The sequence below is a fragment of the Streptococcus viridans genome (genome assembly GCF_900636365.1).
In the GTDB taxonomy this organism is placed as follows: Bacteria; Bacillota; Bacilli; order Lactobacillales; family Streptococcaceae; genus Streptococcus; species Streptococcus viridans_A.
This window is the reverse complement of sequence record NZ_LR134266.1, coordinates 541,200-596,474: the sequence shown is the minus strand read 5'-3', so window position 1 is coordinate 596,474 and position 55,275 is coordinate 541,200. Positions and strand designations below refer to the sequence as shown.

Annotated in this window: 68 protein-coding genes and 1 pseudogene (2 of these 69 running past the window's edge); 7 read left to right on the top strand and 62 right to left on the bottom strand. The window is 41.3% G+C overall.

Annotation, left to right across the window (positions count from 1 at the left end; all coding sequences use genetic code 11):
* From glmU to EL081_RS03155, 29 genes are all read right to left on the bottom strand, one after another.
* On the bottom strand, positions 1-474 hold the 5' portion of the coding sequence (gene glmU, locus EL081_RS03295) for a bifunctional UDP-N-acetylglucosamine diphosphorylase/glucosamine-1-phosphate N-acetyltransferase GlmU (protein WP_126403960.1). The gene continues 906 nt to the left of window position 1, outside the view; 474 of the gene's 1,380 nt are visible here — the first part of the coding sequence; the start codon lies at positions 472-474; its stop codon lies beyond the left edge, outside the window.
* A gap of 381 nt (positions 475-855) precedes the next feature.
* Positions 856-1,296, bottom strand: a complete 441-nt coding sequence (locus EL081_RS03290; RefSeq protein WP_126403959.1) for an ASCH domain-containing protein — start codon at positions 1,294-1,296, stop codon at positions 856-858.
* Positions 1,241-2,140, bottom strand: a complete 900-nt coding sequence (locus EL081_RS03285) for a putative PEP-binding protein (RefSeq protein ID WP_126403958.1) — start codon at positions 2,138-2,140, stop codon at positions 1,241-1,243. The genes EL081_RS03290 and EL081_RS03285 overlap by 56 nt, the downstream gene beginning before the upstream one ends.
* A gap of 41 nt (positions 2,141-2,181) precedes the next feature.
* Positions 2,182-2,910 (bottom strand): GNAT family N-acetyltransferase, encoded by a 729-nt coding sequence (locus EL081_RS03280; RefSeq protein WP_126403957.1) that lies wholly within the window; start codon positions 2,908-2,910, stop codon positions 2,182-2,184.
* 7 nt (positions 2,911-2,917) lie between these two features.
* On the bottom strand, positions 2,918-3,397 hold the full coding sequence (locus tag EL081_RS03275) for an NUDIX hydrolase (protein WP_126403956.1): 480 nt from the start codon (positions 3,395-3,397) through the stop codon (positions 2,918-2,920).
* Positions 3,398-3,437: 40 nt separating this feature from the next.
* Positions 3,438-4,043 carry a DUF6707 family protein gene (locus EL081_RS03270; RefSeq protein ID WP_126403955.1) on the bottom strand — a complete coding sequence of 202 codons (606 nt, stop codon included), beginning with the start codon at positions 4,041-4,043 and terminating at the stop codon, positions 3,438-3,440.
* Positions 4,044-4,102: 59 nt separating this feature from the next.
* Complete coding sequence (locus EL081_RS03265; protein ID WP_232011410.1) at positions 4,103-4,654, bottom strand: hypothetical protein; 552 nt, start codon at positions 4,652-4,654, stop codon at positions 4,103-4,105.
* A 23-nt stretch (positions 4,655-4,677) separates the two neighbouring features.
* Entirely contained in the window at positions 4,678-5,265 is a 588-nt protein-coding gene (locus EL081_RS03260; protein ID WP_126403953.1) for an SMI1/KNR4 family protein, read from the bottom strand.
* Positions 5,266-5,329: 64 nt separating this feature from the next.
* Complete coding sequence (locus tag EL081_RS03255) at positions 5,330-5,689, bottom strand: hypothetical protein (protein WP_126403952.1); 360 nt, start codon at positions 5,687-5,689, stop codon at positions 5,330-5,332.
* Between the two features lie 152 nt (positions 5,690-5,841).
* Positions 5,842-6,396: a DUF4304 domain-containing protein gene (locus EL081_RS03250; RefSeq protein WP_126403951.1), complete on the bottom strand. Its 555-nt coding sequence runs from the start codon at positions 6,394-6,396 to the stop codon at positions 5,842-5,844.
* Between the two features lie 51 nt (positions 6,397-6,447).
* Positions 6,448-6,768, bottom strand: coding sequence for a hypothetical protein (locus tag EL081_RS03245; RefSeq protein ID WP_185946463.1), 321 nt, complete (start codon positions 6,766-6,768; stop codon positions 6,448-6,450).
* A 57-nt stretch (positions 6,769-6,825) separates the two neighbouring features.
* Entirely contained in the window at positions 6,826-7,212 is a 387-nt protein-coding gene (locus EL081_RS03240) for a hypothetical protein (RefSeq protein ID WP_126403949.1), read from the bottom strand.
* An 89-nt stretch (positions 7,213-7,301) separates the two neighbouring features.
* Positions 7,302-8,231 carry a hypothetical protein gene (locus EL081_RS03235; RefSeq protein WP_126403948.1) on the bottom strand — a complete coding sequence of 310 codons (930 nt, stop codon included), beginning with the start codon at positions 8,229-8,231 and terminating at the stop codon, positions 7,302-7,304.
* Between the two features lie 88 nt (positions 8,232-8,319).
* Positions 8,320-8,718 carry an NTF2 fold immunity protein gene (locus tag EL081_RS03230; protein ID WP_126403947.1) on the bottom strand — a complete coding sequence of 133 codons (399 nt, stop codon included), beginning with the start codon at positions 8,716-8,718 and terminating at the stop codon, positions 8,320-8,322.
* A 37-nt stretch (positions 8,719-8,755) separates the two neighbouring features.
* On the bottom strand, positions 8,756-9,319 hold the full coding sequence (locus EL081_RS03225) for a hypothetical protein (RefSeq protein ID WP_126403946.1): 564 nt from the start codon (positions 9,317-9,319) through the stop codon (positions 8,756-8,758).
* 54 nt (positions 9,320-9,373) lie between these two features.
* The gene (locus EL081_RS03220) at positions 9,374-9,658 is read right to left on the bottom strand and encodes a hypothetical protein (protein WP_126403945.1); all 285 of its coding nucleotides are present in this window, start codon (positions 9,656-9,658) and stop codon (positions 9,374-9,376) included.
* Between the two features lie 97 nt (positions 9,659-9,755).
* Entirely contained in the window at positions 9,756-10,196 is a 441-nt protein-coding gene (locus tag EL081_RS03215) for a hypothetical protein (RefSeq protein ID WP_126403944.1), read from the bottom strand.
* A 13-nt stretch (positions 10,197-10,209) separates the two neighbouring features.
* Positions 10,210-10,758 (bottom strand): hypothetical protein, encoded by a 549-nt coding sequence (locus tag EL081_RS03210; protein ID WP_241968905.1) that lies wholly within the window; start codon positions 10,756-10,758, stop codon positions 10,210-10,212.
* A 422-nt stretch (positions 10,759-11,180) separates the two neighbouring features.
* Positions 11,181-11,570, bottom strand: a complete 390-nt coding sequence (locus EL081_RS03205; RefSeq protein WP_126403942.1) for an Imm50 family immunity protein — start codon at positions 11,568-11,570, stop codon at positions 11,181-11,183.
* A 74-nt stretch (positions 11,571-11,644) separates the two neighbouring features.
* On the bottom strand, positions 11,645-12,271 hold the full coding sequence (locus EL081_RS03200; protein WP_126403941.1) for a hypothetical protein: 627 nt from the start codon (positions 12,269-12,271) through the stop codon (positions 11,645-11,647).
* A gap of 11 nt (positions 12,272-12,282) precedes the next feature.
* On the bottom strand, positions 12,283-12,801 hold the full coding sequence (locus EL081_RS03195) for an Imm26 family immunity protein (protein ID WP_431355025.1): 519 nt from the start codon (positions 12,799-12,801) through the stop codon (positions 12,283-12,285).
* A 19-nt stretch (positions 12,802-12,820) separates the two neighbouring features.
* A complete protein-coding gene (locus tag EL081_RS03190) occupies positions 12,821-13,381 on the bottom strand; it encodes an immunity protein (protein ID WP_126403939.1) in 561 nt (186 codons plus the stop codon).
* Complete coding sequence (locus tag EL081_RS03185) at positions 13,378-13,785, bottom strand: hypothetical protein (RefSeq protein ID WP_126403938.1); 408 nt, start codon at positions 13,783-13,785, stop codon at positions 13,378-13,380. The genes EL081_RS03190 and EL081_RS03185 overlap by 4 nt, the downstream gene beginning before the upstream one ends.
* 43 nt (positions 13,786-13,828) lie before the next feature.
* Positions 13,829-14,218, bottom strand: a complete 390-nt coding sequence (locus tag EL081_RS03180) for a hypothetical protein (protein ID WP_232011413.1) — start codon at positions 14,216-14,218, stop codon at positions 13,829-13,831.
* Between the two features lie 52 nt (positions 14,219-14,270).
* Positions 14,271-14,609 (bottom strand): DUF7716 domain-containing protein, encoded by a 339-nt coding sequence (locus tag EL081_RS03175; protein WP_126405030.1) that lies wholly within the window; start codon positions 14,607-14,609, stop codon positions 14,271-14,273.
* Positions 14,610-15,032: 423 nt separating this feature from the next.
* Positions 15,033-15,731 carry a 3-oxoacyl-ACP reductase gene (locus EL081_RS03170; RefSeq protein ID WP_126403937.1) on the bottom strand — a complete coding sequence of 233 codons (699 nt, stop codon included), beginning with the start codon at positions 15,729-15,731 and terminating at the stop codon, positions 15,033-15,035.
* Positions 15,724-15,960, bottom strand: coding sequence for a DUF2829 domain-containing protein (locus tag EL081_RS03165; RefSeq protein ID WP_000141913.1), 237 nt, complete (start codon positions 15,958-15,960; stop codon positions 15,724-15,726). Before EL081_RS03165 ends, EL081_RS03170 begins: the two co-directional genes overlap by 8 nt.
* Positions 15,961-16,060: 100 nt before the next feature.
* Positions 16,061-16,891: a hypothetical protein gene (locus EL081_RS03160; protein ID WP_126403936.1), complete on the bottom strand. Its 831-nt coding sequence runs from the start codon at positions 16,889-16,891 to the stop codon at positions 16,061-16,063.
* Positions 16,888-17,217, bottom strand: a complete 330-nt coding sequence (locus EL081_RS03155) for a PadR family transcriptional regulator (protein WP_126403935.1) — start codon at positions 17,215-17,217, stop codon at positions 16,888-16,890. Before EL081_RS03155 ends, EL081_RS03160 begins: the two co-directional genes overlap by 4 nt.
* Before the next feature lie 236 nt (positions 17,218-17,453).
* Here EL081_RS03155 and EL081_RS03150 point away from each other — a divergent pair.
* Positions 17,454-19,418 (top strand): annotated as a pseudogene (locus EL081_RS03150) (peptide ABC transporter substrate-binding protein).
* 158 nt (positions 19,419-19,576) lie between these two features.
* On the opposite strand, the gene EL081_RS03145 reads toward EL081_RS03150, so the two are convergent.
* From EL081_RS03145 to EL081_RS03115, 8 genes are all read right to left on the bottom strand, one after another.
* Positions 19,577-21,580, bottom strand: a complete 2,004-nt coding sequence (locus EL081_RS03145) for an FtsX-like permease family protein (protein WP_126403934.1) — start codon at positions 21,578-21,580, stop codon at positions 19,577-19,579.
* Complete coding sequence (locus tag EL081_RS03140; protein WP_126403933.1) at positions 21,573-22,340, bottom strand: ABC transporter ATP-binding protein; 768 nt, start codon at positions 22,338-22,340, stop codon at positions 21,573-21,575. The genes EL081_RS03145 and EL081_RS03140 overlap by 8 nt, the downstream gene beginning before the upstream one ends.
* Positions 22,341-22,515: 175 nt before the next feature.
* A complete protein-coding gene (locus tag EL081_RS03135; protein WP_003006102.1) occupies positions 22,516-22,773 on the bottom strand; it encodes a SemiSWEET family transporter in 258 nt (85 codons plus the stop codon).
* A gap of 157 nt (positions 22,774-22,930) precedes the next feature.
* Positions 22,931-24,916 (bottom strand): FtsX-like permease family protein, encoded by a 1,986-nt coding sequence (locus tag EL081_RS03130; protein ID WP_126403932.1) that lies wholly within the window; start codon positions 24,914-24,916, stop codon positions 22,931-22,933.
* Positions 24,917-25,675 carry an ABC transporter ATP-binding protein gene (locus EL081_RS03125; protein ID WP_126403931.1) on the bottom strand — a complete coding sequence of 253 codons (759 nt, stop codon included), beginning with the start codon at positions 25,673-25,675 and terminating at the stop codon, positions 24,917-24,919.
* A 15-nt stretch (positions 25,676-25,690) separates the two neighbouring features.
* Positions 25,691-25,819, bottom strand: coding sequence for a hypothetical protein (locus tag EL081_RS10205; protein ID WP_023022528.1), 129 nt, complete (start codon positions 25,817-25,819; stop codon positions 25,691-25,693).
* 158 nt (positions 25,820-25,977) lie between these two features.
* Complete coding sequence (locus EL081_RS03120; protein WP_126403930.1) at positions 25,978-26,952, bottom strand: sensor histidine kinase; 975 nt, start codon at positions 26,950-26,952, stop codon at positions 25,978-25,980.
* Positions 26,945-27,622, bottom strand: coding sequence for a response regulator transcription factor (locus EL081_RS03115; protein WP_126403929.1), 678 nt, complete (start codon positions 27,620-27,622; stop codon positions 26,945-26,947). Before EL081_RS03115 ends, EL081_RS03120 begins: the two co-directional genes overlap by 8 nt.
* Before the next feature lie 183 nt (positions 27,623-27,805).
* Between EL081_RS03115 and EL081_RS03110 the strand changes: the two genes are divergently transcribed.
* On the top strand, positions 27,806-28,990 hold the full coding sequence (locus tag EL081_RS03110; protein WP_126403928.1) for a DUF2974 domain-containing protein: 1,185 nt from the start codon (positions 27,806-27,808) through the stop codon (positions 28,988-28,990).
* Between the two features lie 135 nt (positions 28,991-29,125).
* Here EL081_RS03110 and EL081_RS03105 read toward each other — a convergent pair whose 3' ends face one another.
* A complete protein-coding gene (locus EL081_RS03105; RefSeq protein ID WP_126403927.1) occupies positions 29,126-30,394 on the bottom strand; it encodes a DUF6287 domain-containing protein in 1,269 nt (422 codons plus the stop codon).
* 174 nt (positions 30,395-30,568) lie between these two features.
* On the opposite strand from EL081_RS03105, the gene EL081_RS03100 reads away from it, so the two are divergent.
* Both EL081_RS03100 and EL081_RS03095 read left to right on the top strand, forming a co-directional pair.
* Positions 30,569-31,090: a DUF2975 domain-containing protein gene (locus EL081_RS03100; protein ID WP_126403926.1), complete on the top strand. Its 522-nt coding sequence runs from the start codon at positions 30,569-30,571 to the stop codon at positions 31,088-31,090.
* Positions 31,091-31,100: 10 nt separating this feature from the next.
* Positions 31,101-31,307 carry a helix-turn-helix domain-containing protein gene (locus tag EL081_RS03095; protein WP_023022515.1) on the top strand — a complete coding sequence of 69 codons (207 nt, stop codon included), beginning with the start codon at positions 31,101-31,103 and terminating at the stop codon, positions 31,305-31,307.
* 377 nt (positions 31,308-31,684) lie between these two features.
* On the opposite strand, the gene metG is transcribed toward EL081_RS03095, so the two are convergent.
* From metG to EL081_RS02985, 22 genes are all read right to left on the bottom strand, one after another.
* Positions 31,685-33,676 (bottom strand): methionine--tRNA ligase, encoded by a 1,992-nt coding sequence (metG, locus tag EL081_RS03090; RefSeq protein WP_126403925.1) that lies wholly within the window; start codon positions 33,674-33,676, stop codon positions 31,685-31,687.
* Between the two features lie 156 nt (positions 33,677-33,832).
* Complete coding sequence (locus EL081_RS03085) at positions 33,833-34,525, bottom strand: phosphoglycerate mutase (protein ID WP_002896114.1); 693 nt, start codon at positions 34,523-34,525, stop codon at positions 33,833-33,835.
* A 173-nt stretch (positions 34,526-34,698) separates the two neighbouring features.
* Positions 34,699-35,226 carry a hypothetical protein gene (locus EL081_RS03080; protein WP_126403924.1) on the bottom strand — a complete coding sequence of 176 codons (528 nt, stop codon included), beginning with the start codon at positions 35,224-35,226 and terminating at the stop codon, positions 34,699-34,701.
* 2 nt (positions 35,227-35,228) lie between these two features.
* Positions 35,229-36,029 (bottom strand): hypothetical protein, encoded by an 801-nt coding sequence (locus tag EL081_RS03075; RefSeq protein ID WP_126403923.1) that lies wholly within the window; start codon positions 36,027-36,029, stop codon positions 35,229-35,231.
* Entirely contained in the window at positions 36,019-36,999 is a 981-nt protein-coding gene (locus tag EL081_RS03070) for a hypothetical protein (protein ID WP_126403922.1), read from the bottom strand. Before EL081_RS03070 ends, EL081_RS03075 begins: the two co-directional genes overlap by 11 nt.
* A gap of 136 nt (positions 37,000-37,135) precedes the next feature.
* Positions 37,136-37,651, bottom strand: a complete 516-nt coding sequence (locus EL081_RS03065) for a hypothetical protein (RefSeq protein WP_126403921.1) — start codon at positions 37,649-37,651, stop codon at positions 37,136-37,138.
* Between the two features lie 2 nt (positions 37,652-37,653).
* A complete protein-coding gene (locus EL081_RS10035) occupies positions 37,654-38,448 on the bottom strand; it encodes a hypothetical protein (RefSeq protein ID WP_164555430.1) in 795 nt (264 codons plus the stop codon).
* A complete protein-coding gene (locus tag EL081_RS03055) occupies positions 38,438-39,415 on the bottom strand; it encodes a hypothetical protein (RefSeq protein WP_126403920.1) in 978 nt (325 codons plus the stop codon). The genes EL081_RS10035 and EL081_RS03055 overlap by 11 nt, the downstream gene beginning before the upstream one ends.
* Before the next feature lie 123 nt (positions 39,416-39,538).
* Positions 39,539-39,997, bottom strand: coding sequence for a Fur family transcriptional regulator (locus tag EL081_RS03050; RefSeq protein WP_126403919.1), 459 nt, complete (start codon positions 39,995-39,997; stop codon positions 39,539-39,541).
* A 277-nt stretch (positions 39,998-40,274) separates the two neighbouring features.
* Positions 40,275-40,430, bottom strand: coding sequence for a hypothetical protein (locus EL081_RS10030; RefSeq protein WP_006596761.1), 156 nt, complete (start codon positions 40,428-40,430; stop codon positions 40,275-40,277).
* Positions 40,431-40,549: 119 nt separating this feature from the next.
* Positions 40,550-40,825, bottom strand: coding sequence for an HU family DNA-binding protein (locus EL081_RS03040; RefSeq protein ID WP_006596762.1), 276 nt, complete (start codon positions 40,823-40,825; stop codon positions 40,550-40,552).
* 134 nt (positions 40,826-40,959) lie between these two features.
* On the bottom strand, positions 40,960-41,793 hold the full coding sequence (locus tag EL081_RS03035; RefSeq protein ID WP_126403918.1) for a DegV family protein: 834 nt from the start codon (positions 41,791-41,793) through the stop codon (positions 40,960-40,962).
* A gap of 83 nt (positions 41,794-41,876) precedes the next feature.
* Positions 41,877-42,608, bottom strand: coding sequence for a metallophosphoesterase (locus EL081_RS03030; protein WP_126403917.1), 732 nt, complete (start codon positions 42,606-42,608; stop codon positions 41,877-41,879).
* Between the two features lie 16 nt (positions 42,609-42,624).
* A complete protein-coding gene (recN, locus tag EL081_RS03025) occupies positions 42,625-44,289 on the bottom strand; it encodes a DNA repair protein RecN (protein ID WP_126403916.1) in 1,665 nt (554 codons plus the stop codon).
* 7 nt (positions 44,290-44,296) lie between these two features.
* Positions 44,297-44,728: an arginine repressor gene (locus tag EL081_RS03020; RefSeq protein WP_006596766.1), complete on the bottom strand. Its 432-nt coding sequence runs from the start codon at positions 44,726-44,728 to the stop codon at positions 44,297-44,299.
* Positions 44,721-45,536 (bottom strand): TlyA family RNA methyltransferase, encoded by an 816-nt coding sequence (locus EL081_RS03015; protein WP_126403915.1) that lies wholly within the window; start codon positions 45,534-45,536, stop codon positions 44,721-44,723. Before EL081_RS03015 ends, EL081_RS03020 begins: the two co-directional genes overlap by 8 nt.
* Positions 45,517-46,404 carry a polyprenyl synthetase family protein gene (locus EL081_RS03010; RefSeq protein WP_126403914.1) on the bottom strand — a complete coding sequence of 296 codons (888 nt, stop codon included), beginning with the start codon at positions 46,402-46,404 and terminating at the stop codon, positions 45,517-45,519. The genes EL081_RS03015 and EL081_RS03010 overlap by 20 nt, the downstream gene beginning before the upstream one ends.
* Positions 46,401-46,613 (bottom strand): exodeoxyribonuclease VII small subunit, encoded by a 213-nt coding sequence (locus EL081_RS03005; protein WP_006596769.1) that lies wholly within the window; start codon positions 46,611-46,613, stop codon positions 46,401-46,403. The genes EL081_RS03010 and EL081_RS03005 overlap by 4 nt, the downstream gene beginning before the upstream one ends.
* Positions 46,591-47,931, bottom strand: a complete 1,341-nt coding sequence (gene xseA / locus EL081_RS03000; protein WP_126403913.1) for an exodeoxyribonuclease VII large subunit — start codon at positions 47,929-47,931, stop codon at positions 46,591-46,593. Before xseA ends, EL081_RS03005 begins: the two co-directional genes overlap by 23 nt.
* 112 nt (positions 47,932-48,043) lie before the next feature.
* Positions 48,044-48,898 carry an NAD(P)H-hydrate dehydratase gene (locus EL081_RS02995; RefSeq protein ID WP_126403912.1) on the bottom strand — a complete coding sequence of 285 codons (855 nt, stop codon included), beginning with the start codon at positions 48,896-48,898 and terminating at the stop codon, positions 48,044-48,046.
* A 132-nt stretch (positions 48,899-49,030) separates the two neighbouring features.
* Positions 49,031-49,885: a bifunctional methylenetetrahydrofolate dehydrogenase/methenyltetrahydrofolate cyclohydrolase gene (locus tag EL081_RS02990; protein WP_164555429.1), complete on the bottom strand. Its 855-nt coding sequence runs from the start codon at positions 49,883-49,885 to the stop codon at positions 49,031-49,033.
* A gap of 156 nt (positions 49,886-50,041) precedes the next feature.
* Positions 50,042-50,272: a DUF1797 family protein gene (locus tag EL081_RS02985; protein WP_006596773.1), complete on the bottom strand. Its 231-nt coding sequence runs from the start codon at positions 50,270-50,272 to the stop codon at positions 50,042-50,044.
* Positions 50,273-50,501: 229 nt separating this feature from the next.
* Here EL081_RS02985 and EL081_RS02980 point away from each other — a divergent pair, with 229 nt between their 5' ends.
* The 3 genes from EL081_RS02980 to EL081_RS02965 all read left to right on the top strand — a co-directional run bounded on the left by EL081_RS02980 (position 50,502) and on the right by EL081_RS02965 (position 53,848).
* Positions 50,502-52,769, top strand: a complete 2,268-nt coding sequence (locus tag EL081_RS02980; RefSeq protein ID WP_126403910.1) for an ATP-dependent Clp protease ATP-binding subunit — start codon at positions 50,502-50,504, stop codon at positions 52,767-52,769.
* Between the two features lie 259 nt (positions 52,770-53,028).
* Positions 53,029-53,478, top strand: coding sequence for an NUDIX hydrolase (locus EL081_RS02970; protein ID WP_126403909.1), 450 nt, complete (start codon positions 53,029-53,031; stop codon positions 53,476-53,478).
* Positions 53,479-53,545: 67 nt separating this feature from the next.
* On the top strand, positions 53,546-53,848 hold the full coding sequence (locus tag EL081_RS02965) for a DUF1827 family protein (RefSeq protein WP_006596776.1): 303 nt from the start codon (positions 53,546-53,548) through the stop codon (positions 53,846-53,848).
* Positions 53,849-53,928: 80 nt separating this feature from the next.
* On the opposite strand, the gene EL081_RS02960 is transcribed toward EL081_RS02965, so the two are convergent.
* Positions 53,929-54,363 (bottom strand): GNAT family N-acetyltransferase, encoded by a 435-nt coding sequence (locus EL081_RS02960; RefSeq protein ID WP_126403908.1) that lies wholly within the window; start codon positions 54,361-54,363, stop codon positions 53,929-53,931.
* A gap of 60 nt (positions 54,364-54,423) precedes the next feature.
* Positions 54,424-55,275: the 3' portion of an isoleucine--tRNA ligase gene (gene ileS, locus EL081_RS02955; RefSeq protein ID WP_126403907.1), read on the bottom strand. 1,941 nt of this gene lie beyond the right edge of the window; the window shows 852 of its 2,793 coding nt (coding positions 1,942-2,793); its start codon lies off the right edge, out of view; the stop codon is at positions 54,424-54,426.

Here is a 55,275-nt window from a genome sequence, read left to right as displayed (position 1 = left end):
CGCATCTTTTTGCTCAACGATGCGAAGCACTTCCGCATTGTCATTACGAACAATCCGACCATAGCCAAATGGATTAGCTGCTTCGGCTGTCAAAATCGTTGCCACATTCTTGTGGTTGATATGGAAGTCGATCAAGTGTTTGAGACTGTCACCCGTAATCAAAGGAGTATCTCCTGCAATGACGAGGGTATGCCCTTCAAGACCTTTCAAGACTGGCTCTGCCATCATAACTGCATGACCAGTTCCCAATTGTTCGGTTTGTTTGACAAACTCTGTTTGTCCCGCTAAGACTTGCTCCACCAATTCAGCCTTGTGGCCGACCACTGTGACTGTTTTTTCAGGATCAATCGCTCCAACACTGCGGAAGACATGTTCCAACATAGAGATTCCAGCAACCTTGTGTAGAACCTTCGGCAAATCTGATTTCATACGGGTACCTTTTCCCGCTGCTAAAATAATGGCATAATTTGGCATATACATTCTCTTTTCTGTACAATATCGCTTACATTATACCATTTTTTAGCCCTTTTGGAAAATTAGATCCGAACCAAAGGGAGTGGGAAAGAACTTCGACTAATTAAACAAAAGTTGAAAAGGTTCCCAAACCTTTTCAATTTTCCCACCCCCGCACAGCTCCAACAGTCTGGGAGACTGTTGGAGGTTGCAGATAAAGAAAACATGGTTTTCCATCTTCAGAGGTCATCTTTGGAGCTAAGTAGCGAACAAATACTTAGGAACCTTGCTTCGCAAGTCCTATCCACCACCTAAAAGCAGTGCTTTGAGCATTCAACCACTGCGTCATACAGTTATTCCTATTAAACATCGAAGGCTGGACAGTTTTTGCCCAGCCTCGTTCTATAATGGATAAACCTTGCGAAATTCTTCTAAAACCACCTTGCTGTCAGGTTTAAACGTCAGACCTGCTTCCTCCAGCCACTCCGTGAAAAACTCCTCATGAACCTGACGCCAATAGGTCAGAGATTTGTCTCCTTCACCTTCCTTGAAGGCATGGTCAGCAGACACTTGATGGAAGGGCTGAACAGAAACCTTGGTAATTTCGACAATGCAGATAGCCTGATCTTGGCTATCTAAAATGATATCGAAAGTCCCTTCTTGTGGAAGGGGTTCGTCCTCTACTGCGTAGAGGTCGTAAGCTGAGGCTGTTGCTGTTTTTTCGCCTCTTAGAACCAAGTCAGCCAAGAGATCTGCCTTTACTCCAAAAGCCCAGGCGTCTATCTCATCACTGATAGAGGGATTGATTTTCTTGTAGGCATTCCACATTTCTTGCGGTGTCATGGGTTCTCCTTTGTAATTTTTTACTTTCTTCTTTTATACGTTTAAGATGGTCTGGATGGTCAATTTCTAAATCAAAAATCTCTGGAATAGAGCTGTAATGGAGAATACATTCGATACCCATCTGATTCATTTTTTGTATGAAAGAAGTATTCAGATAGCCTGCTACAGCAAAATCAATCTTGTTCTTCCTTGCTTTATCCTGCATCTGTCTCAACATATCTAACATAATTGGACTTTCCATATCATGCCATTGACTGTTTCTCACAGTCGCAAAAATAAAAGAAGTTAAATCATTCATTCCAACTACAATCTTTGAAATGCCCGTTTCCAGTATCCTGTCTAAGTCAAAATACGCTGACGGTAATTCAATCATTGTTCCAACTTTTCCAGTAAAACCATGCTGGCGCAATACTCTAATAGCTTGTTTTAACTGTTCAGCATCATTCACAAAAGGAAAAATAACAGACAGATTGGGATTAGTTTGATAAATTTCTGTAACGACATGACCCTCAGCCTGAAATTCATCTGGACACGCCAATAAACGCCTAGTCCCTCTATATCCAAATAAGGGGTGGCGTTCATCAAAATACTCTTTAGTCCAGTCTAGACTATTTGCTTCTGCATTTGTTAACTCTGAAAAGCGATACCAGACTTCTTCATCTGAGTATAGATGGCAAATAGTGTCTAGATAATCTTTCACAAATTGCTGACAACTTGGTAACAGGATGTTTTGATTGAGTTCTCTCAACAAGTATTCCCCACGAATCAAGCCGACGTGGTGCAATAAATGGGGATAAACTTTTTCAACAATTTTTTCGCCACTAAGAGCTAGTTGATTTTGCATGTTCATTCACCTCGTCTTAAAAGATACACTATCAGATATCATTATACGACACTTTCCTCTAGTTCAAAAGCTTCATAAGGTTCAACTAACTCATATCCTAAAAATTCTGCTACTTTTTTGGAAGCCTCGTTATGAGCATCCCAAAGTGGAAACATATCTCTATTTAAACTCTCTAGAATCATTGCAGCACCAAGCTTTTTAGCAAATCCATTTCCTTGTTCGTTTGGTCTAGTTGCAACTTCCACTTCAACTGCTCCTTGGTAAACTAACCCTGAGGAAATCCCAGCAATCACTTCATTATTTTTAAGAATCACAAAGCCAAATCCACCTTTTAAAGCAAAATCCTGGTAGGACTCAAAATCCCCCTGTAAATCTTGTGACCATTCTTCCTCAGAAAGGCAGTTATAAATACGATTATCAATAGGCACAATATTGTAACCTTTCTCTAACTGACTAACTAGATCATTTAGAAATTCAACTTGAAAATTTGCCTTATCTTTAAAAGAATAGCGAGTAAAAGAAATTAGCTCCACTTTCTGATGCAGAAAATCTTGCCACTTAGTGTCTTCTGAAATAATAATCTTAAAATCTAAACCATATTGCCTAACAAAATCTTCCCAAAATCTGGAATCCAACTCCCCTGCTAGGTATAGAAAATTCCCAATATCATAAAAGCTCGTTGTCCTATCACTGTTTCGATAAACAGTCCCGATTTGAGATTTAAGACCATAGAGAACCATATATTTCTTCCATGTTTTAAATAGTTCCATTATCCCTCTATTTTACCTTCCAATTCTTATAGCTTGTCCGTTCTAATTCAGGAAATCCTCGTAACTCTGCCTTCACTTTTAATACTAAAGGCGAGGCATTTTCTTCGGTAATTTCTTCCAAATTCAGCCAAATGACATTTGCTGAATCATTACTTCCATCAAGAACTTCATGAGGAAGGGATTTTTGAGAGCCTTCGAAATCGAGTTCGATATCATAAAAGACCATGATATGATGTACAGCGAAGTCTTGCCCTTCTTCTTGAACCAGCACGTCATAAACCCTAGGATTTGAGTAACTGTTAATTGTATATCCTGTCTCCTCCAGAACTTCTCTCTTGAGGGTTTCCGTCAACCCCTCACCGAGTTCCTGGCTACCACCTGGTAGGTCAAAACGATGCTGATAGGGGCCTCTTGTTTTTTCAATACAGAGAAGTTTCCCATTCTCATAGCAAATGCCGTATACCCCAAAGTGTTTTTTGATTGCCATATTCTACTCTTTTCTAAAAGTCCAAGATCGATAACTTACCTTATCCCTTAAAAGGAAAGAGGCTATAGATTTCATGCTCCTTGATATACTTCTTCAGTATCTCCATATTCTCTTCGATTTTTGTCTGGATATCTGTCTCTTCAAACGTTGACTCAGCAATAAAAAGGTGAATCTTCAATAAATCTGTCAAGTATAGCAAACGGCGTTCCATTTCCGATTCAGGACTTGAAGCCTGCTCGATTTTTGCAAGCTTTTGCTCCAAGCTATCACCATTCAAAAATCTCTGATGAACTCTCCTTCTTATGTTTTGAGTGGATTCCTCCCCTTGTTCTAATGGAGATAAAAGGAGTTTTTTATAGATGAGTACCTGATTTTCTGCCTCTCTTTCCAGATAAGCCAATAAAACCAGAGCGCTATCAACAAAGGTCCAGGTGTTATAATTCCCTTCAAATGGGACTTGTATGATACGATCTAATAATTCCTTAGCCATTTCCTCTTGACCATCCAGATAAAGTAAATAGGCCAGACGATTCAGTGATTCGAGATAGCTAGCTTGGGTCTTCTTATTCTTTTTAGGGATCCAGTTTAAATACGAGACTAACTCGACATCATTTTCAACCTCTTCGATTAGTTCTTTCACATTCATTTCTTTTCTCCTATCCAATTCACTTTTTGTTACTGAGAAATGCTTTTCTCAGGTCAATCTTACCGAAGTAGATATTCTTTCGCTGTAGCTTGGACGTCTGGGGAAAGGTAGCGCTCTATCAAGTCACCTGTCCCTACAATATATTCCTCCTGTGGGACATCTTCTCTTTGGCCCCAAAAATTTGAAAAAGCGAAATAAAACTCCAAAAACTCCGTCAAACTTTCGCTGAGTTTGTAGAAATTAGGATCTCCAGGACTGCCCGCGTAAACTGGAGAACTGTCATCTTTCATATCACAGAAAAGAATATCATCTGTATCTGTAGTAGCGAATATCTGGTATTGTCCTTCACTAAACTGAAGAATATCTTGTAAGGCCCAACATTCGACTGTCCTTGCAGGAGAATCTAATGCCAATAAAATGATATTAAAAGTTTGATTAGCAAAAAATAAATCCTCATTGAACACTATATGTTGATAATAATCAAGTAATTCTCCTGTCAAATCTGAGGACTGAATCCTTAATTTTTCGTTTGAAAAACTCACTGGTTGGGGAATAAACGTTGTTTCCTCATAGAGTCTAATGATCTTTTTTAATACAGTCACTACTGCCATTTTTCTATCCTTGGTCATTCCTCTTACGTCTCTTTTAAGAATTCAATCCATATCTTTACCTCTGGATTTATGTCATGCGCTATCTCAGCATGCTTCCTATAATCCATATCCAAGTAACCTTGTTCATTCCGGAAAATAATACCTTGTTCATAACAGTTTTTAAGAGCTATGAGCATAGATTCTAATGACCGGTATTCGACCTGAGCCTCCTCTTCAAATACATAAAAACCAAGAATTTGTCCCTGAGCTTCTGGAGCCAAGTTCATGGCATAAAAATCTCCTCCTCCACTGGCAAAAATTGGGAACCAAGACTTGCCCCAAGCATCCGTTTCTCTTAGTTCTAAGTAGGTCTGGATACTCTCTTCCAGAGACATCAAATAGAAACCAGGAAAAAATGCCAGCTCACCGAGTGTGATCCCCTCACTATCTTCTGAACCGTTTCTCCAAGTATAAAGAGCACGCAAGTCCTGGGTTGGCTGCAATGGGATTTCCTCAAACAATTCTTGAATCTGTTGAGAAGATATTCCCGGATTTAGAAAGTCTAAACAAGAATGATCTAGCTGTTGGAGACATTTTTCAATCTCATTTAATAATTGGCTGATCGTTTCCATTTGTTCTCCTTGCCTTGTAAATCATTAGAGACGAGTTCCTTCGTCCCTAGAAAAGAGCTTGCGATTATTCAATCCCATCCTCTTTATTGTACTCTATCATGCATTTGACCGCATATTCTACCCATTCCCAAAAGTCATTAAACTCTTTTCGTTGCTCCCATCCTTCGGCAGCAAAGTCATGAATGAGTTGGACATTATTGCCCTTTCCTATTTCAAAACAAGCTGTATCATCACAATCTCCTCTTTTAGCAAATGGAATCAACTTTCTGCTTGGGTACCTTTCCTGCAATCCCTTGTACAAAGACAGAGCCCATTCTGAATCCAACAGATACCAACAATCAAAATCAACTAAATTAAGTTCGATCAATTTTTTAAACGATTCAGGATACTGAAATATCCTTTCGTCCAGTAAATAGTTTTTCATTTCTTATTTCCTTTTTGGTACAAGATTGACATAGAATGCCAGCTCTAGATTATTATAAAGGTCTTAGATTTGTTCATTAAGATGTATACATTTTCTCCTACCGATTCCTTTCGTCAGGATGTTTATCAGTCAATCAGAACTTTCATTCCACCCTAATAAGTAGTTTTGACTATTTCTCCCGAACGAATATAGGTTTTAAAGAAGTTTTTAGGTACAGAGGCAATCTTAGGTGTAATGGATAAGCCATAGTTTGCGAAATCTAAAGCCAGTTTCTTAGAATCAATGGTATCATAATACTCAACATACAATCTGCATAAGTTCACTTTGGTGATAGAGAAATCTTTTAGCAACCCATCCTTCTCAAGATCCTTCTCGGGATTTATGCTCGAAAATACGGTAGGATACGATGAATACTGAGTAGTAAAATCGATAGCCTCTTGAACAGCCTTTTCCAATTCAGCTTGATCCATGCCATTTCTATTATCGATAGAACCTAATCGAGTCCTTAGAGCACAATCCACTTCTTCTAACTGTCCCGATTCCAGAAAGAGGGGATGAATGCCAATATTAACGAAATAGGCAGTCCCATTTGATTTTCGTTGAAAATAGATGACCGTGAAAAAATCATGATTGATTTTATAATAGTTATTGGTTCGCTTTAGTCGCGAAAAGCCATTTTTCACGAAGAGTTCTTTGGCCTCTTTCATTTTATTACCTCTATTTCTAACAGGATATGGGGAGTTCCTCAGTGCAATTTCCTAGGAATCTAAATGGATATAGGTTATCCCCACAACTTTACCATTCTCAATATTGTATTGTTTCACTGTATCTATGTAGCCAATCAATCCTTCATCACTAATCTCTTCTAGCCTTGCTGGTACTATGTTGTCTTTTAATTTAAAATCCCTAGCCTTCTCTATATCCCCTACATCATCAATGGAAGTCCAAAAGAGCATATATTCATCGCAATAAAAATAGATCTGATCATCACAAAACTCCGGTATTTTACAGAATTCAACTCCATCACTTTGCCTTTCTATCGCTCCACTATCTCGATAAACAAAGTAAGTCTTTTTCATCTTCATTCTCCTTTAATATGAACGAGAGGAGTATTCGCAATTCGTTAGACTTCTAATCTAACAAAATGCTCTCTCAGCATCGCCGTACTCAATGATGGTCATCTCTTCAAGTGAGATCTTCATTCCTCTTCCATGCTCTACTTCAGCGTCCACTCTATATAATAAGCCAAAAATAAAATCGGATGACGTCTGTTCGGAGAGCAGATAAATCGCCATTAACTGCCCCATCATGGATAGTTCCGAAAAGATTCGTTTTTCAGCTAACTCATACCAATAAGCAGATGACCCAAGCATATGAACGATTTTTTCTTTGTAGTCATTGGCCATTACTTCATCTGCTAAAGCTAGCTCATCCGATAGAACCAGGCGAATAGAATCTTCTTGCTCTGGTATAAAAACGCTCATTTCAAGATCATCATCAAATTTTATAGCTTCTAGATTCACGTGTTTCCCCCTCTTTGCAGTCTTTTCCCTACAACGACATTCGATTCTACGGGATATTGACATTTTCCATCTATTCTAATTCTACCCAACTATTCTAAAATTGTTCCTAGAATCATCTTGTTTTGCTCGGATATCTGAAAGTCATCCATGAAATAGGGTAAAAAGTCATCAAGCAAGGGATGGCTAATACCGTCGATTGAGAGCCCTCTTTTCTGACGTTCTTTTAATAAAACTATGATTTCAATTGGGGAATATTGCCATAGTAAGGTATTGAATTCAACTAAATGACTGTCTTTGGTGTTCGCTAAATGATAGTCACACATGGATAAAATTGTTTCTCTAAAAACATCCATATCCTCTGAAAAAATAGTTTCCATAACCTGTTTATAGGTATCATTCACATTATGATAAGGATTAGAGTCCAATGGTTTATATTTGGCATCACAAGCATTCTCCAGTAAGCTAGCAAGTCGATCACCCTCCCCATTTCCATAAAGAAAAACGACTAAAGGCAATAAACTACTGGATGAAAAGAAAATAGGTTGCTTCCCTTTTTCAACTTGAGCTTCTTTAAAATACACTAATTTATCAATTAAAAACTCTACATAAGTATCATCTAAATAGGCAAGGGCAAATAAGATATTCAAACAAATATCTGTATCAAAGTTTGAGCCACCTTTAGCTAAATATTTAGCAGAAGCCATATCAGCCATAACAGAACAAAAACAGCCGTTCAATAATAACTGGTAGTTTTCAGGTATTTTACTTTCTATAAAATTAGAGACTAGAGGATACGGACTTATAGAATCAATCATATCTACATGATCATACAGGTATGATCTTATCTCACCATTTTCTTCGTAGTTAACTTGAACGCTTTTCTTATCTGATTTTAGAGCTGTTAAAATGGCTTCAGTATTAGATAGGTTTTCTGCCTCTAAGTGAAAATCTCTCGCCTTTAGTACTTGATTTTTAATGGTTGTTAATTTTCTTTTTTGATTTGAAAGTGTTTTATTCATATTGACCTCTAAAATTTCATTTCTTACACTTAACTACCACTGTTTTTTGAAGTACATCTCTTCCTGCATTCCTATACTATCCAGTATTTCACAAGGAAGAGTTGATCCACTTCCCATCATCAAGCCATTCTTTCTTATCAATCCACCATTTCCCCGTTTGAAACACCATTTGAAAACGATAGAGAGTTTCTATACCAGAACGATTCTCCTTGATGTAGAAATAAGCTTGATTCCCGTCATGCTCTTCATCAACGATGGGATGTGTTTCTAATTTATAGTCGAACGGAAACCGGACGGATAAAGATACTTCCCTTGCTCTGAGTGTTTTTTTAGATCTACAAAACTGGTCAAAAATCGTAGCTAATTCATCCTTCAACATCTCTTTATCGGCTTGGTTTCTTAGGCTCCTAGTGGCCTTTTTCTCCCAAGAATACATAGCCTGCATAAACTGGAGTAAGGTTTCTTTTGCTAGATTCATATGGCTCATATTTCCTCCTACTTTTCCCATTCTTCGGTTTTTATCATCAGCCCAACATAAATGCTATAAAATCATTTCGATAGTCTTCAGGAAGTTGCTCCTCGATAATAGCATTGATTCCTGTTAAAAAACCTTCTTTATAGTCCGACAAGTCCTCATCAATGTAGATGCTATTCTCAAACTTGGTGATTTCTAGCTTTTTCATCTGACTATAGGTAAACAAGAAAGTAGATAAAGAGGGGCTTAAGCTATAGAGCTTGGAATTCCCAGGAATCTTGCCAAATACAGGACTAAGCTCGCTAGTTAGATCACAAAAGATTGGCTCATCGCCCATCATGTGGGCAAAAATCACATAACTCTCTTTCCAGCTAGGATCCTGCCATCCTTCTGATGCAGCTTCACATAGAGGGAGAGGAATTAGAGCAAGATCATAGGGAGCTCCTCTAAAATAAGCTTCTTCATCAAAGTCTAAATGCTGGTAAAAGTCTTTTAGTTGACCAGACAAATCTGGCTTTTCGACATGAAGACAGTCACTAGTAAATACAAGCTCTCCTAAGCCCTTGTTTCTATGATAGACTTCTACGAATTCCTTCAACAAATTGAGTATCATTATTGGATTCCTCTCACATTTTTTGGATTATATTTGGCTATTTTCAACTGACAATTACGCATCATTCTGACCGCTAGCGACAGTCTGAGCCCAAATTCGTTCAAATTCCTCTTGACTAATCTTGATGGAGTCTGATAAATCCAACTCATCTTTTCGACCATCATAGAGTAGAAACCCTACTTCTGGAACATAATCCTGTAGGCAAGAGGAAGCATAAGAGTGCCCATTCAAAACGTTAATTTGTCGACTTGCACGCTGACCAGTAAACTCTGTATAAATAACTCCTAGGCCTGTCATAAACTCACTATTGCCATAATAATAATATTCTTTTTCACACATTAGAACCACCTTTACCATTTGTCTCTCCAAGAATGGCATTCTTTCCTCTTTGCCTCTTTCATCGACTAATTCTATGTTCATTTTCAATTTATAGAATCTACCGGTTCTTAGCCTTATTCTCCAAGACTCTCACTTCTACTTTATCCTCCGCTAAATGGAGATCCAGTACTTTTTCCTGGTCTTGAAAGAAAAGTGTCAGGTCTCTGGTAGAAAATTCAGTAGAATAAGAGGGCAAAAAGTCATCCAAAGACTCCATTTGAAACAAGACGTAAACTGGTGAAAACTCCCAAAAAACTAGGATAAACCGACTGCTATTGCCAACTAGACTTTGAATTGACCTACTTAGATCTTTAGTAGTAAGGTCGGCAGGAAACTCATAAAGGCAAGGAATCGGAGAGTCTATAGGATTCAACTCCCCAGCATACCAATCAATTTCTTTAGTTTTATCGGTCAGAAAATGAACATCCTTTATTCCCTTCAAATTCTTGATTCGTCTTTCAACTTTTAATAAGGATAATTTCTTTTTTACGTCACTCATTGTTCTTGCTCCATCATTCTAAAACAGAAATTCTACTCACAACCTCATTCTGTTTATCCAACAGATAAAGGAAGTTCCCTTTCACTTCCAGTCTACCAAGCTTAGCCCCATAATCCATCTCGTGAGCAGGGTAGGTTTGAATCAACTGACGGATGCTCTTGTCCTTGTGCTCTATCTTCCAAAACAAATCCACCTTATCAAGCTGATGCTCCACTTGAATGGAAAAGATCGTGGATTGGATCTTCTTCCTTTTCCACTCCCAGCTATTTTCGTAATCGTTTTTCTCTATTTCATTGACTACATCCTCTATCAAGGAGCAAGGAATGGAGAGCTCCTGAAACACGCGCTTTACCCCTTTTACCAAGGCCTCTAAGAGCAGCTTTTTCTGTTCCAATGGACTCAAGGTTTTATAGCTAGAAAAATCAAATAAGACCTGAACAGTATAGACACCAAGTAGGTTCATGATAGATGGATTGCTAATCGTATCTACACATTCTACGATGATTTTCCAACAATCCGTATTCACAACTGGTTTGAAAAGCCTTTCTACCATAGAGGTCATACATTTGGATTCATATACGAACGCTCTTCGTAGGTCTTTCCAATTCTGTCGATAGTCCTTAATTCTAGCTTCCTCGTAAGTTAGCGTAGCTGAGTCCTTCAGCTCCTCAATCCTCTGTTGATTTTCCACATAGGGCTTATCTAATTCAAAATACTGTAACTTCATATTCGTGGTCTCGTAGTTTTTTTCTTGTAGAAAGGTTTAGCCTTAGGTCAAGGTCTGTTGTTTGTAGTTTTTTAAATATGTAATGATTCGGTTGTCTACCTGTTAGGCATTCCAACTCCTTTAGGATACATACTGTTTACTCTCCTCAAAAGAGATTTCCCTTTCTTGACCATTTTCCCATAGTCGTGGTGTCCCTCCTAGCAATGGAGGATTGTTTGATCATCCAGAATCTCCGCAAATAAGCTAGGAATACATCTTTAAGTATCAATCTTCACAGGACCAATCTCAGCAATTCTAATAAGGTCAGAAGATCCTGATAACATCACATCATTTTGGTTTATAAAATTGAATTCAACCTTCTTTTCTAAAAAGAGCAGTTTCAGTTGACCATTCACCTTATGAATCCCCTTAGAATAAAAATGGATTTCATCTAAATTAAAAAACTCTAAATTAATTTTTATAGCATTAAATGCACTTTTCTGCCACTTTTCAGGGAAATTCGTTGGCAAATCAAATAAATAAAGGACAAGATCTAATTTGTAATCGTAACATAATACAGTATCAAGAAATACATTCTTCAATTCCAAATCACCATCAAACAGATGAATAATCTTTTCCCTGCCCACTGCTTTTTCAAACCATTTCACAATATGAACTCCTTTTTTAAAAATGAATAAAAGTCTTGTTTTTAAGAGTTATTGTTTCGATCTTTAAGGAGATTTTAGAATAAACTGACCCTCCTGCCGTCCTTTCCTTTTGTAACGTCATTGATTATATCCTTAACGATAGATATATCGAACTGACGGGAAAAGTCTACAATTTTCTGGCGATTCTGTTCTGGATATAGATAAGATGCAGCTAAAATAAATAAAAATGGATTTGTGACTTGACCAATATGCTCAAGATATTTAGGCTGAGTTACATAAGACATAATTTTGTTAAAATCATCATCTTTAAGTGCTATCTTTTTCATATAAATAGCAGCACAAGCACCCGCAACTTGCGAGAAATTATTCGATTCCAAGGACTCATAAACGAAAGACAAGTTCTCTGTTTCTGAATTTTCTAGATAAGCAATCGCTACTGCTAGAGAGCGGTAGGTTACAGGGTTTGGAATATCTCTCAGCAGCAACGACTTGAGATAGGGAATTTCCTCTGTGCAATCCGTTGCGGCTATGGCGTAGAGCAAGTACATTTGTGATTCCCATGATTTAGGTTTTTCCATCTCGCCTTCCAAGGCTTGATGCAAAAATGGTCCATATCCTTTTAATTTACCCTTTAAAATTTTTTTCGCTGCTTTTTTTACCAAAGGCGTACGTCCTGAAATTAACTCATCTACATAGTCCATCTCAAACTCCTTTATTTCATTTGCTTGTCCAATTCTTCTTCCAATATTCTGTTATAAACTATACTTCCGACACAGGCTTCCCAGTCTAGGTCCTCAACTTCTTCCCTAGAAAAAATCTTAGGTTCTGTCCTACCATCTAGCCAGACCTTCCCAAATTGAGGACCATTTGGGTCTCCCCATTTAAAGGCTAAATCCTTAAAAGGGCTTGAATCAAAATCCACTTGGTGACCAATTATCTGCCAAGACCATACTGGACTTCGATCAAACAAGGTGTAGGAATCTATAATGATGGGCTTACCTATAAATTGAGCACGACTTAGCTCCTCAACTGTTATAGTAGGACTTGCTTGAAAGATATCGAAAAATTGGATGACATGACCAACATTCACTTTTCCAAGGATTTGACCAAATACAAACATTTCCTCCGAAAATTGATAGCAAAAAATATCACCAATTTTAATAAATCGAAGTTTTGTTCTTGGCTTTTCATTCCACTCACGAATCTTTATCTGGGGCAATTTTTTCTCCATAATTAATTTAATTCTATTCCTACTGTTCTTTATTTAAGATATGTAAGAGATCATCTCTTAGAACGATTCCATCGTCTTCTATCAAATAGGCCATGTGCTCCCAGAAGGGCAATTCTTGTTCAAGGGGAGCTTCTAAGGCAAGTACTTGATTCTTCAAGTTTGCTGCAATCTCTTCGACTTCATCTTGCTCAATCTCATAAAACTTTGCTTTCAAAAGAAAGATGCTTGATAGAAAGAGCGAATAAGAGGAAACAAAAGTATGTAAGGAAGAATTGACATAAACCCTCGATTCTTGAAAAACTTCCCTTCCTTCTTGATTGCAAAGTAAAAAGATTTGCTCCTCTTCTCCAATCACAAAAGCACCTAAAAAACACTGGCCAAAAAGCCTATAACTCTCTTGCTCTTTCCTTAGTTTTACTAGATCAGTAGCTACTTTGAAAAAAGAAAATCCCATTTTAGAATAATCCTCTAAATATGCCAAAAGGTTGAAACGGACATCATCCAGACTAAATGGTTTCTCCTCTGTATATACCAGACAAAAGCCTTGCTCCTTGACTAATTCATCAATAGTAACTGTCATTTTTCTATCCGATCTCCTAGATTCTTTTCACCCAATTTTTTTAACTTCCAAAGCTTGATAGCCGCATCTTTTCTGAGTCCCATAAAGAGGCTTGCTAAGGTTACTGCTTCCTCTTTTTTATAGACTTGAGAACTAATACTGGCCCATCCATCTTGCAGGCATTCAATTTTTAAATAGAAATCTCGCTCTTGTCCAAGTTTCCCTGTTACATCGTCTATCTCATAAGAAGCAGACAGCAAAGACACCGAGATAAAGTCCCCCGGTCTTCGATACATTCGCATGACGGATTCTTTCTGATTAACAGAGTGGATATCCTCTTTTGTTTCAGCTCTATCACGATCTGATAAAATCACCCACTCCCTATCATCCTCTGATGAATAAAAACGCCATTCTTTCTCAACCATATCCTGCTCCATCTTCTAGTGCTTCTCTTGTTATCGACTACAACTAGTAGTATGCTACTTCGCCTATACCATATTCTAAAATTTCAAAACTATCGAGGGAGAATTTAAGTCCTCTACCATGCTCCGAGTCCTCTCTCAGTCCAAATTCCAAGCCAAAAATTAGGTCTATATCCCTTTGTTCAGACAAGATAAAAATGGATAGGAGTCTGGCGTGCGCTAGTTCTGGAAATTCCTCCTGAATTTTTTCCAAAGCTTTTGGAAACCATACTGATGATTGATCCAGTAGATTATCGAGTTTTGCTTTATAAGACGGAGTTAACTCCTCATTGATAACCTTTAAAGAATCACTTAAAGCAAGGCAGACCTTTTCTCTTTCCTCTGGAATCGATACAAACATCTCGTTATGGACATCAAATTTATATTCTCTCATCATTTTCTCTCCTTATGCTATCAGTCATCAGATACCATTTCTCTAATCAACCTAGCTAATCATTAAAGGGCATAAAGTTATCGTGCTGATTATAATAATTCAAAGCATCAACCAAGTCTTGGAGACTTGCATCTGGCTTTTCCTCAAGTGCAACCGAAAGAACATCAATCAACTGCTCTCCATAGTAGACTAGCTGGAGATCTTGCTCCACTACATCAGCAGGGTAAATATCACGGTCTTCCACGACATCCGGATAATTTGATACCCAATAGGACCTAGCTAGTGCTAGTTCTCCATCCTCCTTGCCATAGAGGCAAAAATCATCTGATGATAACTTGTCCACACGCATCTGTTCGATGATCTGCTCCAGTGAAAATTCTTGGTGTTTCCGCATCTCGTCTCCTTTTTGAGTCTCTCTTTCCATAGTTTGACCTCCATATTACAGGTCCCTTTTAGGCTATCATACCATAAGATTCCCTTTCCATAAAGCTAAAATAGAAAATGAGCCCAGCGGTTTTACTAGACTCATTTTATCCTTATTATTTTACTTTATTATTTTACCTTTTCAACCAATACTGATCGCTCAATCAACCGTCTTAGACAGAAGTCTTGTCCTGGATCTGTGGGAAAGTCACACGAAAGAGACTTCCTCTCCCTTCTTCGGAAATGATCTTCACCTCTGCTCGATGATTGTCCAGCATCCGGGTATGCAAGACAGCATTCCCCTGAATCCAAAATGAATGAGTAAAGTTTTTAAAAAAAAGACTGAGTAAATCGACGAGCTCTTTTCAACTCGATTCCTCAGTCTCCTTCAACTCTACTTCAAACTCCAGCCACCATCAATGGTCAGAATTTGCCCCTGCATGGCAGAGGCCTTCCCACTGGCTAAAAAGAGACTGACTTCTGCCACTTCTTCTGGCTCTATCCAGCGTTTAATAGGGGTCTCACTAGCCACCCAGTCTGCTAGGCCTCCTGGTTCAAAGTCCGCTGCAGTCATGCCTGTTTTGACGGCTCCAGGAGCAATGCCAAAGACCTGAATCCCAGCTTCTGCATAATCCAAGGCCAGCTGTTTGGTAAAGCCTGCTAGAGCATGCTTGGAGGAAGTATAAGCGTGACCGCCACCTCCTGCTAGGCTAGAAGCAATGGAGCACATATTGATGATGATCCCTTGCTTCTTCTCCAACATTTGAGTCAGATAATACCGTGTCAACTCTACCGGAGTCACATAGTTGATCTCAAAGATCTCCTGAATTTCCTGAGCGCTTTGCTCAAGAAGTGGTTTGTAGTCATCCAATACTCCTGCCGTATTGCACAAGATGTCGACCCTAGGACACCAGTCAAAAATCGGCGTCAAATCCAAGGTCAAGTCCCGCTGCAAGAAGTGAAACTCACCTGGCAACTGGGGATCAGCACCCTGGTCTACCCCATAAACTTGGTAGCCCTTTTCTAAAAAGAGTCGAGCTTGAGCCAGACCAATCCCGGAGCTAACGCCTGTGATCAAGACCCCTTTAGTCATGAACTTCCACCCAGTCTGTCGCTAAGACATCACAAGGGGTTGGACTCCACATGGAAAAGCCTTCGCCTTCACCAGATACGTTAATGAGAAAATAAGGCGTCACTTCAAGGGCAACCCCATTTTGCTCGATGGTATCGAAAAGCTGGACATAGTTCTCAGCACCGCCCCAACCAGTTCGCACATATTTCTTTTTTGCCTTTAGTCCAGGCAAGATTTCTTCAAATGTCATCATCTTCTCCTTCGATTCATACTCCCTTTCATTATAACAAAAATCAAGCTTGCTCGTTGCTTTTCAACAGAAAAAGTGGAGTTTCTTCCCCCTTTTCACTCTATTCACCATTTTCTGTCTTGTTCTTTTTCAAGGCGCGAATCGTGAACCAATAGTAAATCATCAATCCTATAACAATGATTACCGTAGGTAGGATCATGGTCATGGTAGAATTCTGAATCCCTTGTGCCAAAGTCCAGCGATGCAAGAATCCCACTACTAAGAAGGACAGAATAGGAAAGATGAAGGCACGAGCAAACTCTTCTTTCCATTGCCACAGGATAAGACCTGCAGAAGCCCCTGTCATCAGGAAAGTATCCCACGGACTAGGTACTGTCAACCAGGCAAAAGCTGGCAAGAAACGGACCCCAACTATTTCACTGATAAAATAGATCCCCAGAACGAGAACGACTGCTACATAGATTGCTTTTTTTGACTTCTCTTCTGCAAAAATGAGGCGACGAAGGAGATAGAATAGTAACCCAACGGCTAAAATACCCAAAATACTATCCGTTAGATAGACAAGGGGCTTGAGAATCAGGACTGCTTGTGAAGCAAAATCACTTAAGAGGCGATAAAAAATGACAATTCCTGAGACGATTGCCCCATATTTTAGAACGGATCGCGTGGATTCTTTAGGCATGTTCTCGATGATTTGGTCTGCCATTCCCTTTGGATCCTGTCCAAAATAGTCCTTGGCTGTCCATCCATCTCCGCTTGCTTGCGAAAAATCTAGCGCTAGATTATAGACCTGCTCTTTTAAAGCCTTCTCCTCATATAAGAAACCGGCGAAATTAAAATAATCCCAGAGATCTTGGAAATAAGCTTGATCCTCTTGTCTAAAGGTTTGAACCAAAGCCTGCGTTTCTTCATAATAAATAGCTGACGTCATGGTGTTTCCCCTTCCTTTTTCACGCGTTCTACTTTAATAACCAGATCCTGCCACTGGTTCCAAAATTCCTCTAGGCGCTCTCTTCCTTCTTTGGTTAGAGAGAAATATTTGCGATCAGGTCCATCCGGAGAGGGCCTCATTTCTCCTACTATGACTCCCTGCTTCTCTAGCTTCTGAAGCAAGGGATAAACGGTCCCCGCAACAATCTTATCAAAGCCGGTTTCCTTAAGGCTTTGGATCAATTCATAGCCATAAATAGATTTCTTTGAAATAATTTCTAAAACACAACCTTCCAGGACACCCTTGAGCAATTGCGACTCTTTCATCCTTCTCCCCCTTTCTATACACCCTTCTTTTTAACTAGTTTGTTTTACATACTAGCCCTTTCATTATTAGTATACTCCTCCTTAGCTAGTTTGTAAAGCATAATAGTTAATAATATTGAATAAAACTCAAGGAATCCGAATATTATGACTAAATATACAATTATTTTCAAAAAACAATTGCTTTTTATAAAAAAAGGTGTATAATAATACAAAATCTTTATTAAAGGAGATAAGTGATGAAAAAATCTAAACTAGCTTTCCTAGCAGGTGTCACGGTTGCTTCAGCCCTGTTCCTTGCTTCATGTGGATCATCTTCAAAATCTTCTCAGACAAACACATACTCATACGTGTTTAGTACTGATCCAGATTCTTTGAACTACCTCCTTTCAAACCGTTCTACAACAAGTGACGTTACAACTAACTTGGTGGATGGATTGTTTGAAAATGACCAATATGGTAATCTCGTCCCTGCACTAGCGGAAAATTGGTCTGTTTCTAAAGACGGACTAACCTACACTTATAAACTCCGTAAAGATGCAAAATGGTATGACTCAGAAGGGAACGAATATGCGGATGTCACTGCACAGGACTTCGTCACTTCTCTGAAATATGTAGCAGACAACAAGTCAGATGCACTCTACTTGGTTCAAAACTCAGTAGCCGGCCTGGATGACTATGTCACTGGTAAAAACACGGACTTCTCTAAAGTTGGTGTCAAAGCCGTTGATGACCATACACTCCAATACACTTTGGCTCAACCTGAATCCTTCTGGAATTCTAAATTGACGACTTCGACCATGATGCCAGTCAATGAAAAATTTCTTGAGTCTGCAGGAAAAGACTTCGGTAGCGTCAAACCTTCTGGAATCCTTTACAACGGTCCTTACTACTTGAAATCCTTCACTTCAAAATCTTTGATGGAGTTTACTAAAAATGAGAACTACTATGATAAAGACAATGTGAAGATTGAAAATATCAAATTGACCTACTTCGATGGTTCTGACCAAGACTACCTAGCTCGTAACTTCTCTGATGGCAACTTGACCACAGCGCGTCTCTTCCCAACGAGCTCAACCTATAGCACCATTGAGAAAAAATTCAAGGACAATATCGTCTATTCACCGCAAGATGCGACTGTCTACTATGTCTACTTCAACGTAAACCGTCAAAACTACGGTCATACCGAGAAGACAACAGACGACCAGAAGAACCAAACAAAAACAGCTCTTCAAAACAAAAACTTCCGTCAAGCCATCAACTTTGCCCTTGATCGTACTTCACTAAGTGCCCAATCAAACGGGAAAGATGGCGCTAGCAAAACCCTTCGTACGCTTCTTGTACCTCCAACATTTGTGCAAGTAGACAACAAAGACTTCGGTAGCGTTGTCGAAGAAAAACTTGCCGCAACAGGAGATGATTGGAAGGATGTCAGCCTAGCTGATGCGCAAGATAGCATGTTCAATGCGGACAAGGCCAAAGCGCAATTTGCCAAAGCCAAAGAAGAGCTCCAAGCGCAAGGTGTTCAATTCCCAATCCACATCGACTATGTGGTTGACCAATCTGCTGCTAGCCTTGTACAGTAGGCAGACTCAATGAAAGACTCCATCGAAAAAACATTAGGAAAAGAAAATGTTGTCGTGGATGTTCAGAAATTGTCTACGGAAGATGCAGACAACGCAACCTACTTCGCCCAAACACCAGATCAAAAAGACTTTGATATGGATATCGGTGGTTGGGGACCTGACTTCCAAGATCCATCCACTTACTTGGATATCTTCAATCCAGTAGATGGTTCAGCCTTAGCAGGTATGGGGATCAATCCTGCAACTGACCAAGCCCTTATCGAACAACTTGGTTTGAACGAGTATAAACAACTATTGGATGATGCCAATGCGGAACAATTGGATACCAATACTCGTTACGAAAAATATGCTGTTGCCCAAGCTTGGTTGACAGACAATGCCTTTGCACTTCCTGTCTACTCTAAGGGTGCTGTTCCTTCGATCACGAAGATCAAACCATTTACAAAAGCCTTCTCCTTGATCGGTATCAAAGATGGTTCTAGCTACTACAAGTACATGGAATTACAAAGTGATGTTGTCACAACTGCTGACTACGAAAAAGCGTATAAGAATTGGTTGAAAGAAAAAGAAAAATCCAATAAAAAAGCGCAAGACGAACTTGAAAAACACGTCAAATAATGGTTGACGTCAAAACACCGAGGATCAAATCCTCGGTGTTTTTGATTAAGGAAAAACCTATCCTTGAAACTTTCTGCAACACTTAGCTTGTTCTAAGTAAAAAAACAGTTTGTCTACTTATCGTCTTTTTCATTTCTAATCTTATATAGATTCAAACGCTATCTCACGACAATCTTCCGATAACTTCTGGAAGTCAGCAGAAAGACGAGGACATAAGAGATGAAAAAGACAGCACAGATTGCTAAGGTTGTTTGAAGGACCAAGCCCGCATTGGTCGCTCCTAAGATGGCTACGATTTTTGCAATCATCTTGTAGGCCACTCCTAGGTACAAGAAGGAGAAGAATAGTGGAAGGAAAAAGACAGTGAGAATTTGTTTGCGAATAGTGGTCCCGGTTTGCTTTTGGTCCAATCCTACTTGTTGCAAGATCACAAAATTATCCCGATCCTCATGCCCCTCTGAAATCTGCTTGTAGTAAATGACGAGTACTGTAGCTAATAGAAAGATGACTGATAGGAAAATCCCAATAAAGAGGAGAGTCCCTGCTGTTTCACGCCACTCCTTCTCTATACTGTATCGTTCATATCCACCAAAATAAGTCGCACCATATTGACTCATTTTGTCTGTCGAATACAGCTCTTTGGTCACGTCACCAGTAAAATCTTTGTTGTCTTTATTTTTGGCATTAATAGCGAATTCCAAATTTTTATCGACTTTTAGTCCCAATTGACTCAAGTCAGGGAGGACAAGGTACAAGCCCATTTGGTGTTGAAACAGGGCGTTTTGTGGGATCTTCCCTTGGATAAAATTGGAATCTAGTTTTTGTTTAATCGTGAAGGTCTTCCCATTGATTTCTAACTGCGAGTCTAATCTTCCTGGATACTGATACCCATAAGCTAAGATTTCATTTTCTCCAAGCTCAACTTTTTGACCGGTCAGTTGCTCATAAGTCGCCTGATCAAAAAAGTAGACGGTTCCTTCTGACTTCAACTCCTGATCAGTTTGTTGATAAGACTGCTCATACACCTCTAAGACCTTTCCATCAATCTTTCGAATTTCAGCCGACCAGTATGTTGTCTGTGCCACCTGATAATCTGATAGATTTGTCGCATCGGCTGTTTTCTTAATTTGAGCTTGAACATCCTTGATAACCGGTTCTGTCTCAGCATCTGAAGGCATATGCCCCACACTAATCATGTAATCAGAAGGGTAAACAGTATCTAGGTAGTTCTGCCCTCCAATAAAGATATTGAGCGACCCGGTTAAGGTTACCAAGACCATGGTGGAAAGAATACTAATGGTCGCAAGGCCCGCTGCATTTTTTCGCATCCGAGCGATTAAGTTAGAGACGGATATAAAATTCTCTGGCTTGTAATAGTAGGATTTCCTACCTTTGAGAAATCTTAAGAAGGTAATGGAGCCAGCGTTGAATAAGAGATAAGTCGCCAGAATGACCAAAATGACAGCAATAAAGAATCCTTGAACAGCAGCTACCGGACGCTCAACGGTTAGCGCTATATAAAACGCAATTCCTAAGAGCCCAAGTCCTAAAAGAGTTTGGACCAGCAAGAAGCGTCCCTTCTTCTCTCCTGCTTTTTTCTGTTGCATGAGGTGGAGGGAACTGTAGCGCAAGAGGCGGAAAGAATTCAACAAGAGAATGAGGCCAAAAGCTAAGGCTAACCCAAGTAAAGTGTCAATGACAGCTCCTAGCTGGAAGGTTGATTGAATGACGACTGGTAGCCCCATACATTTTAGGAGCAAGGCAAAAATCAGGCGATCAAATAAGAGCCCCAAACCTAGTCCTACTCCAACTGTGAGAACATAGAAGAAGAGCAATTCCCATAAGGTCATGATGAGGAGATGCTTCTTCTCCATTCCCAGAACACTGTACAAGCCCAGTTCTTTGGAACGATTTTTCATGACAAAGCCATTGGCATATGCCACCAAAATGATGACGACCAGCTGGACGACGAAACTACCAAAACCAAGAACAGTTCTCGCCGCCCCCCCTCCGTAAGAATCCTCTAAATGAGGGGTCGATGCCAAAGCGATAAAGCTATAGAGGATCATGGTCGTTAAAATAACAGCCAAGGCAAAGGGGTAATACAGCTTGCGATTTTGTTTGAGGTTAGAAAAGGATAATTTACTCGATAATTTAAACATCGCTATCCTCCTTACCCGCCATAACCGTCAAAGTATCCGAGATTTCTTGGAACATCTGACGTTCTGTTTTTTCCCCGCGGAAGATCTGGTTGTAAAGGATCCCGTCCTTAATGAAGAGCACGCGCTTGGCCCTCGCTGCGGCTGCGGTTGAGTGGGTCACCATGAGGATAGTTTGCCCCATGCTATTGATATCTTCAAAAACGTCCAGCAAAGCAGCCGAAGACTTGGAATCCAGCGCCCCTGTTGGCTCATCGGCAAGGAGGATTTCAGGTGAGGTGATAATAGCCCGTGCTACAGCCACCCGTTGTTTTTGGCCACCAGAGATTTCGTAAGGATATTTCTCAAGAAGCTGGTGAATGCCCAACTCTCGACTGACGCTATCGACCTTACTCATCATTTCCTTGACTGGTCTGCGAGAAAGGACAAGAGGCAAGAGGATATTGTCCTTGACCGATAAGGTATCGAGCAAATTGAAATCTTGAAAGACAAAACCTAATTTTTCCCGACGGAAACTAGAGGCATCCTTGTTCTTGATGGTTGAGGTGTCGGTGCCATTGAGGTAGACCCGTCCTTCCGTCGGCTGGTCCAGCATGGCTAGGATATTGAGGAGGGTCGATTTCCCAGATCCTGATTCCCCCATGATGGCGACGTATTCGCCCTTCTCCACGGTGAAGTGGATATCTTTTAGGGCTTCGACCTGAGTTCCTTGGAAGCGGGTTTTGTAGATTTTTTTCACATGTTGTACATCTAATAAGGCCATTTTCATTCTCCATTTCCATCTAGTTATATGATTGATATTAATAGAACTTCTTACATCTCTATTGTAACGATTTGGAAAGAGATCTACAATAAGCTAACCTTTCATTTTCAGCCTGATTTCTTACATTTCTGTAAGGTATTAAAAAACTAGCTTCCTTGCGGGAGCTAGTTCCTTCTTATAAAGCTGTGATGGCTGTGATCAAACCAAAGATGATCCCTGGTGCATTGGCTGCAGCAAGTGGGATATCGCGTTCTTTTTTGAAGAGTCCATAATAGACCCAAAGGCTACAGTTGATAGCGGCAACTAAAGGTTGGACAAAGTTTCCTTTGTGACCAGCGAGGTTATCCATGATTTGTGGGAAGTAAGACACATACATCATCACAGACATAAAGGTTGCAACCCAACCAAGAATTTTCATTTGTTTTTCATTCATTTTCAAAATACCTTTCGTTTTTTAAGTACGCACTATTCTAACGCTTGCCCTCTTAAAATTCAAGTACTTTTTTCAAATGTTACCGAACTGTAAAGTGTCACAATCTTGTGATTTTGAAGTGCACAAAAAAGCCCGCCATAAGCGAGCTTCTCTTTTCTTAAATCTGCACAATCTTGCGATAACTACGAGAGGTGATCCAAAAGACGATTAGGTAGGTGATGAGAAAGACGGCACAGACACTGAGGGTGACGATGAGGACTTGGCTACTATTGATGACACCGAGCACTTTAAGAATAAGGCGGATCATATGGTAGGCAAAGGCCAGGTGGACAAAGGCAAAGATAAGGGGAAGGAAGAAGACGGTTCGCACTTGACGGTTGATGGTCCGTTTGACTTCATCTTCATCAAGTCCCACCTGTTGGAGGATAACGAAGCGGTCACGGTCTTCATAGCCTTCTGAGATTTGCTTGTAGTAGATGACGATGACTGTTCCGACCATAAAGATCAATGACAAGAAAATACCAATAAAGAAGATGCCACCAAAGAGGCTATTCATTTCTCTCACATTATATGCTCGATTGCCTCCATAGACAAAAGTTCCTTGTCCCTGTTGGCTACTCAGTTCATCGATCATCTTGTCATAACTAGCTGCCAGCTTGAGTTGCTGGTCTTCGTCAACATTGACATTGAAACCACCATAGATTTGAGTAACGACAGCAAGGTTCGGAAACTGAGCGACAAAGGCTGAAAGGTCAGGCACGATCAGGTAATTGAAATCCTCTGTCAGCATATTGAAGATATTTGGAACATGATCGGTGATAAAATCCTTGGTCACTTCTTCCTTGACTTGGAAGTCTTGCCCATTGATGGTAAACTGCTTTTGCCCTGTGAGAGCCTTATTGTGGGCAAAGAGGATGACTTGGTTGCCGGTCAGATCGACGTGTTCTCCTGTCATCTGCTCATAGCTAGCTGCATCAAAGACCAGAAAGACTGTTCTCGGTCTGACATCGTTTTCATCATCAGGATAGACCGTGAAGTCTGTGCCCTTTTGTGATTCGACCCCAAAGGTAGCATAGTTCATCAGGTCACGATTTTTGATCTCAAGCTGGTGCTCAGATGCAAATTCATCAAATTTTTGATTGATTAGCTCCAAATCCACGCCTTTTCCTTGAATGGAGAAATCATGTGGATTCATGATTTTCTTGATCGTTTCACCACCGATATAGATGTTGGTTGCAGAGGAGATGGTCACCAATACCATGGTTGAGAGGATGGCAATGGTCGCAAGGCCCACTGCATTTTTCTTCATGCGATAGATGAGGTTAGAGACCGAAATCATGTTGTTGGGTTGGTAATAATAGGCCTTCTTTTTCTTAAGCAAGTGCAAGAAGACAGTGATCCCTGCATTAAAGAGCAGATAAGTTCCGATCATGACCAAGATAACTGCTAGAAAGAAGATCACAATCGCAGACATGGGGTCTTCAACAGCTAGCGCTAGATAGTAGCCAAAACCGAGTGAAGCTATGCCAAGGATGGTTTGGGGCCACAAGAAGCGGGCTTTCTTTTCACCACTGGCTTTCTCACGCGTCAACTGCAGAGCATTCAAACGGAGAATGCGCCAAGCGTTGAGAAAAACTAGGAGGCCAAAGATGAGACCAAAGGTGACAAAGACCAAAATTACAATCCCAGGTTGGAAGGTGGATACTAGCTGGACCTTCATCTTCATGAGTTTCAAGAGAAAGGCAAAGATCAGCTTGTCAAAGAGAGCCCCAATCAAAACACCAGCTGAGATAGTCACAAAGCCAAACATCAAGAGCTCCTTGAAGATCATGCTGATGAGATGCCGCTTTTCAAGGCCCAGCATGCTGTAGATTCCCAGCTCCTTGGAGCGGTTTTTCATGACAAAGCTATTGGCATAGAGCACGATGATGGCTCCAGCAGCATTGACCACAAACAGTCCCAAGCCTAGGGTGAAGAGTATGGAAGATCCCCCTCGCAGCTTAGAAATGTTGGGATTAAAGGTCAGGGAGTCAAAGAGGTAGGCGATGGTCACTGCGAGAATGACCGCAATCGCAAAGGGATAATAGAGTTTGCGGTTCTTGATGAGATTAGAGCAAGCTAATTTAGTGGTTAATCGAAACATCTACTCCACCTCACTTGCCATGACCGTCAAGGTATCCGAGATTTCTTGGAACATCTGACGTTCTGTTTTTTCCCCACGGAAGATCTGGTTGTAGAGAATTCCATCCTTGATAAAGAGCACGCGCTTGGCCCGAACTGCTGCTGCGGTTGAGTGGGTCACCATGAGGATAGTTTGTCCCATGGTATTGATATCTTCAAAGACGTCAAGCAAAGCAGCCGAAGACTTGGAATCCAGCGCCCCTGTTGGCTCATCAGCGAGGAGAATTTCAGGTGAGGTGATAATAGCCCGTGCCACAGCCACCCGTTGTTTTTGCCCACCAGAGATTTCGTAAGGATATTTCTCTAGAAGTTGGTGAATGCCCAACTCTCGACTCACGCTATCGACCTTGCTCATCATTTCCTTGACCGGTCTGCGAGAAAGGACCAAAGGTAAGAGGATATTGTCCTTGACGGACAAGGTATCCAGCAGGTTGAAGTCTTGAAAGACAAAGCCTAGTTTTTCCCGACGAAAGCTGGACGCATCCTTGTTCTTGATGGTTGAAGTATCGGTGCCATTGAGGTAGACCCGCCCTTCCGTCGGCTGGTCCAGCATAGCTAGGATATTGAGGAGGGTCGATTTCCCAGATCCTGACTCCCCCATGATGGCCACGTATTCACCTTTTTCCACGGTGAAGTGAATATCTTTTAGGGCTTCAACCTGCGTCCCTTGAAAACGGGTTTTGTAGATTTTTTTGATATGTTGAACGTCTAGTAATGACATGCTTTTCTCCTTTAACTAGTAGATCAAGAAAAATTCTTGGGTTTGTTGTAGGACTTGGCGACCAAATTCCGCCTTTTCCAAATCGGTTTTCTTATTTGGTTTTTTAATCTTTTTGGGTTCTTTCATCCATTTCAAGAGTTTCATTTTCTTGACCTCCTTCATTTGATGAGACTATTGTATAAAAAATAAAAGGTGGTCACCATAACCTAACCTTTCATTTTTAAAATTAAATCTTACATTTTTGTCATTTTTAAATAAAAGAGGACTTTAGGGAGAGAATCATTAGGTACCGACGTATTCCCCTAATCCATGACCAACTTCTTCTCTTCAAAGTGAATGGCAACAGTCGTCCCTTGGCCGACTTGAGACGTCATCTGGAGTTGGTGCCCTAGCTGATCGGCAATCTTTTTAGACAGATAGAGGCCTAGTCCAGAAGATTGCTGGGTCAAATGCCCATTGTAGCCGGAGAATCCCCGCTCAAAGACACGGAGTATATCACTATCCTTAATTCCAATCCCACTATCTTTCATATAAAGGGTCTGATCTTTGAAATAGATCTCAATCCCGCCAGTGCTGGTATACTTAAGGCTGTTAGACAGCAATTGCTCGATGATGACCAAGAGCCACTTGCGATCGGTAATGACGGCGACATCTAAGTCATGCAGATCCACCGTCAAGCCCTTTTGAATAAAGAAGATGGCATACTTTCGCACGACTTCTTTGACCAGCTCTTCGAGTGGAACACGCTTAAGAACCAAATCATCGTGAAAGCTTTCGAGTCTCAGATACTGGAGGACCACATTGGCATAGGAATCAATCTTAAAGAGCTCCTGCTCCATTTGTTGTCTCAGATCGCTGTCTTCTATATTTTTAACCAAGAGTTGACTGGCCGCAATGGGCGTCTTAATCTGGTGGACCCAGAGGGTATAGTAATCCATCAGGTCATTGTAGGTCTCTAGACTCACCGTTGTCTGCTCACGTTGGGCTTGCTGACTGGTTGCTAGTTTCTGACTCAAGACCAGTTCTAGAGGGGTCTCAGGTAGTCCCTCCCCATAGAGCACTTCCTTCCGACAGGCCTGATACCTAGCCACAGCATCCCAAATGACCAGAAGAAGACTCAAAAAAGCCAAAATTCCTGTCAGGTAAAGGAGAAAATTGCGGTAGCCTTCGAATATATAGGCAAACAAGACCAGGGACGAAAGGAGTAAACCAATCAAATAGAGATAGCGGCGATGAGAAATCAGATAGTGTTTGACAAATAAGAATTGATTATCCATTGCTCAACCTGTATCCTATCCCTTTTTTCGTTTCGATAAAATGTTCCAGTCCTGCTTCTTCGAGTTTCTTCCGAAGTCTAGCTACATTGACCGAGAGGGTGTTATCATCAATAAAGAAATCACTGTTCCACAATTCCTTCATTAAATCATCCCGAGCCACTACACTTCCAGCTTTTTCAAAAAGGATGCGAAGAATTTGAAATTCATTTTTGGTCAAATTAACCACCTCTCCCTCGTAGACCAGATCCATGGATTTGAGATTGAGGATGGCGCCCCGGTGTTCTAACAAATCTTGATCAGTTCCAAACTCATAAGAGCGGCGAAGGAGACCCTGAATTTTTGCCAGAAGAACATTGGGATCAAATGGCTTGGTCACATAGTCATCTCCTCCCATATTGATAGCCATGACGATGTCCATAGCTTGATCTCGTGAGGATAAAAACATGATAGGGACCTTAGACACCTTACGAATCTCCTGGCACCAATGGTAGCCATTATAAAGAGGAAGGCCAATATCCATCAGAATCAGATGAGGATTGGTCTGGACGAAGGTCCCCAATACATCCATAAAGTCATCAACTGCAATAACTTCAAAGCCCCACTGCTCCATGATTTTCTTCACTTGTTGGCGAATGGTTTCATCATCTTCGACAAGAAGAATTTTGTGCATGCTCTTTCCTGCTCTTTCTTACTAGAGTATTACCCTTTCATTATATCAAATTATCTAAGGAGCATACATATTTTTCGCCATCTCAACTTACAGGTAACTCCTTTCGTCAATTTCCTATTTTTACTGAGGGGCTTTTCAGGTATTTTATGCTATACTGAACATACAGATACAAAGGAGAATCTCATGTCCACGATTTTTGATTATCTAGACTATGTCGCCTATGATTCCATCTACGATCGCCCTTTTAAGGAACTCGATGTCCTGGCACTGACAGAGCTGACCTATCTTCCTTTTGATCGGATCGTGCCCCAAGGGGATACGACCAATATTGAAGTCCGCTTATCTGATGCAGCAGAGCTAGTCGATCGAACCACAGATTTCATCGTGACAGACCAACACCTGCAATTAGTCGATGTCCTAGCTACATCCAAACGCTTTAAGAATCTCAAACTTCTTAACTATGTCGACGAATATGACCCCGATGTTCAGAAGCAGTTTGCGGCTATGACCTATCGTCTTACTATGGATGTTTATTTAGTTGTCTTCAGGGGGACGGATGATACCTTGATCGGCTGGAAGGAAGACTTCCACATGACATATATGGACCATATCCCATCTCAGAGGCGTGCAGCCAGCTACCTACAACATGTCATGAAGGAATTTCCTAAAGGACGCTTTATGGTAGCCGGCCACTCCAAAGGAGGCAATCTCGCAGCCTACGCCTGCTCTTACCTTCCAGATCATCTGATTGAACGGGTCGACGCCATCTACTGTTACGACGCTCCTGGCCTCAACAAGTCCATTATCGAAACGGAGGGCTATCAACGAATCGCTCACCTCGTTCACCCCTTTGTCCCGCAAGGGTCCATCGTTGGGATGATGCTGGAAGTTCCTGAGCCTGCTACGATTGTCAAAAGCCGTGCCTTTGGTGGCTTTGCCCAGCATGACGCCTTTACTTGGATGGTTGAAAAGGATGGATTTGTGACCCTGGATCAAACCAGTCCCGATAGCCAGCAGACCGACGAGACCCTGAAGCAGTGGGTTCGCGAAACATCGGCGGATGAGCGCAAGAAGTTCTTTGATACTTTTTTTGGCATTTTTCTGGACGCCGGCATCACTTCGATTAATGATTTGATGAACTTGAAAAATTTCTCCAAGATCAAAGAAATCTTTCAAAATGCTCAGGACCTAGATCCAACAGAAAGAGAAATGCTGGAACGTCTAGCCAAGCAACTCATCGACACCCGTGTCCAAGCTTGGAAAAAATGGCAAACAGTTCCCCGGATCCTGCTTCAAATGGCTGCATTTTTCAAGCGAAAGAACGCAGTCGAGTCCTCCTCACCTCTGCTTCTTGAGCACAAAGATTGACAATTTTAACTCTATTTTATAAAATGTAATAATATCGTTTACATCAAATGGTGTAAACGAATTTTTTTTATAGAAAGAGAATTCATTAAAGCAAAACAAAACCCAGGAAATCACATTCCCTGGGTTTTTCGCTTCTTATTGACGATAGAAGTATTGATCTGCTGGATAGTTCCCAGCTGATTGGGTAACAACCAAACGAGGTTTGCTCTTATCTGACTGGTCTCCATCAGGATTTTCAAAACCAATCTTAAAGAGGCCAACTGCCACTCCTGTTTCTCCCACACGTAGATCTACATAAGGGACTTTACTTGTCTTATCCGAGTTTGGCACTGCTTTTAATCTTCCTTGGCCTTTCACAGTTCCATCTTCTTGGATGACCATCTCTTGGCCTTTGGCATTGCGCCATGTCCCTGCCAAGCTTGAAAAATCTCCATTATTGATAGCCGCAATATCGAGGTCTGCTTCCTTCTTAGGCTCTGGGTAAGCTTCCCACCATTTGTCCTGGTAGGCTTGGAAGGAGGCTTGATGGTAGAAGATACGTCTCAAAGGTGAAACGACGCCATCAGGACCTTGAACATTTTCAGGAATCAAGGTGACAATCAATTCTTGACCAGGAGTTTCTCCAGTTGTTCCAGCTTGGACAAAGTAAACCTGATAGGTTGATCCAGCTTTCTTAGGTTTCTTATCTTTATTGAGGACAAATTGGACATTGCTAGCTCCACTCCAGAAGCTCCACCCCTTATCCTGATCAGAGTAGATAGAAGGAAAGACAGTAGTCCGGTGATTGTAATAATCTTCTGGACTATAGCCATACAGCTTAAATCCGGAATCCGCAATCTGCTGTTCAATCGATTCATTGGAATAGCTTCCTGAGAAGGTTGTCAAATCCCCATCCAATACTGCATCATCTGGATTCGTCGACTTGAAGAAATCCTTCCGATTGGCAAAGACCATCTCATGATCGGGGTCTTTGTCTGACATGGTTACCGTAATAAGGGGGTCTTTATCTGTTTTGTATTTAAAGATACGCACAGTGATGGTGAAATCCTTATTTCCATCTGACTTTTTCATCTGACTAGTAGAAACTTTATTGGCTCCTTCTACTTTGAAATCCGTTGAGAAAGTTGCTGATACAGGACCATCTTCTGTCTCGTAATCAATCTTCCAAGATTTCCCATCTTTTTGAATCTTGGCCTTATCACGCGCACTTGAGACATATTCACCAGATAGATCGATGGCTTTTTCCTTAGAAGAAGAAGAGGTCTTCGAGGTCTGATTGAACTCTTTTTGATGATCCGGTTGAATATTGGAGCTAGAGTAGAGATAGACTCCTCCGATTAGAACCACTGCACTCACAAAAGCGATGATCATCCAAAGATATTTCTTATCTAATTTTTTGATCATTTCAATACCTCCTTGAAATGGTAGTTACCTAATAGTATACCTTAAATTCTATTTAAAGCAAATTTTGACTGAATTTCATAAACTTTTTATCGTTTTTCGATACTTTTTTGTTGACTTATTTTTTATAAGGAGTATACTATAAGTGAAAAATAAAAAACTTTAAGGAGGCTTGCGATGAAAAACTCAAAAACCTTAAAAAATGTCATTGAAGTCTTAACGGCTTTCATTTACTTCTGTGGCTTTATGACCCTGGCTGCACTGGTCATCCACCTGCTTTCTCGGATGGGAGTGTTTAAGGATCTCATTCAATCTGGACGCTTGTCCTTTGAGGTAAATGGCATCCAGCTCTTCCCCAAACATCTGCAACCCCTCTGGCAGCTGCTCTTCCCACTAGCCTCAAGCGCTATTTATATTTTTCTTCTCCTCACTATTCGCAGCTTCCTCCAAAATCTCTATCAAGAAAAGATCTTTTCTCACTCCAACATTGATCTTTGCAACCGAGCTTGGAAGATCCTCTTGGTCTTGTCCTTTATGTCTGGTACACTTGAGACCAATGGCGATGCTTATCTCCTTCCCTTCACCTTCCAATTGACCTTTAACACAGGACTTCTCCTTGCTGTCCCAATTGTCTGGATCCTTGGCAAGATTTTAGAAAGAGGGATTGAGATCGCTGAAGAAAATGAGCTAACAATTTAAGGAGGGGACCATGATTATCGTCAATCTAGATGTCATGCTGGCCAAGCGAAAGATGAAATCTAATGAGCTAGCAGACAAAATCGGCATTACGACAGCCAACCTCTCCATCCTCAAGACAGGCAAGGCCAAAGCCATCCGCTTCACTACCCTTGAGGCCATCTGCAAAGAACTGGACTGCCAACCAGGAGATATCCTGGAATACCAGCCAGATGAATAGGACATGTATTTAAAAATATAATTGGAGACTTGCCTTATCGACACAAGAAAAGCACTCCCGCGGGAGTGCTTGAGAGCATAGACAATCTGCTCTTCCTTACAAATCAAATAAATTCTATAAAAATTAAAAAATTTATTCGTAAGAATTATTCAATCATCTACTGAAACTTTCCGCCGTGAGAAAAGTGCCTGAAACACAGTTGTTTCAGGCACTCGGAATTATTGAGAGTAAAACAGTTTGGGAAACTGTTTTAGCCTGAGCCCAGAAATTAAAGAGCGAAGGGGCTCAATAATTAGTCCTGGAACTTCTTCGAAGTTCGCTGACGTCCGTACTCACCTAAGGAAAGTTTTTTAGATGATTTTTTCTTTGTCTATCGTTTAGCCAATAATGCTTCCATTTGGTACAGATGGATCAACCGTTAAGACTGTTAATTGATCCCCGTGTTCTGCGGAAAGAATCATGCCTTGGCTGACATATTTCTTCATCATTTTACGTGGTTTGAGGTTGGCCACGATTTGGAGTTTCTTGCCGACCAATTCTTGTTCATTTGGATAGAATTTCGCGATACCAGAAAGGATTTGACGGTCTTCGCCATCTCCTGCATCTAGGCGGAAGCGAAGCAATTTGTCTGATCCTTCGACGCGTTCCACTTCTTTGACCTCTGCTACACGGATTTCAACCTTGTCAAAGTCTTCAAATTTAATCTCGTCTTTTTCAGACTTGAGTTCCACTTCTTCTGGAATCCATTCTTTTTCTTGTGGTTTACCAGCAGTCATTTGCGATTGGATGTAGGCAATTTCTTCATCCATGTCCAGACGTGGGAAAATTGGAGTTCCTTTGGCAACTACTGTGACATTTTCAGGGAAGCCAGCTAAGGTCAAGTTTTCAAGATCGAAGTCCAAGTCCAAGCCAAGTTGTTCCATGATGGCATTTGAGGTGTTCATCATGAATGGTTGGATCAAGTGAGCCACAACACGAAGGCTAGCTGCCAAGTGAGCCATGACCGCTGCCAATTGTTCCTTGTCACCATCTTCTTTAGCGAGGACCCAAGGAGCAGTCTCATCGATGTATTTGTTAGTCCGAGAGATGATGTTCCATACGGCTTCCAAAGCGCGTGGGTAATCCACCGCATTCATTTGCTTGTGGTACTCAGCGATGTTTTCTTCAACTACCTTAGCCAAATCTGCATCAAATGCTGTGACATTTTCGACATAAGCCGGAACTTGACCACCAAAGTATTTATTGATCATGGCTACCGTCCGGTTGAGGAGGTTTCCAAGGTCATTAGCCAATTCATAGTTGATGCGGGCTACGTAGTCTTCTGGTGTGAAGGTACCATCCGAACCAACTGGAAGACTACGCATGAGGTAGTAACGAAGTGGATCCAAGCCAAAGCGTTCCACCAACATTTCTGGGTAGATGACATTCCCTTTAGACTTAGACATCTTGCCGTCTTTCATGACAAACCAACCATGGGCAATCAAACGTTCTGGCAATTTAACATCCAACATCATGAGAAGGATTGGCCAGTAGATGGAGTGGAAACGAAGGATGTCTTTTCCGACCATGTGGAAAACGGTTCCGTTCCAGAACTTGTCAAAGTTGCCATGCTGCTCTTGATCATAACCAAGAGCTGTTACGTAGTTGAGAAGGGCATCAATCCATACATAAACCACGTGTTTTGGATTGGATGGGACTGGGACTCCCCAAGTAAAGGTAGTCCGAGATACTGCTAAATCTTCCAAACCGGGTTCGATAAAGTTTTTCAACATTTCATTGAGACGGCCATCTGGCGTGATGAAGTCTGGTTGGGATTTGAAAAACTCAACCAAGCGGTCTTGGTATTTGCTGAGGCGAAGGAAGTAAGATTCTTCAGAAACCCATTCTACTTCGTGGCCTGATGGGGCTACCCCACCGACGACCTTGCCATTCTCATCACGGTATACCTCAGCCAATTGGCTTTCTGTAAAGAACTCTTCATCAGAGACTGAATACCAACCAGAGTATTCACCCGAGTAGATATCGTCTTGCGCAAGCAAGCGTTCGAAGACTTGGGCCACCACTTTTTCATGGTAATCGTCTGTCGTACGGATGAATTTATCATATGAGATATCGAGTAATTGCCAGAGTTCTTTCACTCCAACCGCCATCCCATCTACATAAGCTTGCGGCGTAATGCCAGCTTCTTCGGCTTTTTGCTGGATCTTTTGACCGTGCTCATCGAGACCAGTCAGGTAGAAGACATCGTAGTTCATCATGCGTTTGTAACGAGCTAAGACGTCACAAGCAATGGTTGTATAAGCTGAACCGATATGCAATTTACCAGATGGGTAATAGATAGGGGTTGTGATGTAGAATGATTTTGTCATTTTCTTTTCCTTTCAAGGCTAATGAAACCTTATGTAATAACACTTCATTATATCATTTTTAGGAGATCCTGAAAACCCAAAACCGGCTAGGTTTGCGATGAACAAAAAAAGCTGACCGAAGTCAGCTTTCTATGATTGATAACGAATCACGCTATCTTACTTTCCAAGATAGTATTCTTTTACTACGTTCAATTTTTCGTCAAATTCGAATACCAATGGTGGGAAGTTAGGAATTTCCACATCCATGATTTCGTCGTCTGACAATTGTTTGATGTGTTTTACAAGGGCACGAATTGAGTTGCCGTGTGCACCTACGAATACGTTTTTACCATCTTTAAGAGCTGGAGCGATTTTGTCTTCCCAGAATGGAAGGGCACGTTCCAACGTCACTTTCAAGTTTTCAGCATCTGGAATTACTGAGTCATCAAGTGAAGCGTAACGACGGTCAGTATGAGCTGAGTACTCATCATCACGAGGCATTGCTGGAGGCAATACATCGTATGAACGACGCCAGATGTGAACTTGCTCATCACCAAATTGTTCAGCAGCTTCAGCTTTGTTTTTACCAGTCAAACCACCGTAGTGACGTTCGTTCAAGCGCCATGATTTTTCAACTGGAACCCACAATTGGTCAGCAGCTTCAAGAGCCAAGTTAGTAGTTTTGATCGCACGTTTCAATACTGAAGTGTAAGCTTGGTCAAATTCGATACCAGCTTCTTTGATCAATTTACCAGCGTCGATCGCTTGTTGTGTACCTTTTTCAGACAAATCAACATCAGCCCAACCAGTGAAAAGGTTAGCTTTGTTCCATTCAGACTCACCGTGGCGAGCAAAAACCAATTTTACCATTAGATGGATCTCCTTTTTATTCTCCGAGGTTTCCCCCGTTTATCTATTTTATTCTACTAGATTTTCAGTAAAAAATCTAGTGGCGACCATAGAAAAGTGCAATTTCTCACAAAAAAGAGCCTGACGGCTCTGGTTTGAAAATGACCAACGTTTATTCTTACATTGAAATAAATTTATTCTGCCGGTTGCTCCTTCTCTTCTGCTCTTTCATCATCTAAAGGATGATTTCTTTTATCAACCATCCCACTTAAATGCCACCACTCTCTGAGGATAAAAATCCAATAGAAGGCCTGACAGAAGTAAAAGCCCCAATACAAGTGAAGAAAGTCATTTTGGACAGTCAGTGAAAACAGGGTAAAGGTTAGAATAACACTGCAAGCTAGAAAAATTAACCATGATTGAAGATGAGCCAGGAATGGATGCCCCATTCTCTTGAAGAGATATTTGATGAGAATAGCAAAGACTGGCAGTATTATAAGAAGGATGAGGGAAACCGTGAAATAGGAATGGATGAGACCCTCGAACTCTTTTGCATGGTAGAGAGATTTCTTACCGAGAAAGATTGTGAACTGAGATGGTTCTTCGTACCTTGCTTTTGATATCATTAAAAAAGGTAAGGTCGATCCAATCAAAACATAGATAAAAAATAAACCAAGCTGACGTATGAAACTCTGATAATAGGTTCTTTTTTCTTTTGCCATTCTTACCTCCAATCCTCTACTTTACCTTTTTTAATTTCAACAATCTTGCCTACTCGCTCACCATCGATTGCTAGAGAATAATAACCATCTGGTAGACTTGTCTGTTGTAAAATACCCTTCAATTCTCCTGGTAAATCCATGTCTAAGCTATCGAATCGGTCGATATGTTTAGGGAGTTCAATTTGTACGTATATTGCATCATTAGCTAGTGCATCCTTTAAAGGAAAACCATACCAGCCACCCAATTTCGTACGATTTTCTTCCATCGATCGTTCTTCATAATCAGTGAACCAAAACACAGATTTACTAAATAAAAGATTATCGGAAATGGACTCTTTCAGGTGAATGCTTGTGCCTTTTAGGTCACTAGCCTGATGGATCTTATTCTGCAATTCGTTTTCTATCTGTTTTCGCTCAGGATGTAATTCTAAGGCTTTTTCAATAATGGGCAGAAAGGGTCTAGAATCCACATCAGAATAAGATACTAAGCCACTGATTAAACCGTCCTCTTTTGGATTATCTAGTTGAGCAAAATAAGGCATGACCATCTGCTTAAATTGAACGGGTTTCTTCAAAGGAATGGAAATTTCTTTGCCATTTATTTTTTCAGTATACACATAATTCACATCTGGAGCATCATTTTCTCGTTCCCAAGAAAAGCCTGTAATCTGTACACTCCCATGATAATTTCGACTAGCGTAAAATCCTTTAAGATTCGATTCCAGATTTTTATAAAAACAAAAGCCTAGAAGTGCGAAAAAGATTAAAATTACCAGACAACTCTTTTTCTTATCACTCTTCATCTTTTTTAACCTTTCCCTCATCTATTACTTCTTGTAGCTCCTCCTCTGTATGAACATATTCTGTCTCGCCACTCTTGGTAATGTCAGAATCGACTACCCAGACTAAGTCACTTGCATCCGAATAGAGATTTCTTATTAATGATTCGCGATCAGAGGAGGTCAAGTTTTCTTTCAAGACGACTAGGAAGCCATACTTCTTTAATAGCGTAAGGAGTTTACTGTCCTTTGCCTTTTTCTCGCTTGAACTTGAAGTATCCGCACGATCATAGCTGGAGACTTTCTCTTTTTGATAGTGGATCCATGGTAAACTGATATCTATTTTTTCTTTCTCTTTGTAGAAATCGGCTGTATAGTATGCTAAAGAAGCAAACCGATGGATTCCACTATAACCAAATTGGATGGTCTCTTTCGGACGTTTTTGACTGACCTCTTGTGTTCGTAGGTTGATAAAGAGATAATTTTCATCAGCTAGGTTCACTCCTACATAGTCATCTTTTCCATCGGAGTACATGATAGAGTCCATCGACCCATTGATGGTAGGATAGCCCTTCTCTTGAGCAAGTTTTAAGACATCAATAAGATGTCCCTCACCCTCCTCTTTTCCGAGTTGGTAATAACGGATCTTAAAATATTCTTCTGGATCTTTTTTGTTTTGATCTGTTTGACTGAGCTTGGAATCTTGTAGAGCTAAATAGTGGCGACCGATAGCGTAGCCATAACTGCTCCAATTTTCATCCACTTTCTCGAAGGATAGCGCTATAATCGGAAGCCCTGTATCCTCTTCATCCAGCATTAGATAATTCGTTAACCGTTGTCCTTTGCCTCTATATGTATAATTTCTATCATTCACAACATAGCTTGCTTCTTTCAAGAAAAAGAAAGACCAGATGCCACCAATCATAAAAATGGTTACAGCTACCAAGGTATACAGGTGCCACATCTTCCAAGAATAGTTTTCCAGCTTTTTCATCCCGTTCTCCTATTGTTTGATTCCAAAAGTATATTATATCATGATTTTTCCTATTTTTCTTTTGCTATCCTAGTGTCGTTATGACATATAAAAAGAGCCTAACGGCTCTGGTTTGAAAACGAGGAAGGTTTATTCTTTAGTTGAGACAGGCGTTTCTGCCAATTGATTCTCTTCGGTAGGGGGGATTTCGTTTTTCAATCAATTGTTTTAAATGGCGCCAATCTATATAAATATGGACTAAAAAAAGAAACAAACAAGCATAAAACCCTGAATCCATTCCAAAATATTCTTTATCGACTGTTAAAGAAGCCATAGCATAGATCAAAATAAGGGCGCAAGATATATACATAAGGAAGGATTGTAAGCTAGCTAAAAACAAATAACCTTTTTTTACCAGAAAATAATGAATGAAATAGGAAACCACAGGTAACACTACTAATAAAATGAATGAATTTATAAAATAAGCATTCACAAGATCTTGAAACGATTTACTCACAAATATTGAATCATGATTTAAAAATAGATAAACAGATGATTTATAAGAAGTCCCATATTTCAAGAATGGAAGCCCAACAAGAACTAGGATTAGAATAATATACCATCCAAGTTCCCAGATAAACCTAACACTACTGCCTTGCTTCGTTTCTGACATATTTAACCCCTTTCCTTAACCTTTCCATCTTTAATAGAAGCACTACGGATGTTAAACTCATCTTCAGTCTCTATAACGTAGACAGCATTCGGCAAGCTTGTCTTTTGTAGTAACGACTCTAACTCTTCTTTTAAACGAAAACTATCCTTATCTACTCCACTAGGTAACGTAATCTGAACATAGATGACATCATAGTTTAAAGCCTCCTTAACTGGAAAATCATACCATCCACCAAGAACTGTCCGTCCTTTTTCCAGAGATTCTTGTTCATAGTCAGTGAGCCATGACATTGATCTATGCGTTTTTAATAGATTCCAAATACTGAATTCTAATTTGATTGTAGAACCTTGCAATTTTGAATTTTCATTCATTTTTCTCTGTATGTCTTGTTCTATTTTTTTCCTTTCAGGATTTAACTCTAGTGCTTTTTTAAGAATTGGGACATAAGGGTTATATTCCTCATTAAACATATTAGAAACTTTAGAAAAAAATTCAGATTGACCATATTTATCCAAGTGTGGATAATAAGGTATAATAAGTTGGTCAAACTTCAATTTTTTCTTTAAAGGAATAGAAATATCCTGCCCATCGACCTTTTCAGAATAACTATAGTTGACATCAATTCCTAATGTATCTTGACTTGTAAACGAGAATCCTGTAATCCTGATATCACCTGGGTAATGATTGCTCTCATACAGTCCTTTTATTCTAGATTCTAAATTTCTATAAAAACAAATACTGAGAAGAAGCAAAAATCCTGCAATCACGAGATATCCTTTTAGTTTGTCACTCTTCATCTTTATGTTCTCTCTCAACTTTCTCTTGCTGAATTACTTGATACAATTCTTCACGATTTTCGATATAGGTACTCTTCCCATCCTTAGTATAGTCCTCATCTACTGACCAGCCAAAATTTGTTGCGTCTGGGAAAAGTTCCTGTAATAATGATTGACTATTGGATAACGTTCTATCTTCTTCTAAAATAAGTAGAAATCCATAATTTTTCAATAATGAAAGAAGCTTACTATCTTCTTTCTCTTCACTATTGTTAGTGATACTTTGCTCTTCATCTGTCTTATTGTACTGGACCCACGGCCAACTAACTTTTGTCCGATTCTCATCCTCCCAGAAGTTCCCAGTGTAAAATTCTGGATTTGATAATCCCTTATAGATTCCCTTGTAACCATATCGGATAGCTTCTTTCGGACGTTTCTTAGTTACTTTTTGTGTTCGAAGATTGATAAAGAGAGATTCTCTTCCTTGTAGAATGACTTCCACATAGTCGTCTTTTCCATCCGAGTACATGGTAGATTGCATTTCACCTTTAATAGTCTTATAGCCCATTTCCTCGGCAATTTTTAAGATATCAATGGTATGGCCCTCTCCCTTTTCTTCTCCAAGCAGATAATAACGAATTTTAAAGTATTCTTCCGGATCTTTTTTATTCAGTTTGGTTTTACCTAGTTTAGAATCTTGAAAGGCTAAATAGCGATGTCCAACTGCATACTGATAGCTTCTCCAAGTATAACCATCTTCCTTAAACGAAATAGCTAAAATAGGGAATCCGACATCCACTCCCTCTACCTTTTTAAAATTCGTTAATCGCTGCCCTTTTCCAACATAGGTATAATTTCTCTCATTTACAACATAGCCTGCTTCCTTTAAATAAAAGAAAGAGCAAATGCCACCAATCATAAAAATGGTCACAGATACTAAGGCATATAGATGCCATATCTTCCAAGAAAAATTCTCCAACTTTTTCATTTCAAACTCCCTTTTTACCCTTATCAAGCTTCATTATATCATGATTTTTCCTATTTTTCTTTTGCTATCCGAGTGTAGTTTTGACATACAAAAAAGAGCCTGACGGCTCTGGTTTCATTTCTTCTACTGCTTCTTCTGGCATTCCGGACAAAGGCCATAAACTGTAGTTTGGCACTTGGTAATGACGTAGCCACTTTTTTCTCTTGCTTCCGCTCTCACGTCTGGAACTTCGATGTCAATATCATCAATCTTCCCACAAGACTCGCAAATCAGATTCAAATGATCGTGTCCCATAAAGTCAAAGTAGGTCGTGGTATCATTGCGTACTTTTATTTCAGAGACAAAGCCTTCTTCAATGAGGACCTTAAGATTGTTATAAACGGTTGCTAGACTCATATTGGGAAAGGCAGGTTTCAAATCTTGGTAGATGGCATCGGCACTCGGATGTTCCTGACTTTTGACAAGATAAGAAAGGACCGCCCGACGCGTCTCTGTAATCCGTACAGATTTTTCGCGCAAGTGTTGCAATACATCTTCCACTTTTTCTTGTTGAACGGAATCGAGCCTTAAACAAGCTAGCATGGTCTTTCCCCTTTCTGTCTCTTCTTAAAAACTATTATATCACGAATGCCACATTTTGCCTAATTAGAATGTTTGTAAATAAGAAAAGAGGCTGGGACAAAAGTCCTAGCCTCTCAATTGTCTTTGGATTGTCGAGCATGACGCAGTGGTTGAGTGGGCTCTACTACGCTGATTTCATCAGCTTTTACAGCCCTACTCAACTGTGCGGAGGTGGGACGACGAAATCGAATTCTAACGAATGACCGATTTCTGTCCCACTCTCTTTTGTTTTCTATTCTTAACTTCCCCAATTAAGGATCCATCTCATAGTTCCTAGTAAGACTTTGACAAAGAGGAACATAAAGAAGAGTTCCGCAATAAACCAAAGACCTTTCAATAGATAAATAATCGGCTTAATCATGAGCAGAACAAAGATTCCAACAATCCATCTCATGGTCCACCCTCCATTTCTCACTTTTTTCTATTATACTCCTATTTATAGGCCCTGTCTAGAAAGGACTCTAAAACAAAAAGTTCCTTCTAACAAGCTAGAAGAAACCTTTGTAATCACAATTATTTAACTGCGTCTTTAAGAGCTTTACCAGCTTTGAATGCTGGAACTTTAGAAGCAGCGATTTTGATTTCTTTACCAGTTTGTGGGTTGCGACCTTTACGAGCTGCACGTTCACGAACTTCGAAGTTACCGAAACCGATCAATTGAACTTTTTCACCTTTTGAAAGGTATTCTGAAACAGCTGCAAATACAGCGTCAACTGCTGCTGCTGAGTCTTTTTTAGTCAATTCTGTAGCTTCTGCCACTTTTGCGATCAAATCTTGTTTGTTAGCCATTTAACAAATCCTCCAAATTTTTTTAGGTTTTACCCTTAACATCTCTATCATATCTAAAAAATGCTTTTAGGTCAAGTACTAAACCTATTTTTATAAACTTTTATGTAGGAATAAATTCCTTTAATGACGGGCTTCTATGCAAATCGGACAAGAACTGCCCAAGCATCTTCACCAGTGTGAGTTTGAATGATCGAACCTGTTTCTAAAACAGAGATTGGAGTTGCAACAAAAGGCTGTAATTGCGCCTTCATTTCGTTAGCAAAGTCAGGTCCACCAGCATAGGAAATTCCTATCTCAGCGATTTCTTTACCGGATAATTCTTGCATCAACTCGTCCAACCATTTTTTAAAGGTCTTCTGTCCGCGTCCTTTGACAATCGGTTGCAGTTCATCGTTCTTCATTTCCATGACAACCCGAATATTCAAAAGGGAACTCAATAAACCAGTTACGCGTCCAATCCGGCCTCCTTTAACCAGGTTTTCCAGTGTAGAAACTCCAATGTAGAGTCTAGATTTTTGCTTGACCTCTTCAATGCGAGCTACAATTTCCTCTACGCTAGCACCTTCTTGAGCCAGTTTCGCTGCTTCTACCACTTGGAACTTCATGGCCTGGTCCGTAAAGCTACTATCGATCACCGTTACATCTGCATTGGCTAAGGTAGCTCCTTGACGTGCAGCTTCCACTGTACCAGATAAGGCATGGGACATATGGATTGCAATAATTTGCGCTCCTTCTTGAGCCAATCCTTCGAATATTTCCGCAAACACACCTACTGGAGGTTGACTAGTCTTTGGAAGGTTTTTACTGGATTTCATCAACTGAAGGAATTCTCCTTCGGTTAATTCCGCATCTGAGTAGAGAACACCATCCACCATAACAGAGAGGGGAACGATGGTAATTCCGTATTTTTCAACAACTTCAGGCTCAATCGTTACGGATGAGTCTGTAACAATTTTTACTTGTGACATAACATTCCTACAATCTTTTCTTAGATATATCCATTCTATTATATCAAATTTTCTAGGCTTTTGTGGGACAAAGTCCTATTTACTTAATCATCGATAGCTGCAAATCCCTCATTGAGCAAAGCAACATCGGCCTTCATTCCACTTTCATCAAAGAGAATACCATGGAGGACGCCACCATAAACAGCTCCACCATCCATACCAATCTTCCCATCTTCGGTCACCCAGAGTTTTTTGGTTCCAATCTTTTGATCCAAGAGATAGTGGACGGGAGTATGACCGAAAACAATGGTCTTTCCTGTCTGATTGGTCGCTTCATGGAAGGGTTGGCGGATCCAGACTTTCTGATAATCCGTCGTTTCGTGCCAATCAGGCAAGGTTAAGTCAAGGCCAGCATGCACAAAAATATAGTGTTCTGTTTCATAGACAAAAGGAAGCGAACGGATGAAAGTAACTAGGTCCCCACAAGTCTCTTGCACTAGCCGAGCATCCTCCACTCCATCTACTGGTGCTGTGAGGGGGCGACCAAGCAAAGAGTTAATCGTGGTATCACCACCATTTCGTCGGTAATGGTCGTAGCGTTCGGTCGGGTTATCAATCCAGGCTAAAAACATGTATTCGTGGTTCCCAGAAAGACAGATTGCCCCTTGCTGTTCGACAAAATCTTTGACCAGTTCGATCACTCTACGACTATCTTCTCCACGGTCTATCAGATCTCCGAGAAAAACCAACTGGGACTGACCATCCCAATGAGTCATCAGTTCCTCCAGCATACCTGCTTTTCCATGAATGTCTCCCACTACGAAATAGCTTCCCATATCCCTTCCTTTCTTTTTAGAACGGTCGTTTTAGCAATTGTTCTGCCTGCATGCGGGCTGCTTCTGTCACATCTTCACCAGCTAGCATCTTGGCTACTTCTTCGACCCGCTCTTCATGACTGAGCAAACGAACGGTCGAAACCGTTGAAAATTCATCACTTACTTTTTCGATAAAGAACTGGTAATCGGCTACTGCAATCACCTGAGGCAAATGAGAGATGGCTAGCACCTGTCCATAACGCCCAATCTTATAAATCTTCGAAGCAATGGCTTGAGCGACCCGACCAGATACCCCTGTATCCACCTCGTCAAAGACGATACTGGTCTTGCCTTCTTTGCGGGAAAAGGCTGACTTGATGGCCAACATGAGACGGGACAATTCTCCACCTGATGCTACTTTCACCAAAGGCTTAAAGTCCTCCCCTGGGTTGGTCGAAATATAAAACTCAACCGTTTCGTTCCCTTCACGGTTAAATTTAGATGGAGTAAAACGCACTTGGAAACGGGCTTTTTCCATATAGAGATCCGCTAGTTCCTGCTGGATCTCTGCTTCCAGCTGCTGGGCTAAGTCATGGCGTCCTTGACTCAATTCTTTAGCCAAGCCAACCAGCTGACCTTCCATGGATTTAAGTTCTTTCTCTAAGTCTTCAGAGGAGGTTCCCCCTCCTGTTAATAGGCTATATTCCTTGCTGATTTGCTCCAGATAATCAAGAACATCCTTTACTTGACCGCCGTACTTACGCGTGATCGAGTGGATTAGGTCTAATCGAGCTTCTACCTGCATCAAGCGATTGCCATCAAAGTCCAAGCCATCTACCAGATCCTCCAAGCGTTTGGTCAGATCTTCCAGAGTATAGTAGGTCTCAGCCAGTTGGTCAGACAAGGTCTTGTATTCTGGATCATACTCTTCGATACCTTGCAGATCATTCATGGCCGATCGAACATTGCTAAGACTGGAGAAGTCTTCTGCATCCAGCATAGCGTAGGCATTGCTTAGGGTATCCGCAATCATCTTATGATTGAGTAGGCGTTGCCGTTCTTGCTCTAACTGGACATCTTCATCCAGAGACAAGGCGGCCGCCTCGATTTCCGAAATTTGGTATTCCAGCATCTCGATGCGAGCTTGGTTTTCCTGGTTATTTTTTTGGATCTGCAAAACCTGCTTACGCAAGGACTTGTAATTCTCAAAGGTCTCTCTATAGGCCTTCTTCGTCGCAAAAAAAGCATCATCCCCAAAGCTATCCAGCATAGCGATATGTAATGGAGCACGCATCAGTTCTTCCTGATCATGCTGGCCATGAATATCTACCAAATGCTGGCCAACCGCCTTGAGAACGGAGAGGTTAACCATCTGCCCATTGATGCGACTGACACTCCGACCATTCTGAAAAATTTCTCTGCGAATAATCAACTCCTCTGCCCATTCTAAGCCCTGCTCCTCAAAGAGCTGCTGAAGGGCACGGTTTTCATCAATCGCAAAGAGGCCTTCAATCTCAGCCTTAGGAGCACCGTGGCGGATGACATCAGTCGTCGCCCGGCTCCCCAGCATCATATTCATAGCATCGATAATGATGGATTTTCCTGCTCCAGTTTCACCGGTTAAAACCGTCATCCCCGTCTCAAAATTCAGAGCGATTTCTTCAATGATGGCAAAGTTTTTAATTGAAATTTCTAATAGCATCTCTCTCCTACCATTCCATCAATCGTTGTTCGATAAACTGTGCCTTTTCTTCCGAGCGGGCCACAATGAAAATACTATTATCGTCTGAAATCATACTAAAGATGATGGCATCAAAATCTTCCTGCAGATGCCGCTTGACTAAATAGGCTGTCCCTGGGACAAGCTTGAGGGTCAAAAAACTCCCCATGCGTTCAAACGATTGAAGATTATTTTCTGCTAATTTTCCACTATGTTGGACGCGTGGCAATTCATAGACATAGGCTGAACCTTTTAATGGTGTTTTAATAATCCCTAGCTCTTTAATATCACGGGAAACAGTCGCTTGTGTCGCAGAAATCCCTGCTTCTTTCAAATGCTCAACAATTGCATCCTGAGTACCGACCTTATTTTCACGAATAAAGCGGCGTATTTTTTCTAATCGGTTTTGTTTACTATTCATGTTTAAAATCAGTGTGGGCTTTGTCGACGACAGCTACAAACTCTTGCTGATTGAGACAATTTTGCCCGGTATTTTTTTCTAAATAAAGTAAAAATTCAATGTTGCCATGGCCCCCTTGAATCGGTGAATAATCCACTCCCAAGACAGAGAAGCCATGTTCTAACGCAAAGCCTTGAACCTGTTCCAAGACGGACAGATGGACCTTGGCATCCTTGATAATCCCATTTTTCCCAATCTGCTCCCGACCAGCTTCAAACTGGGGCTTGACAAGAGCGACCACCTGGCCTCCTTCTTGTAAAATCCCATGAAGGGCAGGTAAGATGAGATTGAGGGAAATAAAACTAACATCAATGCTAGCAAAACTTGGTCTATGCTCAAAATCCTCAGACGTCGCATAGCGGAAGTTGAACTGCTCCATCGAGATGACACGAGGATCCTGCCGGAGTTTCCAAGCCAACTGATTGGTCCCTACATCCACTGCATAGACCAAGGCGGCTCCATTTTGGAGCATGACATCCGTAAAGCCCCCTGTTGAGGCACCAATATCTAGCGTGACCTTGTCCTGCAAGTTAATCTCAAAAAGGTCCAAGGCCTTTTCTAACTTGAGACCACCGCGACTGACATATTTGAGTTTTTCACCCTTGAGTTTTAGTTCAGTCGCTTCATCAATTTTTTCACCTGGTTTATCGAAGCGCTCGCCATTATGGACCGCAATAACCAAACCGGCCATCACACCGCGTTTGGCCTGCTCCCGGGTTTCAAATAGTCCCTGCTTGTAGGCCAGTACGTCAACTCTTTCCTTGACCATGAATTCTAAGTCTTTCTATTATGTTCTTGATTCCAGTCCCTTCGAAGGAAACTTGATTAGAGATGCGATCGAGCAAGTCCTCACAGGCATCCAACTCCCGATCCAAATAAGCCTGCGCTCCATCTAGACCAAGTAGTGCTGGATAGGTTGATTTTTCAGCCTGCAGGTCCTTCTGAGGGGTTTTTCCTAAAGAGGCAAAATCGGCTGTCACATCCAAAATATCATCCCGAATCTGGAAAGCCAACCCTAAATGGAGGCCAATTTCCTCTAAGAGAGTCGCAACAGCTGGCTCAAGCTCTAAAAGGATCCCCGCAGCTTGGAAAGGATAGGCTAGCAGTCGTCCCGTCTTATTGGCATGGATGACTTGCAACTGGCCCAAGGTCAGGCTCGCTCCTTCCCCTTCCATATCCAAGACTTGGCCTGCTACCATCCCAGCTGTCCCTGAAGCATCCGATAATGAGGCGATCAGTTGCACCCGGATAGAAGCTGGAAGATCCGCCTCTGCCACACAGCCAAAGGCATCCAAGAAGAGTGAGTCTCCTGCTAAGATGGCTAGGTCTTCACCAAATTTTTTGTGGTTGGTCAATTGACCACGACGATAATCATCATTATCCATGGCTGGTAAATCATCATGGATCAAGCTTCCCGTATGGATCATTTCAAGAGCGGCTGCTACCTGAAAATGAGCCTCAAGGATTGGAGCATGAAAGGCCTCTAGTAATTCCAATAAGAGCAAAGGCCGAATCCGTTTCCCCCCTGCATGGACTGAATAAAGGATGGATTCTACCAAGCGGGGAGCGATTTGTTTGGTCTCGTAGAAACCTTCAATCGCTTTTTCAACCCCTTGCAGTTTTTCTTCTAAAATCATACCAGTTCCGTTTCTGAGCCATCTGCTTGCATAACCTTGACCAAGGTCTTTTCAGCCTGATCAAGCGTTTCTTGCAAGTCTTTTGATAGCTTCATTCCTTTCTGAAACTCTGAGATGGCCTCTTCGAGGGGCACTTGCCCACTTTCCAATTTTTGGACAATAGCTTCCAAATCAGCTAAATTTTCTTCAAATTTCTTTTCTTTCGACATGCTTTACCTCTACTTCTACTTGCCCATCCCGCATGACTAGCGTCAAGGCATCCTTTTCTTTGATTGTATCTACACTATCCAGAACATGATCTCCAGCCTGCACCAAGGCGTAGCCTCTAGCCACGATGCGATTGGTATCCAACATCAAGAGAGCTTCTGATAGACGCTTGGCATCTGCTGCTTTTGTCTGGTAGAGCTCCTTGATTTTCAAGGTCATCAATCGCTCCATTTGGAGAATCTGGTCTCGATAGCGCTCAAGTTGATGCTGGGGCGCTTGAGAAGCCAATCGATGGCGGAGGTCTTGTAACTGACGGCTATTTCTGGTAACTGAATCTGACACAGCCTGTTTCAGTCGCAACTGAATCTGATCTATTTTTTGCAGATAAGAATCATACAGCCGCTCTGGTTGACGGAAGATGACCGATTGGCTTAGTTTTTGCAGTCGCTCCCGATTATATACTAGGCGATTGCGCATAGCGGTTGCCATCCGCCCTTCCTGCTTCTGCAAATGATTGAGTAGGTCCAACTTGGTCACAGGCGTCGCTAGCTCAGCCGCAGCTGTAGGAGTGGCTGCCCGCCGATCTGCTACAAAGTCTGCCAGAGTGGTATCTGTCTCATGTCCCACACTGGAAATAATGGGAACTCTAGACTCAAAAATAGCCCGCACAACTGGCTCTTCATTAAAGGCCCATAGGTCCTCGATGGACCCACCACCACGACCGATGATCAAGACATCTAGGTCCGTCCGAGCATTGGCTTTCTGGATATTGGCGACAATTTCTTGAGCTGCCCCCTCTCCTTGTACCTTGGTTGGAAAAAGGAGAATCTCCACACCAGGAAAACGCCGAGTAACAGTCGTAATAATATCGCGAATAACAGCTCCACTCTGACTGGTAATGACCCCAATTTTATTAGAGAACTGGGGAATGGCCTGTTTGAACTTCTCTTGAAAGAGACCTTCTTCTTGGAGTTTCTTTTTCAACTGCTCGAACTGAATGGCTAAAGCGCCCACACCATCTGGCTCCGCCTTTTCGATGACAATGGAATAACTACCACTTGGCTCATAAAGTTGGATCCGACCAATAACATTGATCTTCATGCCTTCTTCTAGCTCAAAACCAAAACTCTTATAGATTCCAGCCCAGACAGTCGCCTGAATCACAGCCTTTTCATCCTTTAGAGAGAAATACTGGTGATTAGGACGCTTCCGAAAATTCGAAACCTGACCCGTCAAATAGACCCGCTCCAGATAGGGGTCCTTATCAAATTTCAACTTGAGGTATTTGGTCAGACTGGATACCGATAAATACTCTGACATGGTTCCCCTTTCACACGCAAAATTCTAGTATAAATTATACCAAAAATAAGCGGAAAAATCTGATTCTACCTACGGAAAAAAGCCCCAGATTTCATCATCTGAGACTTCTTTTTTATTGGATTTTTGAAAGGCAGATATCCCTCATCCATTTTGGAATTTCTTTGCTAATGCTTGTCGGTAAAACCACGTAGGCTTTCTTGCTTAAGTCATCTGCAATGGCCGAATGAAGATAGGTCGCGACTGCCACGCGCTCATAGAGCCCAACCTGTGGAAATTGACCCGCAAACCCCGCGATCATCCCTGCCAAGGTATCGCCCATGCCACCTGTTGCTTGGTAAGGACCACCAACTGTTAGTTGGTAATAATCTACTTGCCCTTGTTGCCAAATCTTAGTCTGGGGTCCCTTTTGGACCAGAATACTTGCTGGAGGAAGTTGGGATAGAGCCAACCTTGTTGTTTCTTCCCCTTGGTCTCCAATCGCTATACCTGACATGACCTCCCATTCTTTTTGATGAGGAGTAAAGACCAGATGCGCTTGAGGAAGAGGCAAAGCTAAGCGCGTATAGAGGCTGATAGCTCCACCATCTAGAATCAACACTTGGTGAGGCTGAACCCTGTCAAAAACTAGCTGTACAAGATGTGTCCCTAGATCATTGTCCTTAAGACCCGGCCCCAACAAAATAACGCCTGCTTTGGCGATTTGCTCAGTCAATAACTCTTGGTCAGTCACAGCAAATGCCATAGCTTCAGGTAGCTGACTATGGAGAGCAGGAATATTCTCCTGGTCTGTCGCAACCGTTACCAGGCCCGCTCCACTATGAACAGCTGCTATAGCAGCCATCATAATAGCTCCCCCGTAAGGGTAGGTTCCTCCAATCAAGAGAAGACGACCATAGTCTCCCTTGTAGGAGTCTGACGGACGGCTAACAATAACTTGTTGCAGCAATATTTGGTCAACTCTTAACATAAGCTTTCCTTCTTTCTCTCTTTATTTTATCACGTTTAGACTAAAAAAAGGCAGGAAAGCAAGTTCCAACCTTCAAAATTTTTCTAATCATTCTACAGCTACAAACACTGTCCCGACTTCATCCAAGCTGGTTTATTTTTTCAAGGCCCGAACAGCTGCCTCATAGGTCTGAGACATGAGCATGGTAATCGTCATAGGACCAACGCCACCTGGTACTGGAGTGATGTGACTAGCTAGAGGAGCTACCTGTTCATAGTCCACATCTCCACAGAGCTTCCCATTTTCGTCACGGTTCATACCGACATCAATAACGACAGCTCCCTCTTTAACAAAGTCAGCTGTAACAAATTTTGCACGACCGATTGCCACCACTAAGATATCGGCTTTTCTAGCAATTTTAGCTAAATGATGAGTCCGCGAATGGGTCAAGGTCACCGTTGCATTTTTTGCTAGAAGAAGCTGGGCCATTGGTTTTCCAACGATGTTGGAACGGCCAATGACGACTGCATTTTTCCCTTCGACATCAATATCATATTCCCGGAACATTTCCATGATCCCAGCAGGAGTTGAGGGAACCATCACCGGATTACCTGCCCAAAGATGACCCATATTGAGAGGGTGGAAGCCGTCGACATCCTTGTTGGGATCAATGGCTAGCAAGACAGCCTCATCATCGATATGTGCTGGTAGAGGCAACTGGACCAAAATACCATGCCAGAGCGGATCCTGATTGTAGCAATCAATGAGGGCCAATAAGTCTTCTTGGGAAATACTCTCTGGCACTCGAACGACTTCACTTCGAAATCCAGCCGCCAGAGCTGAGCGTTCTTTATTGCGGACATAGACCTGACTTGCGGGGTTTTCTCCCACTAAAATCACCACCAAACCTGGGACCTGACCTGTTTCAGCCTTTAAGCGAGCAGTTTTTTCAGCCAATGCTCCCTGTAATTTTATTGCCAAGGCCTTCCCATCAATCACATGTGTCATCTCATTCTCTTTTCTATTCAATATCTTCTCTATTATATCAGATTTGTGAACCTGTTCCTAACACTTCTTGATTAGACAAGGTTATAAGAAGAAACTATAGCAGTTTTCTTCCAACAAAAAAGAGACTAGATGCTCTAGACTCTTGATTGATACTTCTTAGTACAACAATTCGTAGATTTCCATTGCGATTAAGTCAATGCTATCGAATGTATAGGTCTCACGCGCTTCTACATCACGAAGAGTAAATACTGATCCATTTTCTTCATCATAGTTGTAAGCTACTTCAGCAACTACAACCCCTTCACGTTCAAAATTACGTTTTAAGTTTCCACCGTCTTTCGTCATCGCTTCCAAACGGCTAATAATTCGTACCAAATGTGATTCCATTTTGATTCTCCTATTTACTTTCTACTCTCCTATTTTATCATAAAAGAAGGAGGAAATTCCAATAAAAATCAACTTTTCCACTTTTTTCCTCTTTATTCCATGCCTAAAACCGAACTCCATACTAAATTCTTGCAAACTTTTAGAATACTGTTATAATGAAACTATAAAAGTTTGACTATTTCTGACCAATAGTTTCTACACTTTTTACTCTAGAGAAAGAGGTAAGAGAATGCTTTGTCAAAACTGTAAAATCAACGATTCAACCATTCATCTTTATACAAATGTGAATGGTCACCAACAACAAGTAGACCTTTGCCAGAACTGCTATCAAATTATGAAAACCGATCCTAACAATAGTCTCCTGGCAGGATTAAACCAACAAAATCGCGGAGGGCGGGATCCTTTTGAAGATTTCTTCAATCAACTGGGCAACTTCCAAGCCCCCCAAGAACCTCAAACGCCACCAACTCAATCTGGAGGGGGCTATGGTGGCGGAAATGGCTACGGTTCAAATGGGAACGGTCGTTCTTCAGGACCGAATAGAGCCCAAGCCAAACAACAACCAAAAGGCCTCTTAGAAGAGTTCGGAATCAATGTCACAGAAATTGCTCGTCGTGGCGATATCGATCCGGTCATTGGTCGTGATGAAGAGATTCTCCGTGTCATCGAAATTCTCAACCGTCGTACCAAAAACAACCCTGTCTTGATCGGTGAACCGGGTGTCGGGAAAACTGCTGTCGTAGAAGGGCTAGCTCAAAAGATTGTCGATGGGGATGTCCCTCATAAATTGCAAGGCAAGCAAGTTATTCGCTTAGACGTTGTTAGTCTTGTTCAAGGAACTGGGATCCGAGGCCAATTTGAAGAGCGCATGCAACAATTAATGGAGGAAATCCGTCGCCGTGAAGATGTGATTTTATTCATCGACGAAATTCATGAAATCGTCGGTGCTGGATCTGCTGGAGACGGCAACATGGATGCTGGAAATATCCTCAAACCAGCCCTCGCTCGTGGCGAATTGCAATTAGTCGGTGCGACAACACTTAATGAATACCGGATTATCGAGAAGGATGCGGCACTTGAACGCCGGATGCAACCCGTTAAGGTCGATGAGCCAACGGTTGAAGAAACTATCACCATCCTCAAAGGGATTCAAAAGAAATATGAGGACTACCACCACGTCCACTACACAGATAGTGCCATCGAAGCTGCAGCACTCCTCTCCAATCGCTATATCCAAGACCGCTTCTTGCCCGACAAGGCCATTGACCTCTTGGATGAAGCTGGCTCTAAGATGAATTTAACCCTCAATTTCGTCGATCCAAAGGTCATTGACCAACGCTTAATTGAAGCTGAAAATCTCAAGGCCCAAGCGACGCGTGATGAAGATTTCGAAAAAGCTGCCTACTTCCGTGACCAAATCGCTAAGTACAAAGAAATGCAAGGGCAACAGGTCACTGATCAAGATACGCCAGTTATTAGCGAAAAGACCATCGAACACATCGTCGAACAAAAGACCAATATTCCAGTTGGAGATTTGAAAGAAAAAGAACAATCCCAATTGATCAATTTGGCAGCTGATTTGAAGGCTCATGTCATCGGCCAAGATGAGGCTGTTGAAAAAATTGCTAAGGCTATCCGTCGTAATCGGGTAGGACTTGGAACGCCCAACCGTCCAATCGGTAGCTTCCTCTTTGTTGGACCGACTGGCGTCGGGAAGACAGAGTTGTCCAAACAATTGGCTATCGAACTCTTCGGTTCTGCTGACAGTATGATTCGTTTTGATATGAGCGAATACATGGAGAAGCATGCCGTTGCTAAACTGGTCGGCGCCCCTCCAGGATATGTTGGTTACGAAGAAGCTGGCCAGCTGACTGAAAAAGTACGTCGCAACCCCTACTCTCTCATTCTCTTGGATGAGGTAGAAAAGGCCCATCCTGATGTCATGCATATGTTCCTCCAAGTCTTGGATGATGGTCGCTTGACAGATGGTCAAGGACGAACAGTGAGCTTCAAAGATACCATCATCATCATGACTTCTAATGCGGGAACTGGAAAAGCGGAGGCTAACGTTGGTTTTGGGGCAGCTCGTGAAGGACGTACCAATTCTATCCTCGGTGAACTTGGAAACTTCTTTAGTCCAGAATTCATGAACCGGTTTGATGGTATTATTGAATTTAAATCCTTGTCTAAAGAAAACCTCCTTCAAATCGTCACTCTTATGCTCGATGATGTCAATCAACGCCTGGCCCACAATGATATCCACCTCGATGTTACCGATAAGGTCAAGGAAAAATTGGTTGATTTGGGCTACGATCCAAAAATGGGAGCTCGTCCACTTCGTCGTACCATTCAGGACTATATCGAAGATGCCATTACAGATTACTACTTAGAAAATCCTAGTGAAAAAGATCTGAAGGCTGTCATGACCAGCAATGGAAAGATTTGCATTAAAGGAAAGAACAAACCTGCTAACGAGGCAGAAAAAGGAACTGAATAATCGCATTTAAAGTGGCTGGGACAAAAGTCCTAGCCACTCAATTGTCTTTGGATTGTCGAGCAAGACGCAGTGGTTGAGTGGGCTCTACTACGCTGCTTTCATCAGCTTTTACAGCCCTACTCAACTGTGCGGAGGTGGGACGACGAAATCGAATTCTATCGAATTACCGATTTCTGTCCCACTCTCTTATTTTTATCTCCTACTGCTTTTTATGTCCATCTATGTTATAATGATAAAAAAATAAGAAGCGAGCTTTAATATGACTGTTGCAACTTTTGGAACAAAAGAAGAAAATGTTAACTATGTCAATCGTTATGGAGTCTATGCGGTGATTCCAAATCCAGCCAAGGATAAAATCATCCTAGTCCAAGCACCTAATGGAGCTTGGTTCCTACCAGGTGGTGAAATCGAGGCAGGAGAAGATCATTTCTTGGCACTTGAGCGAGAACTGATTGAAGAATTGGGCTTCACTGCGACGATCGGCGAGTATTATGGCCAAGCAGATGAGTACTTTTACTCCAGTCACCGCGACACCCACTACTATAACCCTGCTTATATCTATGAAGTAACTGACTTTGTAGAAGCTCAAAAACCTCTAGAGGATTTCAATAACATTGCTTGGTTCCCAATCGATGAAGCCATTGACAGGTTAAAAAGAGGAAGTCATAAGTGGGGAATCAAAATGTGGAAATCTGCCCAAAAATTGTAAGCGACTTCTTTCACAAAATAAAAAAAAGTGCTATAATAAATGGAGAAAGAGCTTAGGAGGATCTCACATGAAGCTTATGAATACAACAAATAGTCATGCTACTCTGGTCAAAAGTCAATTAGAAAGTACCGATGCTACCCTTGTTGAGGTCTATTCAGCTGGTAACACCGACGTTATCTTTACCAAAGCTCCTACTCATTACGAATTGCTGATTAGTAACAAACACCGTGCCATTCGTGAAACAGAAGTTGAAAAAATTCGTGAGTTCTTTTTAAAACGCAAGATTGATCTTCAAATCATTGACCAATCTGCTATTAAGACCCTCTACTCTGATAAACTAATTGAAATTTCTTTCCCAATTGCTAAGTAAGGTGCTTCTACCTTACTTTTTTCTTTGCTGTTTTTTTCAAAAAAAATCCGTTCATCTCATTATCGAGATGAACGGATTCTTTATTTCTGATAGATCATTTTTACGTGAGGGGGAGAAGCCAAGATAAAGGGCTCGCTCACCGTTTGAAAACCTAGCTTTTCATACAAGCCAACCACCTGTTCTTGGGCCTCAATTTCAGTGGTCCGCCCAGGAAATCTCTGTTCACACAGGTCCAAAATCTGCTCTACCATGTCTTTTCCCAGTCCTTGGCCACGACTATCTTTGGCTACAGCGACTCGACCAAAATGAATCGTAGCCCCTGTCTCAAAGATACGTGCATAGGCATCTACGCGTCCTTCCTCATCTTGATGAAAAAGGTGAATAGCTCTAAGATCAATAGCGTCAAGATCATTGTAGATTCTTGTCTGTTCCACGACAAAGGTCTCCAAACGCAATTGAACGATCTCGTAAAACTCTTTCAGTTCTAGTTCTTTAAATTCTTTTTGGTACCACATCAGTTCCTCTTTATTGAAAAGTCGCAAGGAGACTTTCTCCCTGCGATTTTTCACATCTTATTATTTAGATTCAAATCCTTCTGCGACTGCGTCCGCAAAGTTTTCTTCGACGATGCTTGCACAGTGATCGCAGATAGTTGCATGGTAGCTACGTTCTGCTGTACTTGGATCAATACGACGGCAACGATCACAAACTTCACCAGCTGCACGTTCAACAGTGAAGGCAACATCTTCGAAGGCCACTGCACCTTCTGGAGCTGGACTTTCTGCAATGGTCAATTCTGATACAATCAAGAGTTGAGCAACATTACTATCTACTGCCCCAAGAAGAATCTTCACCACTTCATTTGGATAAACTGTCAAGTGAGCTTCAAGTGATTTACCAATCACTTTTTCATTACGTGCTTCTTCCAAGGCTTTTTGAGCTTGTCCACGGAAGTCCATGAAGGCTGCCCAGGTATCCAAGATTTCTTCTTGGTTCGCAAAGGTTTGAGCTTCTGGCAATTCTGATAATTGAACGAAGTCTTCAGCTTCAAACTCAAGATATGACCAGATTTCTTCCGCAGTGTGAGGAAGGATTGGCGTCAAGAGCTTAGTAATTTTGACAAGGATGTCATAGAAGACTGTTTGCATTTGACGGCGTTCAAGAGATTTGGCACCTTCGATGTAGACAACATCTTTAGCAAAATCAAGGTAGAAGGCTGACAGATCAACGTTGATAAAGTTAACAAGCGCCTTGTAGATGGTCAAGAATTCAAAGTTTGCATAAGCGTCACGAATGGTCTTAACAAGTTGGTTAAAGCGGATAGTCATGTACTTATCAACAGAACGAAGTTCTTCGTAAGTTACTGCATCCTCAGCTGGATTAAAGTCAGATGTGTTAGCAATCAAGAAGCGAAGGGTGTTACGAAT

Excerpts from the sequence above, each read along its gene's own strand:
- EL081_RS03290 (WP_126403959.1), bottom strand. The coding sequence starts at position 1,296 with ATGACACCGCAAGAAATGTGGAATGCCTACAAGAAAATCAATCCCTCT.
- EL081_RS03285 (WP_126403958.1), bottom strand. The coding sequence starts at position 2,140 with ATGCAAAATCAACTAGCTCTTAGTGGCGAAAAAATTGTTGAAAAAGTT.
- EL081_RS03280 (WP_126403957.1), bottom strand. The coding sequence starts at position 2,910 with ATGGAACTATTTAAAACATGGAAGAAATATATGGTTCTCTATGGTCTT.
- EL081_RS03275 (WP_126403956.1), bottom strand. The coding sequence starts at position 3,397 with ATGGCAATCAAAAAACACTTTGGGGTATACGGCATTTGCTATGAGAAT.
- EL081_RS03270 (WP_126403955.1), bottom strand. The coding sequence starts at position 4,043 with ATGAATGTGAAAGAACTAATCGAAGAGGTTGAAAATGATGTCGAGTTA.
- EL081_RS03265 (WP_232011410.1), bottom strand. The coding sequence starts at position 4,654 with ATGGCAGTAGTGACTGTATTAAAAAAGATCATTAGACTCTATGAGGAA.
- EL081_RS03260 (WP_126403953.1), bottom strand. The coding sequence starts at position 5,265 with ATGGAAACGATCAGCCAATTATTAAATGAGATTGAAAAATGTCTCCAA.
- EL081_RS03255 (WP_126403952.1), bottom strand. The coding sequence starts at position 5,689 with ATGAAAAACTATTTACTGGACGAAAGGATATTTCAGTATCCTGAATCG.
- EL081_RS03250 (WP_126403951.1), bottom strand. The coding sequence starts at position 6,396 with ATGAAAGAGGCCAAAGAACTCTTCGTGAAAAATGGCTTTTCGCGACTA.
- EL081_RS03245 (WP_185946463.1), bottom strand. The coding sequence starts at position 6,768 with ATGAAAAAGACTTACTTTGTTTATCGAGATAGTGGAGCGATAGAAAGG.
- EL081_RS03235 (WP_126403948.1), bottom strand. The coding sequence starts at position 8,231 with ATGAATAAAACACTTTCAAATCAAAAAAGAAAATTAACAACCATTAAA.
- EL081_RS03230 (WP_126403947.1), bottom strand. The coding sequence starts at position 8,718 with ATGAGCCATATGAATCTAGCAAAAGAAACCTTACTCCAGTTTATGCAG.
- EL081_RS03225 (WP_126403946.1), bottom strand. The coding sequence starts at position 9,319 with ATGATACTCAATTTGTTGAAGGAATTCGTAGAAGTCTATCATAGAAAC.
- EL081_RS03220 (WP_126403945.1), bottom strand. The coding sequence starts at position 9,658 with ATGTGTGAAAAAGAATATTATTATTATGGCAATAGTGAGTTTATGACA.
- EL081_RS03215 (WP_126403944.1), bottom strand. The coding sequence starts at position 10,196 with ATGAGTGACGTAAAAAAGAAATTATCCTTATTAAAAGTTGAAAGACGA.
- EL081_RS03210 (WP_241968905.1), bottom strand. The coding sequence starts at position 10,758 with ATGACCTCTATGGTAGAAAGGCTTTTCAAACCAGTTGTGAATACGGAT.
- EL081_RS03200 (WP_126403941.1), bottom strand. The coding sequence starts at position 12,271 with ATGGACTATGTAGATGAGTTAATTTCAGGACGTACGCCTTTGGTAAAA.
- EL081_RS03195 (WP_431355025.1), bottom strand. The coding sequence starts at position 12,801 with ATGGAGAAAAAATTGCCCCAGATAAAGATTCGTGAGTGGAATGAAAAG.
- EL081_RS03190 (WP_126403939.1), bottom strand. The coding sequence starts at position 13,381 with ATGACAGTTACTATTGATGAATTAGTCAAGGAGCAAGGCTTTTGTCTG.
- EL081_RS03185 (WP_126403938.1), bottom strand. The coding sequence starts at position 13,785 with ATGGTTGAGAAAGAATGGCGTTTTTATTCATCAGAGGATGATAGGGAG.
- EL081_RS03180 (WP_232011413.1), bottom strand. The coding sequence starts at position 14,218 with ATGATGAGAGAATATAAATTTGATGTCCATAACGAGATGTTTGTATCG.
- EL081_RS03175 (WP_126405030.1), bottom strand. The coding sequence starts at position 14,609 with ATGCGGAAACACCAAGAATTTTCACTGGAGCAGATCATCGAACAGATG.
- EL081_RS03170 (WP_126403937.1), bottom strand. The coding sequence starts at position 15,731 with ATGACTAAAGGGGTCTTGATCACAGGCGTTAGCTCCGGGATTGGTCTG.
- EL081_RS03165 (WP_000141913.1), bottom strand. The coding sequence starts at position 15,960 with ATGACATTTGAAGAAATCTTGCCTGGACTAAAGGCAAAAAAGAAATAT.
- EL081_RS03160 (WP_126403936.1), bottom strand. The coding sequence starts at position 16,891 with ATGACGTCAGCTATTTATTATGAAGAAACGCAGGCTTTGGTTCAAACC.
- EL081_RS03155 (WP_126403935.1), bottom strand. The coding sequence starts at position 17,217 with ATGAAAGAGTCGCAATTGCTCAAGGGTGTCCTGGAAGGTTGTGTTTTA.
- EL081_RS03145 (WP_126403934.1), bottom strand. The coding sequence starts at position 21,580 with ATGTTTAAATTATCGAGTAAATTATCCTTTTCTAACCTCAAACAAAAT.
- EL081_RS03140 (WP_126403933.1), bottom strand. The coding sequence starts at position 22,340 with ATGGCCTTATTAGATGTACAACATGTGAAAAAAATCTACAAAACCCGC.
- EL081_RS03135 (WP_003006102.1), bottom strand. The coding sequence starts at position 22,773 with ATGAATGAAAAACAAATGAAAATTCTTGGTTGGGTTGCAACCTTTATG.
- EL081_RS03130 (WP_126403932.1), bottom strand. The coding sequence starts at position 24,916 with ATGTTTCGATTAACCACTAAATTAGCTTGCTCTAATCTCATCAAGAAC.
- EL081_RS03125 (WP_126403931.1), bottom strand. The coding sequence starts at position 25,675 with ATGTCATTACTAGACGTTCAACATATCAAAAAAATCTACAAAACCCGT.
- EL081_RS10205 (WP_023022528.1), bottom strand. The coding sequence starts at position 25,819 with ATGAAACTCTTGAAATGGATGAAAGAACCCAAAAAGATTAAAAAACCA.
- EL081_RS03120 (WP_126403930.1), bottom strand. The coding sequence starts at position 26,952 with ATGGATAATCAATTCTTATTTGTCAAACACTATCTGATTTCTCATCGC.
- EL081_RS03115 (WP_126403929.1), bottom strand. The coding sequence starts at position 27,622 with ATGCACAAAATTCTTCTTGTCGAAGATGATGAAACCATTCGCCAACAA.
- EL081_RS03110 (WP_126403928.1), top strand. The coding sequence starts at position 27,806 with ATGTCCACGATTTTTGATTATCTAGACTATGTCGCCTATGATTCCATC.
- EL081_RS03105 (WP_126403927.1), bottom strand. The coding sequence starts at position 30,394 with ATGATCAAAAAATTAGATAAGAAATATCTTTGGATGATCATCGCTTTT.
- EL081_RS03100 (WP_126403926.1), top strand. The coding sequence starts at position 30,569 with ATGAAAAACTCAAAAACCTTAAAAAATGTCATTGAAGTCTTAACGGCT.
- EL081_RS03095 (WP_023022515.1), top strand. The coding sequence starts at position 31,101 with ATGATTATCGTCAATCTAGATGTCATGCTGGCCAAGCGAAAGATGAAA.
- metG (WP_126403925.1), bottom strand. The coding sequence starts at position 33,676 with ATGACAAAATCATTCTACATCACAACCCCTATCTATTACCCATCTGGT.
- EL081_RS03085 (WP_002896114.1), bottom strand. The coding sequence starts at position 34,525 with ATGGTAAAATTGGTTTTTGCTCGCCACGGTGAGTCTGAATGGAACAAA.
- EL081_RS03080 (WP_126403924.1), bottom strand. The coding sequence starts at position 35,226 with ATGGCAAAAGAAAAAAGAACCTATTATCAGAGTTTCATACGTCAGCTT.
- EL081_RS03075 (WP_126403923.1), bottom strand. The coding sequence starts at position 36,029 with ATGAAGAGTGATAAGAAAAAGAGTTGTCTGGTAATTTTAATCTTTTTC.
- EL081_RS03070 (WP_126403922.1), bottom strand. The coding sequence starts at position 36,999 with ATGAAAAAGCTGGAAAACTATTCTTGGAAGATGTGGCACCTGTATACC.
- EL081_RS03065 (WP_126403921.1), bottom strand. The coding sequence starts at position 37,651 with ATGTCAGAAACGAAGCAAGGCAGTAGTGTTAGGTTTATCTGGGAACTT.
- EL081_RS10035 (WP_164555430.1), bottom strand. The coding sequence starts at position 38,448 with ATGAAGAGTGACAAACTAAAAGGATATCTCGTGATTGCAGGATTTTTG.
- EL081_RS03055 (WP_126403920.1), bottom strand. The coding sequence starts at position 39,415 with ATGAAAAAGTTGGAGAATTTTTCTTGGAAGATATGGCATCTATATGCC.
- EL081_RS03050 (WP_126403919.1), bottom strand. The coding sequence starts at position 39,997 with ATGCTAGCTTGTTTAAGGCTCGATTCCGTTCAACAAGAAAAAGTGGAA.
- EL081_RS10030 (WP_006596761.1), bottom strand. The coding sequence starts at position 40,430 with ATGAGATGGATTGTTGGAATCTTTGTTCTGCTCATGATTAAGCCGATT.
- EL081_RS03040 (WP_006596762.1), bottom strand. The coding sequence starts at position 40,825 with ATGGCTAACAAACAAGATTTGATCGCAAAAGTGGCAGAAGCTACAGAA.
- EL081_RS03035 (WP_126403918.1), bottom strand. The coding sequence starts at position 41,793 with ATGTCACAAGTAAAAATTGTTACAGACTCATCCGTAACGATTGAGCCT.
- EL081_RS03030 (WP_126403917.1), bottom strand. The coding sequence starts at position 42,608 with ATGGGAAGCTATTTCGTAGTGGGAGACATTCATGGAAAAGCAGGTATG.
- recN (WP_126403916.1), bottom strand. The coding sequence starts at position 44,289 with ATGCTATTAGAAATTTCAATTAAAAACTTTGCCATCATTGAAGAAATC.
- EL081_RS03020 (WP_006596766.1), bottom strand. The coding sequence starts at position 44,728 with ATGAATAGTAAACAAAACCGATTAGAAAAAATACGCCGCTTTATTCGT.
- EL081_RS03015 (WP_126403915.1), bottom strand. The coding sequence starts at position 45,536 with ATGGTCAAGGAAAGAGTTGACGTACTGGCCTACAAGCAGGGACTATTT.
- EL081_RS03010 (WP_126403914.1), bottom strand. The coding sequence starts at position 46,404 with ATGATTTTAGAAGAAAAACTGCAAGGGGTTGAAAAAGCGATTGAAGGT.
- EL081_RS03005 (WP_006596769.1), bottom strand. The coding sequence starts at position 46,613 with ATGTCGAAAGAAAAGAAATTTGAAGAAAATTTAGCTGATTTGGAAGCT.
- xseA (WP_126403913.1), bottom strand. The coding sequence starts at position 47,931 with ATGTCAGAGTATTTATCGGTATCCAGTCTGACCAAATACCTCAAGTTG.
- EL081_RS02995 (WP_126403912.1), bottom strand. The coding sequence starts at position 48,898 with ATGTTAAGAGTTGACCAAATATTGCTGCAACAAGTTATTGTTAGCCGT.
- EL081_RS02990 (WP_164555429.1), bottom strand. The coding sequence starts at position 49,885 with ATGACACATGTGATTGATGGGAAGGCCTTGGCAATAAAATTACAGGGA.
- EL081_RS02985 (WP_006596773.1), bottom strand. The coding sequence starts at position 50,272 with ATGGAATCACATTTGGTACGAATTATTAGCCGTTTGGAAGCGATGACG.
- EL081_RS02980 (WP_126403910.1), top strand. The coding sequence starts at position 50,502 with ATGCTTTGTCAAAACTGTAAAATCAACGATTCAACCATTCATCTTTAT.
- EL081_RS02970 (WP_126403909.1), top strand. The coding sequence starts at position 53,029 with ATGACTGTTGCAACTTTTGGAACAAAAGAAGAAAATGTTAACTATGTC.
- EL081_RS02965 (WP_006596776.1), top strand. The coding sequence starts at position 53,546 with ATGAAGCTTATGAATACAACAAATAGTCATGCTACTCTGGTCAAAAGT.
- EL081_RS02960 (WP_126403908.1), bottom strand. The coding sequence starts at position 54,363 with ATGTGGTACCAAAAAGAATTTAAAGAACTAGAACTGAAAGAGTTTTAC.